The sequence below is a fragment of the Paracoccus sp. J55 genome (assembly GCF_000513975.1).
GTDB lineage: Bacteria > Pseudomonadota > Alphaproteobacteria > Rhodobacterales > Rhodobacteraceae > Paracoccus.
This window is the reverse complement of the sequence record NZ_KI911334.1, coordinates 1-45670: the sequence shown is the minus strand read 5'-3', so window position 1 is coordinate 45670 and position 45670 is coordinate 1. Positions and strand designations below refer to the sequence as shown.

The 45670-nt window shown below is 65.0% G+C and carries 50 protein-coding genes and 4 pseudogenes; 25 read left to right on the top strand and 29 right to left on the bottom strand.

From position 1 onward, the window contains the following. Positions 1-176 precede the first annotated feature (176 nt). The 9 genes and pseudogenes from cas2e to PARJ55_RS23750 form a co-directional block, all read right to left on the bottom strand. Positions 177-458, bottom strand: coding sequence for a type I-E CRISPR-associated endoribonuclease Cas2e (gene cas2e / locus PARJ55_RS0121220; protein ID WP_028714774.1), 282 nt, complete (start codon positions 456-458; stop codon positions 177-179). Next, the gene (gene cas1e, locus PARJ55_RS0121215) at positions 455-1393 is read right to left on the bottom strand and encodes a type I-E CRISPR-associated endonuclease Cas1e (RefSeq protein WP_028714773.1); all 939 of its coding nucleotides are present in this window, start codon (positions 1391-1393) and stop codon (positions 455-457) included. The genes cas2e and cas1e overlap by 4 nt, the downstream gene beginning before the upstream one ends. A 3-nt stretch (positions 1394-1396) precedes the next feature. Then, on the bottom strand, positions 1397-2131 hold the full coding sequence (gene cas6e / locus PARJ55_RS0121210) for a type I-E CRISPR-associated protein Cas6/Cse3/CasE (RefSeq protein ID WP_028714772.1): 735 nt from the start codon (positions 2129-2131) through the stop codon (positions 1397-1399). Continuing rightward, on the bottom strand, positions 2128-2832 hold the full coding sequence (cas5e, locus tag PARJ55_RS22890; RefSeq protein WP_051416410.1) for a type I-E CRISPR-associated protein Cas5/CasD: 705 nt from the start codon (positions 2830-2832) through the stop codon (positions 2128-2130). Before cas5e ends, cas6e begins: the two co-directional genes overlap by 4 nt. Beyond that, a complete protein-coding gene (cas7e, locus tag PARJ55_RS0121200; RefSeq protein ID WP_028714771.1) occupies positions 2825-3901 on the bottom strand; it encodes a type I-E CRISPR-associated protein Cas7/Cse4/CasC in 1077 nt (358 codons plus the stop codon). The genes cas5e and cas7e overlap by 8 nt, the downstream gene beginning before the upstream one ends. Continuing rightward, positions 3898-4410 (bottom strand): type I-E CRISPR-associated protein Cse2/CasB, encoded by a 513-nt coding sequence (gene casB / locus PARJ55_RS0121195; RefSeq protein ID WP_028714770.1) that lies wholly within the window; start codon positions 4408-4410, stop codon positions 3898-3900. The genes cas7e and casB overlap by 4 nt, the downstream gene beginning before the upstream one ends. Then, the gene (gene casA, locus PARJ55_RS22885) at positions 4407-5888 is read right to left on the bottom strand and encodes a type I-E CRISPR-associated protein Cse1/CasA (protein ID WP_051416409.1); all 1482 of its coding nucleotides are present in this window, start codon (positions 5886-5888) and stop codon (positions 4407-4409) included. Before casA ends, casB begins: the two co-directional genes overlap by 4 nt. A gap of 175 nt (positions 5889-6063) precedes the next feature. Beyond that, positions 6064-8544, bottom strand: coding sequence for a CRISPR-associated helicase/endonuclease Cas3 (locus PARJ55_RS0121185; protein ID WP_028714769.1), 2481 nt, complete (start codon positions 8542-8544; stop codon positions 6064-6066). Positions 8545-8794: 250 nt separating this feature from the next. Continuing rightward, positions 8795-9729, bottom strand: a pseudogene (locus PARJ55_RS23750) (IS3 family transposase); the annotation flags it as partial. Here PARJ55_RS23750 and PARJ55_RS24735 point away from each other — a divergent pair. Beyond that, on the top strand, positions 9617-10564 hold the full coding sequence (locus PARJ55_RS24735; RefSeq protein ID WP_232215774.1) for a recombinase family protein: 948 nt from the start codon (positions 9617-9619) through the stop codon (positions 10562-10564). The pseudogene PARJ55_RS23750 and the gene PARJ55_RS24735 overlap by 113 nt on opposite strands. After that, complete coding sequence (locus PARJ55_RS24730) at positions 10564-11085, top strand: hypothetical protein (protein ID WP_232215773.1); 522 nt, start codon at positions 10564-10566, stop codon at positions 11083-11085. The genes PARJ55_RS24735 and PARJ55_RS24730 overlap by 1 nt, the downstream gene beginning before the upstream one ends. Before the next feature lie 201 nt (positions 11086-11286). Here PARJ55_RS24730 and PARJ55_RS0121170 read toward each other — a convergent pair whose 3' ends face one another. Further along, positions 11287-11601 (bottom strand): type II toxin-antitoxin system RelE/ParE family toxin, encoded by a 315-nt coding sequence (locus tag PARJ55_RS0121170; RefSeq protein WP_028714768.1) that lies wholly within the window; start codon positions 11599-11601, stop codon positions 11287-11289. An 8-nt stretch (positions 11602-11609) separates the two neighbouring features. Then, positions 11610-12146: a type II toxin-antitoxin system ParD family antitoxin gene (locus tag PARJ55_RS24725; RefSeq protein WP_232215772.1), complete on the bottom strand. Its 537-nt coding sequence runs from the start codon at positions 12144-12146 to the stop codon at positions 11610-11612. Between PARJ55_RS24725 and PARJ55_RS24720 the strand changes: the two are divergent. The 4 genes and pseudogenes from PARJ55_RS24720 to PARJ55_RS0121150 all read left to right on the top strand — a co-directional run. Further along, positions 12034-12330, top strand: a pseudogene (locus PARJ55_RS24720) (hypothetical protein); the annotation flags it as partial. The gene PARJ55_RS24725 and the pseudogene PARJ55_RS24720 overlap by 113 nt on opposite strands. Before the next feature lie 47 nt (positions 12331-12377). Next, the gene (locus PARJ55_RS24715; protein WP_051476469.1) at positions 12378-12890 is read left to right on the top strand and encodes a DMT family transporter; all 513 of its coding nucleotides are present in this window, start codon (positions 12378-12380) and stop codon (positions 12888-12890) included. Beyond that, a complete protein-coding gene (locus tag PARJ55_RS24415; RefSeq protein WP_051416407.1) occupies positions 12884-13207 on the top strand; it encodes a hypothetical protein in 324 nt (107 codons plus the stop codon). Before PARJ55_RS24715 ends, PARJ55_RS24415 begins: the two co-directional genes overlap by 7 nt. Further along, positions 13188-13523, top strand: a complete 336-nt coding sequence (locus PARJ55_RS0121150; protein ID WP_028714766.1) for an SDR family oxidoreductase — start codon at positions 13188-13190, stop codon at positions 13521-13523. The genes PARJ55_RS24415 and PARJ55_RS0121150 overlap by 20 nt, the downstream gene beginning before the upstream one ends. 100 nt (positions 13524-13623) lie before the next feature. Here PARJ55_RS0121150 and PARJ55_RS22870 read toward each other — a convergent pair whose 3' ends face one another. From PARJ55_RS22870 to hutC, 8 genes are read right to left on the bottom strand one after another with little or no spacing between them, the layout of a single operon-like run. After that, the gene (locus tag PARJ55_RS22870; protein WP_051416406.1) at positions 13624-14184 is read right to left on the bottom strand and encodes a TIGR02444 family protein; all 561 of its coding nucleotides are present in this window, start codon (positions 14182-14184) and stop codon (positions 13624-13626) included. A gap of 2 nt (positions 14185-14186) precedes the next feature. Next, on the bottom strand, positions 14187-15569 hold the full coding sequence (locus tag PARJ55_RS0121140) for an NAD(P)/FAD-dependent oxidoreductase (RefSeq protein ID WP_028714765.1): 1383 nt from the start codon (positions 15567-15569) through the stop codon (positions 14187-14189). After that, positions 15566-15889: a (2Fe-2S)-binding protein gene (locus tag PARJ55_RS0121135; RefSeq protein WP_371255994.1), complete on the bottom strand. Its 324-nt coding sequence runs from the start codon at positions 15887-15889 to the stop codon at positions 15566-15568. Before PARJ55_RS0121135 ends, PARJ55_RS0121140 begins: the two co-directional genes overlap by 4 nt. Then, a complete protein-coding gene (locus tag PARJ55_RS0121130) occupies positions 15861-16976 on the bottom strand; it encodes an FAD-binding oxidoreductase (protein ID WP_028714763.1) in 1116 nt (371 codons plus the stop codon). Before PARJ55_RS0121130 ends, PARJ55_RS0121135 begins: the two co-directional genes overlap by 29 nt. Then, the gene (locus PARJ55_RS0121125) at positions 16973-17686 is read right to left on the bottom strand and encodes an aspartate/glutamate racemase family protein (protein ID WP_028714762.1); all 714 of its coding nucleotides are present in this window, start codon (positions 17684-17686) and stop codon (positions 16973-16975) included. Before PARJ55_RS0121125 ends, PARJ55_RS0121130 begins: the two co-directional genes overlap by 4 nt. Further along, positions 17683-18276, bottom strand: coding sequence for a UbiX family flavin prenyltransferase (locus PARJ55_RS0121120; RefSeq protein ID WP_028714761.1), 594 nt, complete (start codon positions 18274-18276; stop codon positions 17683-17685). The genes PARJ55_RS0121125 and PARJ55_RS0121120 overlap by 4 nt, the downstream gene beginning before the upstream one ends. Before the next feature lies 1 nt (position 18277). After that, positions 18278-19609, bottom strand: coding sequence for a UbiD family decarboxylase (locus tag PARJ55_RS0121115; RefSeq protein WP_028714760.1), 1332 nt, complete (start codon positions 19607-19609; stop codon positions 18278-18280). Positions 19610-19642: 33 nt separating this feature from the next. Next, entirely contained in the window at positions 19643-20395 is a 753-nt protein-coding gene (gene hutC / locus PARJ55_RS0121110; protein ID WP_028714759.1) for a histidine utilization repressor, read from the bottom strand. A gap of 296 nt (positions 20396-20691) precedes the next feature. On the opposite strand from hutC, the gene PARJ55_RS0121105 reads away from it, so the two are divergent. The 15 genes and pseudogenes from PARJ55_RS0121105 (at position 20692) to PARJ55_RS0121035 (ending at position 35312) form a co-directional block, all read left to right on the top strand. Next, positions 20692-22182: an aldehyde dehydrogenase gene (locus PARJ55_RS0121105; protein ID WP_028714758.1), complete on the top strand. Its 1491-nt coding sequence runs from the start codon at positions 20692-20694 to the stop codon at positions 22180-22182. 5 nt (positions 22183-22187) lie between these two features. Continuing rightward, complete coding sequence (locus PARJ55_RS0121100) at positions 22188-23882, top strand: thiamine pyrophosphate-binding protein (RefSeq protein ID WP_028714757.1); 1695 nt, start codon at positions 22188-22190, stop codon at positions 23880-23882. A gap of 97 nt (positions 23883-23979) precedes the next feature. Continuing rightward, positions 23980-25002: an ABC transporter substrate-binding protein gene (locus PARJ55_RS0121095; protein WP_028714756.1), complete on the top strand. Its 1023-nt coding sequence runs from the start codon at positions 23980-23982 to the stop codon at positions 25000-25002. A 122-nt stretch (positions 25003-25124) separates the two neighbouring features. Continuing rightward, on the top strand, positions 25125-26177 hold the full coding sequence (locus PARJ55_RS0121090; RefSeq protein ID WP_232215771.1) for an ABC transporter ATP-binding protein: 1053 nt from the start codon (positions 25125-25127) through the stop codon (positions 26175-26177). Positions 26178-26180: 3 nt separating this feature from the next. Further along, positions 26181-27041: an ABC transporter permease gene (locus PARJ55_RS0121085; protein WP_028714754.1), complete on the top strand. Its 861-nt coding sequence runs from the start codon at positions 26181-26183 to the stop codon at positions 27039-27041. Beyond that, on the top strand, positions 27038-27832 hold the full coding sequence (locus tag PARJ55_RS0121080; protein WP_028714753.1) for an ABC transporter permease: 795 nt from the start codon (positions 27038-27040) through the stop codon (positions 27830-27832). The genes PARJ55_RS0121085 and PARJ55_RS0121080 overlap by 4 nt, the downstream gene beginning before the upstream one ends. A gap of 49 nt (positions 27833-27881) precedes the next feature. After that, positions 27882-28265 carry a RidA family protein gene (locus tag PARJ55_RS0121075; RefSeq protein WP_028714752.1) on the top strand — a complete coding sequence of 128 codons (384 nt, stop codon included), beginning with the start codon at positions 27882-27884 and terminating at the stop codon, positions 28263-28265. Between the two features lie 316 nt (positions 28266-28581). Beyond that, complete coding sequence (locus PARJ55_RS0121070) at positions 28582-29241, top strand: TetR/AcrR family transcriptional regulator (RefSeq protein ID WP_028714751.1); 660 nt, start codon at positions 28582-28584, stop codon at positions 29239-29241. A gap of 4 nt (positions 29242-29245) precedes the next feature. Next, positions 29246-30232 (top strand): MDR family oxidoreductase, encoded by a 987-nt coding sequence (locus tag PARJ55_RS0121065; protein WP_028714750.1) that lies wholly within the window; start codon positions 29246-29248, stop codon positions 30230-30232. A gap of 19 nt (positions 30233-30251) precedes the next feature. Beyond that, positions 30252-30827, top strand: coding sequence for a peroxidase-related enzyme (locus PARJ55_RS0121060; protein ID WP_028714749.1), 576 nt, complete (start codon positions 30252-30254; stop codon positions 30825-30827). A 108-nt stretch (positions 30828-30935) separates the two neighbouring features. Next, positions 30936-31841: an AEC family transporter gene (locus tag PARJ55_RS0121055; RefSeq protein WP_028714748.1), complete on the top strand. Its 906-nt coding sequence runs from the start codon at positions 30936-30938 to the stop codon at positions 31839-31841. A gap of 245 nt (positions 31842-32086) precedes the next feature. Continuing rightward, positions 32087-32335, top strand: a pseudogene (locus PARJ55_RS24920) (transposase); the annotation flags it as partial. A gap of 263 nt (positions 32336-32598) precedes the next feature. Beyond that, on the top strand, positions 32599-33510 hold the full coding sequence (locus PARJ55_RS0121045; RefSeq protein WP_028714747.1) for a LysR family transcriptional regulator: 912 nt from the start codon (positions 32599-32601) through the stop codon (positions 33508-33510). Between the two features lie 144 nt (positions 33511-33654). Continuing rightward, a complete protein-coding gene (locus PARJ55_RS0121040; protein WP_028717124.1) occupies positions 33655-34572 on the top strand; it encodes a LysR family transcriptional regulator in 918 nt (305 codons plus the stop codon). Next, positions 34569-35312 carry a sulfite exporter TauE/SafE family protein gene (locus PARJ55_RS0121035; protein WP_028714745.1) on the top strand — a complete coding sequence of 248 codons (744 nt, stop codon included), beginning with the start codon at positions 34569-34571 and terminating at the stop codon, positions 35310-35312. The genes PARJ55_RS0121040 and PARJ55_RS0121035 overlap by 4 nt, the downstream gene beginning before the upstream one ends. Before the next feature lie 55 nt (positions 35313-35367). Here the strand turns inward: PARJ55_RS0121035 and PARJ55_RS0121030 are convergent, their stop codons facing one another. The 8 genes from PARJ55_RS0121030 to PARJ55_RS0120995 are packed head-to-tail and all read right to left on the bottom strand — an operon-like array spanning position 35368 to position 41535. Beyond that, on the bottom strand, positions 35368-35682 hold the full coding sequence (locus PARJ55_RS0121030) for an NIPSNAP family protein (RefSeq protein ID WP_028714744.1): 315 nt from the start codon (positions 35680-35682) through the stop codon (positions 35368-35370). 27 nt (positions 35683-35709) lie between these two features. Then, positions 35710-36723 (bottom strand): YeiH family protein, encoded by a 1014-nt coding sequence (locus PARJ55_RS0121025; RefSeq protein WP_028714743.1) that lies wholly within the window; start codon positions 36721-36723, stop codon positions 35710-35712. Next, on the bottom strand, positions 36720-37388 hold the full coding sequence (locus PARJ55_RS0121020; protein WP_028714742.1) for a fumarate hydratase C-terminal domain-containing protein: 669 nt from the start codon (positions 37386-37388) through the stop codon (positions 36720-36722). Before PARJ55_RS0121020 ends, PARJ55_RS0121025 begins: the two co-directional genes overlap by 4 nt. Further along, the gene (locus PARJ55_RS0121015; RefSeq protein WP_028714741.1) at positions 37385-38341 is read right to left on the bottom strand and encodes a fumarate hydratase; all 957 of its coding nucleotides are present in this window, start codon (positions 38339-38341) and stop codon (positions 37385-37387) included. The genes PARJ55_RS0121020 and PARJ55_RS0121015 overlap by 4 nt, the downstream gene beginning before the upstream one ends. 23 nt (positions 38342-38364) lie before the next feature. Then, positions 38365-40128: an FAD-binding protein gene (locus PARJ55_RS0121010; RefSeq protein WP_036714802.1), complete on the bottom strand. Its 1764-nt coding sequence runs from the start codon at positions 40126-40128 to the stop codon at positions 38365-38367. 3 nt (positions 40129-40131) lie between these two features. Then, the gene (gene sdhC / locus PARJ55_RS0121005; protein ID WP_036698527.1) at positions 40132-40473 is read right to left on the bottom strand and encodes a succinate dehydrogenase, cytochrome b556 subunit; all 342 of its coding nucleotides are present in this window, start codon (positions 40471-40473) and stop codon (positions 40132-40134) included. Continuing rightward, complete coding sequence (locus tag PARJ55_RS0121000; RefSeq protein ID WP_028714738.1) at positions 40473-40805, bottom strand: succinate dehydrogenase; 333 nt, start codon at positions 40803-40805, stop codon at positions 40473-40475. The genes sdhC and PARJ55_RS0121000 overlap by 1 nt, the downstream gene beginning before the upstream one ends. 1 nt (position 40806) lies before the next feature. Then, a complete protein-coding gene (locus tag PARJ55_RS0120995) occupies positions 40807-41535 on the bottom strand; it encodes a 2Fe-2S iron-sulfur cluster-binding protein (RefSeq protein ID WP_028714737.1) in 729 nt (242 codons plus the stop codon). A gap of 566 nt (positions 41536-42101) precedes the next feature. On the opposite strand from PARJ55_RS0120995, the gene PARJ55_RS0120990 reads away from it, so the two are divergent. The 3 genes from PARJ55_RS0120990 to PARJ55_RS0120980 all read left to right on the top strand — a co-directional run bounded on the left by PARJ55_RS0120990 (position 42102) and on the right by PARJ55_RS0120980 (position 44840). Next, entirely contained in the window at positions 42102-42872 is a 771-nt protein-coding gene (locus PARJ55_RS0120990; RefSeq protein WP_028714736.1) for an ABC transporter ATP-binding protein, read from the top strand. Beyond that, positions 42865-43767: an ABC transporter permease gene (locus PARJ55_RS0120985; RefSeq protein ID WP_028714735.1), complete on the top strand. Its 903-nt coding sequence runs from the start codon at positions 42865-42867 to the stop codon at positions 43765-43767. The genes PARJ55_RS0120990 and PARJ55_RS0120985 overlap by 8 nt, the downstream gene beginning before the upstream one ends. Positions 43768-43835: 68 nt before the next feature. Then, a complete protein-coding gene (locus PARJ55_RS0120980; protein WP_028714734.1) occupies positions 43836-44840 on the top strand; it encodes an ABC transporter substrate-binding protein in 1005 nt (334 codons plus the stop codon). A 68-nt stretch (positions 44841-44908) separates the two neighbouring features. Here PARJ55_RS0120980 and PARJ55_RS24230 read toward each other — a convergent pair whose 3' ends face one another. Then, positions 44909-45160: a c-type cytochrome gene (locus PARJ55_RS24230; protein ID WP_156929559.1), complete on the bottom strand. Its 252-nt coding sequence runs from the start codon at positions 45158-45160 to the stop codon at positions 44909-44911. Positions 45161-45242: 82 nt separating this feature from the next. On the opposite strand from PARJ55_RS24230, the pseudogene PARJ55_RS23735 reads away from it, so the two are divergent. Then, positions 45243-45401, top strand: a pseudogene (locus PARJ55_RS23735) (IS5/IS1182 family transposase); the annotation flags it as partial. A gap of 152 nt (positions 45402-45553) precedes the next feature. Here PARJ55_RS23735 and PARJ55_RS23730 read toward each other — a convergent pair. Further along, positions 45554-45670, bottom strand: a 117-nt coding sequence (locus PARJ55_RS23730; protein WP_232215776.1) for an ATP-binding protein, incomplete at its 5' end; no start/stop codon positions are given.

Below are 45670 nucleotides of genomic sequence, written 5' to 3'. Positions count from 1 at the left end.
CGGTTCATCCCCGCGCGTGCGGGGAACAGGCCGCCGCTTACCTTGGCGTCTCGGAAACCACCGGTTCATCCCCGCGCGTGCGGGGAACAGGCTTCCTGGAAGCCTCTGTGCTGCAATGATATTCACGATGTCAACCGAGCTACCGATTTTTTGCCGCCCTCTGGCGCGGCCATCGGCTACTCGCGCGGATAAAACGAAACCAGCTTCAATCCGTCGAAATCGACCGGCATCCGACGGTTGCGGCCGACGGTCAGGAACTCAAAGCCCTGATCCGTGGGCGCCTTCCAGATCATCACCGCATCGCCGCCTTCGATATAGGCTTCGACCTGCTCCCAGATCCGGGTCCGGGTCCTCGCGGAGTAGTCGCCGACATAGACGCCGGCTCTCACCTCCAGCAGCCAGGCCGCCAATCGCCCCCGCAGCCGAGGCGGCGCGTTGCTGACCACGATCACCATCATCCGCGATGCCCCTCGTCCCCCGAACCGGCCGGGTCGTCGAAAGCGGGACCGATTGCGTCCGGTGGCGGCTCGGGGCGTGGCAGGTCGCCGGCGGCCAGCACCTCCTCGATGCCGGGGATGATCTTCGCCAACAGGCCGGTGCGGCGAAAGGCGTCGCGGCAGGCGAGGCGCACGGCCCGGTCGGGCGGCATGTCCAGCTTGCCGCGCACATGCTGGCCGGCGATGCGGAACGCCTCGGGGACTACGGTTTCCAGTTTCCACAGATCGGCAATGTCATAGACGAAGGAAAGCGGCTTGCCGGTATGCAGGAAACCGATGGCCGGCGCATAGCCCGCAGCCAGGACCGCCGCCTCGGTCAGGCCGTGCAGACAGGCGGTCGCCGCGGAAAGGCAGCGGTTCGGCACGTCGCCCGCCTCCCAATCCGCGACATCGTATTGCCGCCGCTTCCACGTGACGCCGTGGGCCTCGGCCAAAAGCTCATAGGCCTTGCGGACCCGCACCCCCTCGATCCCGCGAAGCTGGTCGATCGAGCGGCGCTCGGGCGCGGGCTCGCGAAAGCGCATCTGATACATCTTGCGCACCACCCGCAGCCGCGCGGCGGGGTCGAGCGCGATGGAAGCCTGCCAGAGCAACCGGTCCGAGCGCGCCCCGCCAGGCTGGCCGGCGGAGTAAAGCCGCACCCCGGCCTCGCCTACCCAGGTGATCAGCGTTCCGACGCGGGCGGCCAGCGCCACGGCGGCATGGCTGATGCGCGCGCCGGGTTCCAGCATGATCCCGGCAAGGCCACCCACCGGGATATGGGTGCGCGTGCCGTCCGCGTTGACCGCGACGAACGCGCCGTCCTGTACGTCCAGTTGCGCCCGCTCGACGAAGACCAGGGAGGCGCGGTCCTTGAGGGGGATCGGCCTTGGCGGCGGCAGGCCGGGGATCGCCATGCCTTACGCCCGCCGGATCAGCATCAGCCCGCAGCCGAAGGCTTTGCCGCGGCCGAAGCCCACGGCAATCTGCGCGAGAAAGGCGTCGGGATCGGTGACCTCCAGCCGCCCGGTCATCTCGATGACGCCGAATTGCGGCTGGCCCTTGCGGGGGCCGACATGTGCTGGCAGCCGAACGACCGAATAGTCGGCTGCGGCGAAATCCGTCACCTGGAAACCGGCCACTTCGCCCTGCCGTGCCAGCCAGTCGCGGCCAGCGGTTTCGGCGGCGGCCATGCGCGCCTCGCGCCGGGCATCGCTTTCACTCCCCGAAGGCAGCGCATGAAGTGCGTCCATCACCACATCCACCCGCTGCGCACGGACATCGGGCACGGTCTTGCGCGTCCGCGTGGCGTTCGCGCGCAGGACGAAGCCCAGCCGGTCGCCCGCCCGGAGGTCGGGCGCAAAAGGCTTGACCTCTGGCGGCAGGAACAGCCCCGCGCCATCGGCGGCGGGGGGGCGAGGCGAGAGGATCAGGAAGCGCCCATTCCCCTCGGCCCGCCACAGGAAATCGCGGCTCCGGTCGGGATCGTCGGCGAACAGCGCCCAGATCAGCCGGTGATGGGCGTCCATGATCCGGCCCCGCTTGGGGTCGTGCAGCCGGTCGGGCGCAGATCCCTCGATCGGGTCGATCAGCGCCTTCAGCGCGGTGGTCGCCGGATTGCGCGCCAGCGTGACGCGAGAGAGACAAAGGCTCATGTCGCCCCCTCGGCCGCGGGCCGGTGGATGAACACGGGACGTTGCGCAAAGTGCCATTTCGCACGCTCGACCGGCAGGTCGTTGCGGCTGTCCCGCGCATCGGCAGGACTCACGGGCTCGTCCGAGGCGACCAGCCGCAGCGCGCCCCGATGGCCGAAGGGCGGACGGGCAGCCAAGGCCAGCGCCTGCAAGGGACCTTCAGCCTTGACGATACGCGGGGCGGGGGGCGCGGCCAGCGGGCAGGACTTGCGGCCCAGATAGAGCGTGAAGACCGGCTGGCGCAGGGCCTGCGCCAGATCCTCCAGCGCACCCGTCCAGCCCGGACCGGACCACAGCGCCACGGCATAGGCGACGCCGACCCGGTAATCGCGCAGGGTGATGGTCGTGTTCGTGTTACGCCCCGCGCGGGCGATGGCAGCGGGGCGGCTGTCGGGGTTGCGGGCGGCAGCGGTCGGGATGGTCTCGACGGTGTGGTAGTCGCGCAGCGGCACGCCGTCATCGATCACCCCCACCGCCAAGCGCAGCGCGTCGAGCCGGGCGAAGCCTTCATCGTCGCCGCGCCGGATGCCCATGGCCGCAGCGACCAGCCCGATCACCGCAGAACGGCCGGGCCATGTCAGCGAGCCGCGCCGCTCATGCCCGGCCAGTTCCCCCATGCTGCCCAGTGCGGCGCAGAGGGTGAAGACCAGATGCTCAGCCATCCGCCGCCACCGCCGAGGCCGCGAAACTGGCGATGTCATTCAGCCGGCCCTGCCCCGCCGCGACATTCATCAGCGCCTCGCGCGTGGGCGCGCTGTCATAGGCGGCGTCGATCTGGCCGCGCATCGCTTCCAGCTTCTTGACGGAAGTGGTCAGCAGATCCTCGCCCTGCACGGGTTTCAGGAAGGCGCCGGTCAGGTCGCGCGGGGCGTGGCTGCCGATCTCGGCCAGGACATAGGCCGCGAAGGGATGATGCGCGTGGCTGTTCTGCTTGCCCTTGGGCGTGGCGGTCGCCAGCGCGCGGGCCAACGCATCCAGCCCCTTCGCCGCCAGTTCGCGGTCGCCGCCAAGGTTTTCCACCAGCAGATCGGTGTTCACGCAGGCATAGAGGTAATAGACGCCCGAGCCGAAGGCATGTTCGCCCAGATGCGCGCCGCCGGCATCCTCGTCCCGGGTTTTCAGGTCATCGACGGCGGTGAAGAAATCGTCCTCGGATTGCGCGCGGTGGGTGGTGATAGCATGGCCGACCTGCACGGCGGCCTCGCGGTTGAAATCCGGGTTGTCGGCCAGCATGCGCCCGAACATGGCGATGTCCACCGCCCCACCCGCGCTGCGCAGCACGGTTTTCGCCAGATCCTTGTCGGAAGGCAGCCCCTCGCCCTGCGCCGCCTTGCGCGCAAGGTCCAGCGCATAGGCGCGTTCCTCGGGCGAGATGAAGGCCAGGGTCGTGCCCTGCACCAGATCGGGGTTCTTCTTATCCACCGGCTCGATCTTGCCGAAGACCTTGGCCACCGCCTCGGCGATCTCGCGCGCCTTGGCGGCATCGACGCCGTCCTCGGCCAGCGCCTTGCGGATCACCTCGCCCAGCCGCTTGGTCCGTTCGCCCAAAGACCCGACCAGCGCCTGCTGGAACGTGTCGGACATCCGCAGCGCCCGCTTGATCGATTGGCTGGACAGCCGCAGCCGCGGGGCGCCGCCGTAATGCGCCTCTTTCGGGCGGCCCTGATCGTCGCGGTTCGGGTTCGACGGAGGATAGGCCGTCAGCAAGTGGAATTGCAGAAAGGTGGTCATTCGGTCTCCTCCTCGGCGGCGACCGAACGCGGAGGCGCGGCGCCGTAATAATCGAAACACCAGCGGATACGGGGCTTTTCGCCCCAGAACAGGATGTCCTCGGCCAAAGCGGCCACGTTGCAGGCCCCGCCGACCAGCGGCAGCGCGCGGCGCAGGCCCGTCGCCAGCTCCTGCCTGTCATCGGAACGGATCAGCCGCTGGAAACGCAGAGCCGACAGCGCCTTGGGATCGCCCCCGCCGAAGGCTTCCGCAACACTTAACTGCCCGTCATGTCGCTTGACATGGGCAAGCACCTGCGCCAGCGCGGCCAGCGTCAGCGGATCCGGGCGGCGATCGAGGCGGTCATACAGTGCGCTCACCGCACCTTCGGCCAGAATATCGGTGACATGATCCGCCCGCCGCAGCCTTGCCCGCAGGGCACGGGCCGGGCCGGTGTCTTCATCGGGACGAAGGTGCTGCTTCCACCAGCCAAAGGCGACCTGGCCGGGGTTCTTCGTCGCATCGCTCATGCCGCCTCCTTCCTGCGGGGTCGGGGTCCGAGGCCCAGCTTCACATAGGCGTCCTTGCCCGGATTGCGCCAGCCCGCAAAGGCGGCGCGCAGCCCCTCGCGCGCGTCGATGATCTGCCTGATCGCCTCGGGGCGCTGCTGGTCCAGCCCCGGGAGGGCCTGCCGGTCGAAGATCGCCAGCGCCACCCGCTCCATCGCGCGCAGCCAGCGGGCGGCGGTTTCCACGCGCGGCGTTCCGGCCAGCAACGCGGCAAGGCCGGCCTCGAACGCGCCTTGCGTCGCGGTAAAGAACTCCTCACGCAACGCATCCAGCGCGCTGCCTTCGCCCGCCACGACCTTCAGCGCACCGCGCAGGGCAAGGCCGAAGGACTCGGCCGACTGGATCATCGCGATCAGGGTCAGCCCGGCCTCGCTTTCAAGGGACAGCAGCGGCTGGCGCGACCAAGTGAAGTCGCGGGGCTTCATGTTGTCCATCGCGTAGCCCGCCACGATCACGCTGGCCGTCACCCTGTCCCTGGGCAGCACGCGGCGTTCATAGCTGTCCAGACAGCGCGCCCGGCGGCGCAGATCGCCTTCGTCGCCCGGCATCTCCATCACCACGCCCAGCCAGTTGCGATAGCCGAAAGCGCCGGCGCGGGGATGCAGGGGCAGAAGCTCGGACCCAGCCTTCTGGCGATAACAGGGGGTCAGGGGATGTTCCCAACCGGCGTAATTGGCCCCATAGGGCCGCTGGATAACGCCGGTGACCGCCGCATCGCCGACCAGCCGCAGCCGGCGCGGCATGCCGAAGAAGGCCTCGACCGGGTGGGTGGAGTCGGGCCAGACCTCGGCCCCCTTCGCTTCGGAGGTGCGGGTCGGGCGCATCCAGGGCAGCACCTCCGGCCCGGCGGGCTGGCCATCGGGAATATTCGCCCAGACAAGATCCCACAGGCTGCCCGTGCCCGGATCGACCAGCGTCACCATCGGCCCGCCGCCGCGCATCGAGGTGCGGTTGCCCGCGCCCCCCGAGGGCGCATGCGCCTGCAATGTGTAAAGCGCCATCGCGGCCAGCGGCAGGTCGAGTTCGGGATAACGGTTCCGCCGTACCATCAGGTCGGCATTGTTACGTGCAGTATTGCCCCCCGCCGAATCGATGAACAACATGTCAGGCGGGTTCGGCGCGCCTTCCAGCGGATCGAAGTCCTGAAGAAAGCGCGGGCCGTCACCCATCAGGTCGAAAGCCGGGGCAAACGGGGCAAGCCGCTCGCGCAGCCGCTGCGCATCCGGCTTACGGGCGCGCCAGTCGGCGGCATTGGCAGGAGGATCGGCGAGGAAGACGAGGCCGATCAGCAATTCAAGACAGGCGATGTTCAGATCGGCGCGCGGCCAGTCGGGGAAGACGACGCCGGGGTCAGCGATCTGGTCGGGGCGGATGATGCGGGGGCCATCATCGGAACGGCGCACCGGAATCCAGGGATCGTTAACGAGATTTAAAGACATCAGCACGATCCTGCGATCCACCTCACGAGCGATCCAAGCAGAGCCACATACCCGCTGTCAATCCATATTTATCCCTTCTCACACTTAACCCTTCTCCACATCTATTTATCCCCGCATGTGCGGGGAACGAGTAGCCTTGACCCTGCTCCACGGGTCATCCTCGCGTGTGCGGGGATCACTCCCAGATCAGGCCCGAACACGCGGAATAACGCAACCCCTCGCAGATTTCCCCATCCTCACCCACCGGACAAATCGTCACCGCCGCACGCCGCCAATCCGGCCAATCGCGCGTCACCGCCGCGATCTCGGGCACCTCCTGATCCGGTAGCGGTAGCCGATCCAGCCTCGCCTTGGCAGCCGACACCTCCGAGAGCTGCCAGAGTTCCGCGAGCGTCCCCTCGCCCTGTGCCCATGGCACAAGCACCCCATCCACCCGGCGAGCCAGCGCCAGCGTCCGGGTCTCGCGCCCCAGCCGGGTCGGATAGCGGGTATCATCCGCCCCCGCCGCGCCCTGCCGGTAGCCCGCAGCGAAGTCCACAACGTTCTGGTCGCCCAGCGAGCGGCGGGCATAGCCCTCGCCGATCCGCTCTTGCTCGGCGGCCTCCAGAACCGGCGGGACCGGCGCGGCCCCGTCGCCATGCACGGCCTCGATCAGGGCGCGCAATTCGCAAGGCGCATCGATCCGACCCCGGCGGAACAGCAAGTCAGCCGTGCGCCACTGCTCGGCCAGCGGATAGACCCAGGCGCCACCATCCAGCACCTGATGCAACCAGCGGGCATCGGAAACCTCGTCCGGATCGGGCGAGACGACATGCAGCACGGGCCAGGGAACGGGACGTAGACTTTGCGGACGCTCTGCCATGTGACGCCACAGCCGCCCGGCGCGCTGGATCAGCGCCGCCATGGGCGCGAGGTCCGAGACCATCACGTCGAAATCCAGGTCCAACGAACTCTCGACCACCTGCGTCGCCACCAGCACCTTGCCCGCTCTACCCTGACCATGACGCCCGAAACACGCCAGTTCCGCCGCCTCGATCCGCTTGCGGTCGCTCAGCGCGAAGCGGGCATGCAGCAGCGAGGCCTCGACCCCGCGCGCCCGCAACAGATCAACGGCGGCGATCGCATCATCGACGGCATTGCGCACCCAGACGCAGGCCGCACCCGCCTGGGCCGAACGCGCCAGCAGATCGGCGGCCGCCTCGGCATCGGGCAGCCTCTCGACCTTCACCACCCCCTTGGGGCTGGGCGTCGCGGCAACGGGCAGCCTGTCCACACCCGGAATCGTCAGCGCGGGATAGGCGGGGTCGGGGTCCGCGGCCCAATCCCTGCCCGCCCCCTGGGCAAAGGCGCGCATCAGCCGCGCCCGCGCGTCCAGCGGCAAGGTCGCCGTCAGCAGGATCGCCGATCCGCCCTGCGCAGCATGGGCCTGCAACAGCCGATCAAGTAATATACTACCGTATCCATCCCCGGAGATTTCATGTGCCTCGTCGACAATCAATATCTTGGAGGACAGCCCCCACAGCCGCAGCGCCGAAAACCGCGCCCGCATCACGGCCAGCAACGCCTGATCGACCGTGCCGATCCCCACATCGGCCAGCAGCGCTCGCCGCCGGTCGTCCGCCAGCCATTCGGTGCAGGTCACGTCATCGCTGCGGCTGCGCCCGTGCTGCAAGTCGAGAAACGGCACCGACAGCCCGGCGCGGCCATGCGCCAGGGTCAGCGTCGGATGCTCCAGCATGCGCCCGACCACGCCGGAGGCGCGCACGAACATCGCATCCGCCGTCGCCATGGTGGGAAGCGCGAAGAACAGCCCCCTGCCCTTTCCGGCCAGCAGCATGCGCTGCGCCAGGATCAGCGCCGCCTCGGTCTTGCCGGCGCCGGTCTCGTCCTCGATGAAGGCCAGCATCTGCCCATCGGGCAAGGGCGCCGATGCCGCCGCCTGCTGCATGGGGCGCAGGGCGAAGTCGAACAGTTCCTCCGGCCGCGCAATCGTTCCCGCGACACCTGCCCGAGGCACATGGCGCGCGGCGGCGCCCCGTGCCAGCGCGAGGTAGTCGGCCAGCGGCAGATCGCCTCGCATCGCCGGAAACCAGTCGGCATTCGAGCCGATCCAGTCCGCTGCCGTCGTCAACCCGGCCAGCCACCATGACAGCCGCCTCGCCTCGGTTTCATCCAGCCCTTCCAGCGATGCCTCGGGCCAAAGACCGGCCAGGGCCTCGACGGCCGCAGGAATATCCGCCGCAGCCTCTGGCCCCGCATCGCCGCACATTCGGGGAAAGAACCGCTCATCCCGCTTCGAGGGCCGACCGTGGTGGCCCGCGATGGCCGGGATCAGAAAGCGCATGGCCCTGGGATCGGCCTGCAAGCGGGCCTGCAACCACGGATCGTCCAACAGCCAGGCCTCGGTCAGTTCCCAGTGGCGCGCGGATTGCGGCACCCTCTCGCGGATCATGGCGCGGAAGCCCGCCCCGATCTTGCCCAGATCGTGCAGGGCGACAAGCAGCGCAAACGCCGCCTTCCATTCGTCGGGAAAGGGGCTGCCGCGCAGCAGCCGTTCGGCAACCGCAGCCACGTCGAGCATGTGATAGATGGCGGGATGCTCGGGCCCGCCATCCCGGCTGCTTTTTCCGGGCCAATGCAACAGATGGGACGCCATGAAAGCCCGTGTTCGAAGAAGATGCCGATCCCCCCGATGATGCCGTCTTTTCGTGGGAAGGAAAGAGGGCGCCATGATGAAGTTTTCCGATGCGGGTCGTACCATGAGGTGCAGACTGGACGCGACCTCGGCCAAACTGGCAAACCTCCATCCTCGTCTTCCGCGAAGCTCGTCTACCGCACCCAGATCCTCGATTATCCGGGTGAAGAGCTACGACAAGGCCGGGACAGCATGGCTTCCGAATAAACTTTCGCCAGGCCCCCTTGCCATCCATGCTGATCTGAACCTTGCGGCTGGCCAGAACCTTGATGAAATCGGTCGAGGTGAATTGACTGCCCTGATCGGTGTTGAATATCTCCGGCTGGCCATAGCGCTCCAGTGCTTCTTCGAGCGCGTCGACGCAAAAATCCGCATCCAGAAAGATCGATATCCGCCAAGACAGCACCCGCCTGGAGAACCAATCGACCACGGCGACCAGGTAGATGAAACCACGGGACATCGGGATGTAAGTAATATCCATGGCCCAGACCTGATTGGGCCGGGTGATCGGCAGTTTCCTCGGCAGATAAGGGTAGATCTTGTGCCCCGGCGCCGGTTTCGAGGTGTTCGGCTTGCGATACAGCGCCGCGATCCCCATCCGTTTCATCAGCGTGCAAACGTGCTTGCGGCCAACCTGGAAGCCTTCCTGGACCAGAATGCCCCGCAACATCCGGCTGCCCGCGAAGGGGTGATCCAGATGCAGCCGGTCGATCCGGCTCATCAGCTTGAGATCCGCGTCGCTGACTGGGCGTGGCTGGTAATAGACGGCACCCCGGCTGATCCCGAGGATCCTGGCCTGTTTGCTGATGCTCAGCTTCGCTCCCGCATCGATCATTTTCTTGCGCTTGGCAACAGTCCCGCCTTGCCGAGCGCGACTGACAAAAAATCATTCTCCGGTGTCAGTTCGCCGATCTTCGCATGCAGCGTCTTCACGTCGATCACCGGCTCTGCCGCAGGCTTTGCAGCCTCGCCAAAGATGCCGGTCGCACCTTCGAGCAGCTGATCCCGCCATTGCTTGATCTGATTGGGGTGAATGTCGAATTCTTGCGAAAGCTCGATCATGGTCTTTTCACCTTTGATCGCTGCTATCGCCACCTTTGCCTTGAACACCGGGCTGTGGTTCCGACGCGGTCGTTTTGTCGGCATCTACAAGCGCATGCGCTATGCCGACGTGAAGATGTTCACGCTGTTCGAAGGCGAGATCAGCGAATTGCATGTCGGGCTGAAGGGCACGATGAACGCGCTGTTCATCAAGGACCTGGCCGACAAGACCCGCCGGGGATTGCGCCGCCGGGTCGAGGACGGCAAATCCGGTGGCGGCAACTCCTACGGCTACGACGTGGTGAAGCGGTTCGACGGCAATGGCGAGCCGATCCGCGGCGACCGGACGATCAACGAAGCGCAGGCCGCGATCATCCGCCGCATCTTCACAGATTATAACGCCGGCCTTTCCTCACGCACCATCGCCATGACGCTGAACCGCGAGGGCCTGCCCGGTCCCATGGGCAGGGAATGGGGTCCCTCGACGATCCACGGCAACCGCGAGCGCGGCACCGGCATCCTCAACAACGAGCTTTATGTCGGCCGCCCCGTCTGGAACCGGCTGCGCTACGTCAAGGATCCCGATACCGGGAGGCGGGTCTCTCGGCTGAATCCGGAAAGCGAATGGGTGGTGCAAGACGTGCCCGACCTGCGCATCGTCGACCAAAATCTCTGGGACGCGGTGAAAGCGCGGCAGGGCGAACTGGCCTTCTCGACCCGCACGCGGCCGGAAGGCAATCCGCTGAACGACCGGCGGCGCCCGAAACACCTCTTCGCCGGCCTGGTCAAATGCGGCTGCTGCGGCGGGGGCTATTCGATGATCGCGAAGGATCTCCTGGGCTGCTCGACGGCGCGGAACAAGGGCACCTGTGACAACCGCATCAACATCCGCCGCGACGCGCTCCAAGCCTCGATCCTGAACGGACTCAAAAACACCTGATGGAGCCGGAGCTGTTTCGGGAGTTCTGCGCCGAGTTCACCCGGGAGGTAAACCGGCTGCGCATGGAGCGCGGCGCCGATCTGACCGCCGTGCGCGAAGAGCTTCCCCGTATCGACCGCGAACTGTCGAAGCTGCTGGCGGCGCTGAAGGCCGGCGGTCCGATCCAGGCCATCGTCGACAACATGAAGCGGCTGGAAGCGCGCAAGGCCGAGCTGACGGAGAAGCTGGCCAACGCCGACGAACCCCCACCCCTGCTGCACCCGAACATGGCGGCGCTCTATGCTCAACGCATCGCGGAGCTTTCGGAGAACCTGCGGCACGAGGACGGCCGCGCGCAGGCGGCGGCGCGACCACGTGACGCTGGTGCCAGAGGACGGCGAGCTGGCCATCGTGCTGCGCGGCGATCTCGGCGCCATCCTGCGCTTTGCCGCGGGAAAGAAGTATCCGGATTTCCTGTCGGAAGCCGAGGCGCTGGACAATCTTCTGGCGCAGTCGGGCAGCTTGCGGAAGCCCAGGCTTAGAAACGGAAAAACCTCCGCGCTTAATGCCACGGAGGTTTCGTAATTATCGTTGGTTGCGGGGGCCCGCAACTACCGAGACCGACACTCGCTCGAAGTCCCTGCATAAAAACAGAAAATCCATTTCTCGTCGGACTTTCAAGTGTGCTGGCACCGTCCGGGCCAAGGGCGCTCCGAAGACCGAAAAGGCGCCCAAACCCCGTTTCATTCAATGTCTTCGTAATACACCAGCGCGGGAAGATACCGCCTCTGATGCAGTATCCGCAGCACGACAACCGCATCTCCTGCGGCCTTGATCGGCGCGTAGAAGATGATGTGCTTTCCGTAATTGAGCGAACGCATCCCCGGCAGGAACAGATCTCGCGGCCGGCCCGAGAGTGGCACCTGCTCAATCCGCTCGAATGCAGAAGCAAGACCCCGATAATAGCGCAGCCATTGCTCCCTGCCCCACTGTTCAACCGTATATTGGCGGATCTCCTCCAGATCCTGCCTGGCAAGGTCGGATAGCCTGATCGCCATTCGGAGGGTCAGCCTCGGAAGGCGTCCGGCTCGAAGGCACGGGCGTCGAACTCCGCGAAGCCCCCTGCCTCGGCTGCAGCGGCAGCTTCCTCAAGTTCCGCCTTCAGCGCATAGAACTGTCTTGCGCCGTCCTTCTCCATCAGCAGGCGGATCCCAGCGCGCACGACCTCGCTGAGGTTGGCATAGGCACCGGACCTGATCTGGCCCTCGACATAATCCCGCATCGGTTCCGTCAGATGGACGTTGGGCATGGCGACATCTCCTTCATGCTCGATCATATCAGATTCGAGCATAGTCTCAACCGTTCGACGCCGCCCGGCACCGGCGTCACCCCGCCCATGGGCGCGGGCGAGGCGCCGCAGAAATGTCAGCCCTTCTGCGGGGCGAACGCCGCGCGATATTGCGACTGGCGTTCCAGCATCCAGCCCGGATATTCGGCGGGCAGCTTCGTCACCCTGTCGAGCGCGGATCTCGGCAGCGACGTTCAACGTGCGGATTTCGTCGCTGCGGTTCTTCTTCGGCATCACCTGCGGGCGCGAGAACATGAAGCGCTACATGCAGTTCCGAAGCAAGCCGCGGAGATTGCCGGCTGTCCTCAGCGTCGAAGAGGTGGGCGACCTGATGGCCGCGGCGCCCGGGCGGGGACTGAAGTACCGTGCTGCCCTGGGCATCAGCTACGGGGCCGGCCTTCGCGCCGCCGAGGTTTGCAACCTCAAGGTCACGGATATCTTACGTCTGTCGCGCTCGACCTCGTCTTGGGGTCGAACTTCTTCTTCATGAAATGGGCGACGGTCCCGACCTCGCCGGCACAGACTGCGTTCCTGCGCGTGCTGTTCGGCTTTCTGCCGCTGGCGGTCATCGCATGGAGGTCGGACGTCATCACCCGCAGCCAGTTTTTGCATCTGCCGCATTCTGCCGTCATGTCGGTGCCGAGGACGACCTTCTACTCCTGCGGTTTCGTTGCCTGGACCGCCCTGTTCCCCACCAGCATTGCCGGGCTGTTCAGCAGCGCCATTCCCATCTTCGCCTTTCTTTGCGCGTTCCTGTTCTTGTGCAGAGATCGACCGATCCGCCCGATGGCGTCGGGTGTCGAACTCGGCTTTGTCGGGATCGTGCTGAATGCGCGTCCCTGGGAAGGGACGGCTGGCGTCTCGCCGCTTGGCGTGCTGCGGATGCTGGCCGGGACGATCAGCCTGTGCGTGTCGTTCGTCCATGTCCGGCACTTCCTGTTGCCCCTGAAGCGGCCATCGCTGGCCCTGGCACCTGGCAAACCGGACTGGCGATGGTGACCTTGCTACTGCTGACCGATCTCGAGGGCATTGGCACCATTGCCATGGATGCGCATGCCTTGCCGGGAACAATCATCGGCCTGGGTATGCTGGGAGCAAGTGAGGCTTTCCTGAGCTACTACGTAATTATTGAAAGGCTTGAGCCGGTGCGGGTGTCCGGTGCGACCTACATCGCCCCGATGGTCGCGCTCCTGATCGACGTCGCCGTGGGCAAGAGAATTACCACTCTGGGGATCCTGGCGGCGGCTCTGTCATATTCACCGCATCGATGGCCTCCTACATGGGCCTGCCCTATGGATGGGATATACCGTCGCTAAGTCCGCCCTGCTCGGGGTCGTGCGTGCCCTTTCCGCCGAATTCGCTGACCAGAACGTCCGGGTGAACGGCATCGCGCCGGGGTGGATCGCCATCCCCCTCTATCGGGGTGCCAGGGGTGCCGATCCCGCGCGCAAGGCCAAGGCCTCGGGGCGAATCCAGATGGGACGCATCGGCGAGGTCGAGGATGTCGGCTGGACCTGCGTGTTCCTGGCCTCGGACGCCGCCGCCTGTATTACCGGCCAGGCAGTGGCCGTGGATGGGCGGAGCCCTGGCGGGCATCTGACCTTCGGGAACGCAATCGCTCCGACATGCTAGCAACCATCAAGGGCTGCTGCATGTGACGCATCTGTATGATGTCGCGGGCGGGACATGCCAGCCGCTGGGGGGCCGGCTTGCAAGGATACCACAGCTTAGCTCAGGTCGCTGCGCATCCTTTCTTCGGGCCCGCCAGGATTTCGCAAATATACCGGGCATCTTCGGGCAGCAGCGTGGCGCGGTCCGGGGCCTGAAGATCCAGCACTAGGCTTGCCGCTTCCTGCAAGGGTTTCTCGCCGGCAGGCCGCATCGTTGGTGAAAGCGACCGAATCAAGGCTTCCAGCACCTCTGCCTCGATCCGTTCGGCCATGAGCTCCTGCGCCTTGACCGCCTCGCGCAGGGCAGGAATGCGCGGGTTCCAGGCCAGGATGGTGCCGGACTTCATCACCGTCCTGATGCGGCGCAGGGGGTGGATCACGTCTTGCCGCCACCGCGCGCATGAGGCGTCCAGTGCCCGGATGGCGGCGGCATCCAGGGCCTTGTCCAGAACTGCTCCGTGAAGGACGGCAAGAAACAGCGGGATGTCCAGCCCATATGTCTCCTGCAGGCGCAGGCAGACCGGGGCCACGCCCGGCGCGGCATAGACCTGCAGCATGAAGGGCCAGAGTTCCGTCGCCTCGTCCTTCTCGGCGGCGCATTTCCCTTCAGGTTTTGCAGGCATCATCATGCTCCCTCGCTCGCAAGCGCGGCGATCTCGCCCACACTCACCGGCCGAAGCGGCGGCCGGACGGTCAGCCAGCCCGCCTCCTCCATGGTCACGCCGCGCATCCGGGCCGTCAACTGGGCCAGGGTCGGGCCGCAGATCCGGCCCTGGCAAGGGCCCATGCCACAGCGCAGGAACGCCTTGAGCTGGTTCGGCCCGGCAGCGCCGACGGCAAGGCTTGCCCGGATCTCGCCGCAGCGCACCTCTTCGCAGCGGCAGGCGACCACCTCGTCCGGGGGCGTCAGCAATTCCGGTGCAGGCCGGTAAAGGCGTTCGATCAGCGGGCGCGCGGCAAGATGGGCGCGACGCGCGCGGCGCGTGGCCGAAACAAGCAGAGGATCGACCTGATGGCCAAGCCGTTCCAGAATGGCCATGGCGGCGATGCGCCCTTCAAGCAAGGCCACCATGGCACCGCCGATCCCGCCGGCATCGCCCGCGACATGGACATGGTCCAGCGAGCTGCGCAGATCGCGGTCCCGCGCCGGATGGAAGGCGACCGCAGCCTCGGACCAGAGCATCCGGCACCCCAGGCTGCGCAGCAGATGGGTTTCGGGGATGACGCCTTCGTGCAGGCCGATGCGGGACAGCCGCAGCCTGTGCCGGCCGCGGCCGAGAAAGCGCAGAACGAGGCTACCGTCCCCATCGGGTTCGATCCCGATCTGACGGGCATTGGTATGGACGGCGATCCCCGCCCGGCGCAGCTGCCACAAGAGCCCCGCGCCCTTGACCAGATAGGCCGGGCCGTGCCCCAGCAACGCGCGCGGCAGGTGCCGCAAAGCCGCAAGCGTGGCCGCCGGGCGGGCGGTATCGACCAGCACCAGATCGCGCTTGCCCGCCGTCAGGCATTGCACGGCATAAAGATAGACAAGCGGCCCCGTCCCCACCAGCGCAAGCGGCCCCTGGGGCAGCAGCCCCTCGCGCTTGAGCAGGATCTGCAGGCCGCCGATGGTGGTCACCCCGGGCAGCGTCCAGCCGGGCAGCGGGACCGGCCGCTCCATCGCGCCGGTCGCGACCAGCAGGTGCCACGCGGCTTCGCGGCGCAGGCCCCCCGCATCCCTGAGCCAGACCGCGCCGTCCGGATCGACCCGCCACGCCTCGGTCGAGAAGGCGAGCGTGGCGCCGCTGGCCCGCAGCCGCGCCACCTCGGCCGCACCGGCGCGATAGTCGGGACCAAGGACAGCGGCCCGGCTTTCGGGAACGGTCTCGATACCGCGCCAGATCTGGCCGCCCGGGCCGGGCGACTCGTCGACAAGCAGGACCCGCGCGCCGCGTTCGGCCAACAGGCTGGCGCCGCCGATCCCAGCCGGGCCGGCGCCGATGACGATCGCGTCCCAGCGGCTCATTTCCCCGCCCCCGCCGCATCGCGCCGCGCACCGATCTGGCGGCGCACCCTCATCCCGGCCCGTGCGGCCACCATGCAGGCACGCTGGTTGTCCTGGCCGTCTATGCTCACGAGGCAATCGAAACAGGCCCCCATCAGGCACCATGGCCCGCGCGCGGCGCCGGAAACCGGGGTTTCGCGAAAAGCCGTGACGCCAGCGGCCATCAACGCGCCGGCGACCGTCTCTCCGGGCCGGAAGCGCAGCGGGCGGCCTTCGAAGAACAGTTCGGCACCCGCCTCGGGCGCCAGGGGATCAAGTCGAATGAACGGCAAGGCGCGCACTCCGCATGGATCGGGGGGCGGGGCCGAGATCGCCCCGGGCCAGGGCGGGGCCGAGTTCGAGCGCATGCAGGCTCGCCAGCGTGACCCCGCTGTGACAAGTGACAAGAAAGGCCCCCGGCATCTCGGGCGATTCGTCATAGATCGGCAGGCCGTCCGGAGTCATGATCCTGAGCGCGGCCCAGGCCCGAACCAGGCGCGCCGCGCGTAGGGCCGGGAACAGCCGCGTGCCGATGCGGCAAAGCCGGGCGATGGCCTCGACCTCGGTCGCGGTCGAAAAGCCGGCATCCTCATGCGTGCTGCCCAGCAGCACCGTGCCCTCGCGACTTTGGCGGATGGCGCTGGCAGGATGGTGCAGGAAGGGCGCCACCCGGTCTGTCACCACGATCTGGCCGCGCTCGGGCATCAGACGCGGCTCCAGCCCGACCTGGCGCGCCAGCGCATCGGCGCCAAGGCCGGCCGAGATGACGATCCGGCGGCCCGTTACCTCGGCCCCCGAGGCATCGCGGATCGCAAAGCCCCGATGCGGATCCCGCCGGATCTCGCGTGCCGAGAAATTCGTCCGCAGCCGGCCGCCGTGCCGGACCACCCCTTCGTGAAAGGCGCGCAAGGCGAACAGCGGGCTGACCTCGCCATCGAGGTCGGAAAGCGAGGCGCCAAGCACCTGCGGACCAATGCCCGGCGCGATTTCGCGCAGGGCTTCGCGGTCAAGCAATTCGATGCTGATATCGGCGGCTTCGGCACGGGTGCGCGCGATCAGCGCCCGGCGCTGTTCCATCTCTTCTGCCGAGCAGCAGAAATGCAGCCCGCCGCCGCCGCGCCAGCCGATATCGATCCCGCTTTCCTCGCCCAGGATGCGGGCAAGCTCGGGCCATCGCCTGCCGGCACGGATCGACCAATGCATGTAGTCAGGATGGCCGAGCCCCTTGCCCTGCAACCAGACCAGGCCGAAATTCCCGCGCGAGGCACGGAAGGCGATGTCGCCCTCGTCCAGCAGGGTCACGTCGGCCCCAGCCCGCGCAGCGCCCCAGGCAAGCGCCGCGCCGATCAGGCCCCCGCCGATGACGACCAGTTCGCCGGCCACGCTCATCCCGGCCAGTCCGGCGGTTGCAAGGACAGGTGCATCCAGCGCAGGAGCGTGACGATATCAAAGACCGGAAGGCCAAACCGACGCGATACCGCCGCCGAATAGGGCGGCAGGTTGGCGCATTCGAAGACCAGCGCGCCGACCTCGGGATGACGGTCCAGCAGTTCCGCCACCGTGGCCATCATGTCGGCCTCCTGCGCGGCGCGGTCCACCTCGGGCGCCTGCTCGCGCATGTTGCGCAGCAACGGCCCATCAAAGGGCAGCGCCGCCATGGGCAGCCCGGCTTGCGCACCCACGCCGCGAAAATGCCGCTCGTCCAGCGCAGAAGGGTCCGAGACGATCAGCCCCGGCACCCGCCCCGCGGGCAGGATGCGCTGGATCAACGGAATCTGGAGCAGCGCCGAGGACAGGAAGGGCACTGGAGAATACCGGACCAGCTCGTCCTGGAGCGCGGCGAGGAAACCGCAGCTGGTGGTGATCGCCGAACAGCCCAGCCCGGCCAGATCGTCTATCGCGGCGCGAAAGGCGTCCAGGGCATGGCGCGGATCGCCCTCGATCACGTCGCGCGGCCTGACGCCCCGCACCACGCGAAACTGCACCGCAAAAGGCCAGGTGCCGGCATGGGCGATGTCGCCGGGCAGGCGGCGAAACCCGGTATCCAGCACGATGATGCCTAGCATCACCCCGTGGACCGTACGGCGCGCGGGGGTCATGGCATCTCTCCAGCAAGGGCGTCCTTCAACCCGCTCCAGCGCCGCACCGCACCGGTGTCGATATCGAAAAGGTCCAGCGCCCGCGCGGTGGAATGGGCCACCACCTCGTCCAGATCCCGCGGCTTGGCGTAAAAGGCCGGCACGGGCGGCATGATGATCGCGCCCATCTTCGTCAGCCGCGTCATCGTCTCCAGATGGCCCAGGTGCAGCGGCGTTTCGCGCAGCATCAGCACCAACCGGCGGCGTTCCTTGAGTACGACATCTGCCGCGCGGCTCATAAGGGTCGAGGTGACGCCGGTGGCGATCTCGGACATGGTCCTGACCGAACAGGGCGCAACCAGCATGCCCATGGTGCGAAACGAGCCTGAAGCGATGCTGGCGCCGATATCAGCCACCGGATGGATCACGTCCGCGCGGCCCTCCAGGTCGGCACTCCTGAGGCCAAGTTCCTGGTTCAGCGTCAGCAGGGCCGAGCGGGACACCACCAGATGGGTTTCCACGCCCGCCTCCCGTGCCAATGCCAGGGCCGCGATGCCATAGGCGGCACCCGAGGCGCCAGAGATGCCGATGACCAGCCGCCGCGTGCCCATCTCAGTGCCCCGGGAACCAGTCTTCGGCGCGGACCTGCTCGCCCAGGCGCAGGCGCTTGCGCTCAAACTCGGCCTCGCGTCCCCATGGCTTGGTAGCATCGACCAGAAGCCGGCCCCAATGGTCCTTTTGCTCGTCGCGATAGAAGGACGGGGTTTCGGGGATGATCATCATCTCCTTGTCGGGTCGGCAGCGGGTCAGGATCGCCCACTGCACGTCGTCCATGTCGTAGATGTCCACGTCGGTATCGACCACGGTGATCTGCTTGGCCCAGATCGGTTCGGCGCCGATGGTGGCCAACATGACCTGGCGGGCATGGCCCTCGAACTGCGGCTCGATCTGCACGACGGCATGGTTCACGAAGGGCTGGCAGGTGACGTTCACGATCCCCGGCAGGGCCGCGGAAAGCCGCTGGTAGATATTGGCCGAAACCGAAAGCTCCAGCGTCAGCACCTCTTCGGGTGAGCCGCAAAGAATGGAATGGAACATCGCATCCTTGCGCACGGTGACGCCCAGCACCTCGAAGACGGCATTCGGGGCCTCGGCCACGTAATAGCCCATGAACTCGCCGAATGGCCCTTCGGGCAGGCGGACATTGGGCAGGAAGCGGCCCTCGATCACCACCTCGGTCTCGGCCGGCACCTCAAGGTCGATATGGTTGCACTTGCGCATGGCGACGGGCTTGCCGCGCAGCCGGGCCGCAACCTCAAGCTCATCCACGTCATAGGGCAAGGGCGCGGCCGCGGTCAGGAAGGCATGGGCCGGCGGTCCGATGAGCATCGCGGCTTCAAGCGGCCGACCCATCTTTTCGGCCTTCTCGTGATAGATCGTCAGATGGTGGCGCGGCGCAAGGCGGCAGCGCAGCTCACCGTCGTCGATATACATCGAGCGGTGATAGGACAGGTTGCCCACCCCCGTCTCGGGATCCTTCGCGATGAACATGGCCGAGGTGAAATAGGCCCCGCCATCGCGGTCGGAATAGGTGATGAGGGGCAGGTCGGAAAGCCTGACCTCTTCATATTCCGGCAGATCGGCGGGGGCGGCAGGAACAAGCGGCTGCTTCATGTCGGCCGCGCCCAGCGATGAGAGCCTGCTCCACTGCCGACAGAAATCGGCGGCGTCGATGCCGATCACCTCGCCCAGCCGCTCGCGCGTGCTGTAGATGTTGCTCACGACGGGAAAGCGGGTGCCCTTCACATTGGTGAACATCACCGGCCTGGCCCATTTCTTCTGCGCAAGCTGGGTGACAGCAGCAAGCTCATGCGCGGGATCGATCTCGCGATCGACGACCAGCAGGTCGCCACGGGCCTCAAGCTTGCGGACGAACTCTCTCATATCGGACTCCTTGCGGTGTTTCCCTGCACGGGATCAGCGGGTCTTTCCGCCCTGAAGCGTGGGCACGATGCGGTTGGAGCGCGCCTCATGGGTCGAGCGCAGGCGATAACGGTCGCCGGGATAGATGAAGCGGCTGCGCGTGACGGGAATGCCGTCCCGCCAGGTCGAGCGGTCCAGCAGCAGGCAGGGCTGGTTCTCGTCGATCTGCAGATGCTTGCGCACCTCTTCGTCGGCACGGATGGCGCGGATCGTGTTGTCCACGGTCGTCACGCGGGTCTCGCGCAAAAGCCAATTGTGCGGCGTGATGCGCGAGAAATCCTGTTCCAGATAGGCCGGCGCCTCGGCAGCGTTCACATAGCGATCCTCAAGCTGGATCGGCGTGCCGTCTTCGAGATGCAGCAGACGCGAGTGAAAGACGGTGTCGTCCGGCGAAAGCTGCAGCATGTTGCGCCCCGGACTGTCGCGCCCCAGGATCGCATGCTGAAGCACCCGGCAGGAATGCGCGCCGCCCGAGAAGGCGATTTCCTCGGAGATGTCGGGCAGGTTGAAGACCGCGCATTGCATCCGCGGCCCGATGACGAAGGTGCCCCGCCCCTGGATGCGCAGCAGCACGCCATCGGTCTGCAACTCTCGTAGCGCCCGGCGCACGGTCAGCCGCGAGGCGCCGAATTCGCCCGCCAGATCCTCTTCCGAGGGGACCTGGAAGTTCGCCGGCCATTCCTCGGTCTCGATCCTGCGGTCGATCGCGCTCTTGATCTGTTCGTAAAGGGGCTGATCCGTGGTCACTGCACCATCCAAAGTGATATCATTATTGATCCGTTATCATCCCACACCTCCCGACATTGCAAGTGGAATCTGGTCATTCCACCCGCTTCAGGGACCGAAATCGCCCGAAAGAAGCCTTTCCCTGCATATTTTGCTTAAATTATAGGCAAATAACACTATCATTTTCTATCACAGATTCTGTTGTTGACAGGCAATAACAATATTACTTTCTATGATAAGGAATATGGTAGCCGAGTCGATTCCATGACGTTGGGTCGCGACACGGCAAGCAGCAGCCCTGCAAGAATGGAGTGACCATGCCCGCCGAAAGCCTGCCGAAACTGTCCATGTATATCGACGGCCAATGGGTCGCCCCGGCTTCGGGGGAGTATCTCGAGACGGTGGACCCCTATACGGCCAAGCCCTGGGCACTGGTCCCGCGCGGCAATGCCCAGGACGCCGACCGGGCCGTCCAGGCCGCGCACCGCGCCTTCAGGGAGGGACCATGGGGCAGGATGCATCCCAGCGCGCGCGGCCGCATCATCTCGAAATTCGGCGATCTGATCGAGGCGAATGCCGATGCGCTGGCCGAAATCGAGGTGCGCGACAACGGCCGCCTGCTGGCCGAGATGCGCCACCAGATCCGCTATATCCCGCGCTGGTATCACTATTACGCCGGCCTCGCCGACAAGATCGAGGGGGCGGTCCATCCTTGCGACAAGGACGCGCTGAGCTTTTCGCGCCACGAGCCTCTGGGCGTCTGCGCCGGCATCGTGCCCTGGAACGCGCCGCTGTTCCTGTTCTCGCTCAAGGCCGCGCCGGCACTGGCGGCGGGCTGCACCCTGGTGATGAAGCCGGCCGAACATACCTCGGCCACGGCGCTCAAGCTGATGGAACTGGTCGAGGAGGCAGGGTTTCCGCCGGGCGTCATCAACGTCGTCACGGGCTACGGTCCCGAGGTGGGCGAGCCCTTGGTCACCCATCCGCTGACGCGCCATGTCGGCTTCACCGGCTCGACCAAAACCGGCGCGCATCTTTATTCGCTGGCGGCCAGGGACATCAAGCGCGTCAGCCTGGAACTGGGCGGAAAGTCCCCCAACATCGTCTTCGACGACGCCGACCTGGACAATGCCGTGCGCGGCGTGGTGGGCGGCATCTTCGGCGCCGTGGGCCAGACCTGCATCGCCGGCTCGCGGCTTCTGGTCCATCGCAAGGTGCATGACCAGTTCCTGGAAAAGCTGGCTGCATTCACCAAGACGGCCCGTATCGGCGATCCCAAGCACATGGAGACCCGGATCGGCCCCATCGCCAACGCAATACAATATCAAAAGGTGCTGGGCTATATAGACATCGCCCGCGATGAGGGTGCCGAACTGGTCCTGGGCGGCAAGCGCCCCGAGATCGAGGAATGCGCAAGCGGCTTCTTTATCGAGCCGACGATCTTTGCCGGCGTGAACAATGACATGCGCATCGCCCGGGAGGAGGTCTTCGGCCCCGTTCTGGCGGCCATCCCCTTCGACGAGCCCGAAGAGGCCGTCGCCATCGCTAACGACAGCGAATTCGGCCTGGCCGCCGGGGTCTGGACCGCCGACATGCGTCGCGCGCTGCTGATGTCCCAGCGGATCGAGGCGGGCAGCGTCTGGGTCAACACCTATCGCGACGTCTCCTACACCACGCCCTTCGGCGGCTACAAGAAAAGCGGCATCGGCCGCGAGAACGGCATCGAGGGCATCCGCGAGTTCCTCCAGACCAAGGCCGTCTGGCTTTCGACCGCCGAGGAAATCGCCAACCCCTTCGTCATCGGATGAGCGTCATGAGAAAAGGTGCTGAAATCCTTGCCGACGAACTGGCGCTGAACGGCGCGCGGATCGTCTATCATGTGCCGGGCGAAAGCTTTCTGGTCGCGCTCGACGCCCTGGCGACACGACATCCCGGCATCCGCGCGATCAGCTGCCGCCACGAAAACGGCGCGGCGCAGATGGCCGAGGCGCATGGCAAGCTGACGGGCCAGCCGGGCGTGGCCTTCGTCACCCGCAGCCCCGGCGCGACCAATGCGGTCAATGGCGTCCACACCGCCTTTCAGGACGGCTCGCCCATGATCCTGATCGTGGGCCAGGTGAAACGCGCGATCTTGGAGCGCGAAGCCTTCATGTCCTACGACTTCCGCACGATGTTCGCGCCCATGGCGAAATGGGTGGCGCAGATCGACGACCCCGCCCGCATTCCCGAATTCGTCCAGCGCGCCTGGGCCACGGCCCTGTCGGGCCGGCGCGGTCCGGTGGTGCTGGTCGTGCCCGAGGACGTGCTGGAAGAGATGAGCGACGTTCCCCCCTCGGCCCGCCCGGCCCAGCCGTCGCGCGCCGGGACGCCCCGAGATGGGGACATGGCGCTGATCTTCGGCATGCTCGCCCAGGCCCAGCGCCCGCTGGTCGTCGTCGGCGGTTCGGACTGGAGCGAGACTGCGCGCGAGGATATCCAGGACTTCGCCGGCCGGCTGGGCCTGCCGGTAGTGACGACCTTCCGGCGCCGCGACATCATCGACCACCGACTGGACTGTTATGCGGGCGAGATCGGCATCGGCGCCAATCCCGCGCTGCTTGCCCACATCAAGCAAGCGGATTTCGTACTGATGCTCAACGATGCGTTGAGCGACGTGAACACCATCGGCGCGGGCTACATGGAGGGGTTCACGCTTTTCTCGATCCCGCATCCAAAGCAGAAAATCGTCCATGTCATGGCCGACCACGGCGATCTGAACCGGGTATTCCAGGTCGATCTGGCACTGGCGGCCGACAACGACGCCACCGCCCGCGCCCTGGCAAGCCGGGATGCCCGTCCCATGCCGGCACATGCGGAATGGACCGCAAAGCTGCGGGCGACCCTGCTGGCCGAGCGCGAGCCCCAGCCCTGCCCCGGCGCGATCAACCTGCCCCGCGTGATGGGCTGGCTGCGCAAACGCCTGCCCGAGGATGCCATCGTCACCAATGGCGTCGGCGCCTATGCCACCTGGAGCCAGCGCTATTTCCCCCATTACCGCCTGCACACCCAGCTTGGCCCCATCAGCGGCAGCATGGGCTATTCCCTGCCGGCGGCCATCGCGGCCAAGCTGGCCCATCCCGAGCGGGTCGTGGTGGATTTCGTCGGGGACGGCTGCTTCCAGATGAGCAGCGAGGAACTGGCGACGGCGGTGCAGTATGGCGCCAATATCGTCATCCTGCTCTACAACAACGGGCTTTACGGCACGATCCGCATCCATGAGGAAAACCGCCTCGACGGGCGGACCAACGGCACCGACCTGACCAATCCCGACTTCGTGCTGCTGGCGCAGGCCTATGGCGCCCATGGCGAGCGCGTGACCACGACAGAGGAGTTCGCCCCGGCCTTCGAACGCGCCTTGGCAGCCGGAAGACCCGCCCTGATCGAGATGGTGATCGACCCCGAAGCCATCCATTGCCGCTATTCACTCAGCGATCTTCGTGCCCGGCGTGCGTCGCGGGCGCAGGACTGAGCATCGGAAATCCGCCGCGCCCGCCGCAGAAGTGGGCCGGCAGACCCCCCGGGGCGACATCCCAACCGCCCCTTCATCCCCCAACAGGAGTCCCCCCATGAACACCAAGCTTCTTCTCGCCGGCCTCGCCCTTTCGGCCTCCTGGGCCGGTGCGGCCTCGGCCCAGAATTGCATGCTGCGCGTCACCACCTGGGGCGGCAGCTATCAGGCCACCTATGAGTCCGTGGCAGAAGCATTTGAAAAGGCAAACAAATGCCGCATCGAATGGGTTGTGGGCTCAAGCCCGGATCACCTGATCAAGGCCCGGCTTGGCCAGGTGGATGTCGTGACCAACACGCTGCTCAACTCCATCGCCGGCGAGAAAGAGGGGCTCTGGGCACCGCTCGACCCCCAGAAGATCCCGAATATGGCCAATCTCTACGACAATGCCGTCTATTCGGATCACACGATTTTCGCCAATGTCGGCGATTACGTGCTGGCCTATAACACCGACCAGATTTCCGAGCCGCCCACCAGTTGGGACGCGCTGTGGAATCCCGATTACAGAAGCGCGGTGGTGATCTACGGCATCGACCACATCCCCACGCTGAGCCTGACGGTGATGGAGGCCGAACAGAACGGCGGCGGCATCGACAATATCGAGCCGGGCCTGAACCGCATGGCCGAGCTGTTCAAGAACGGCAACCTGATCGGCGCGCTGGACGTGGAAAGCCAGATGGTATCGCTGTTCGAGACGGGCGATGCCTGGATCGGGATGCTGGCCACCGGGCGGATGCGCGACCTGTTGTCGAAGGGCGCGGAGAACATCGCCTTCGTGCGGCCCGAGGAGGGCACCTTCCCGCTTATCTCGACCATCAATATCCACAAGGACGCGACCGATCCCGACATGGCGGCGAAATTCGTGGACTACGTCCTCAGTCCCCAGGTCCAGGTGGCCTTTGCCACGCGCAACCTCTATGCGCCCACGGTGAGGAATGCCGAGGTGCCCGAGGACACCCCCTATCGCGACCTGCTGGTGATGGGCGATGCCTTCGAGCGCCTCTACCTGCCGGATCAGGAAAAGATCACCGCCAACAAGGCTGACTGGCAGCAACAGCTGAACCAGAAGATTGGGCGCTGAGCGGCTGCCGATCCGTGTGGCGACCGAACCAGGTCGCCATCACCCGCAGGGCCGGCGACGGCCGCAAGAACCAGGATGAAATGCAGCCCATGTCCGATGATGCCATTCAAGTCCAGCGAGTCATGAAAAGCTACGGCACCATGCTGGCCGTGGACGATGTCTCCTTCAACGTCGCCGAGGGCGAGTTCGTCTCGCTCCTCGGGCCAAGCGGCTGCGGCAAGACCACGACGCTGCGCATGATTGCCGGTTTCACCGACACATCAGGCGGTGCGATCCGCGTGCATGGCCGCGAGGTCACCCACCTGCCGCCCGAAAAGCGCGACTTGGGCTTCGTGTTCCAGAATTATGCGCTGTGGCCGCATATGACGGTCGCCGAAAACGTGGCCTTCGGGCTGAAGCTGCGCCGCAAGCCGCGGGATGTCATCCGCAACAAGATCGAGGAGGCGCTGTCCGTCACCGGCCTCTCGGGTTACGAAGACCGGCTGCCGCGCCAGCTTTCGGGCGGGCAGCAACAGCGGGTGGCGCTGGCCCGCGCGCTGGCGCTTGAGCCGCAGGTGCTTCTGATGGACGAACCGCTGTCGAACCTCGACCGCGCGCTGCGGGTGGTCATGCGCCGGGAACTCAAGGAGCTGCAGGCGCGCATGAAGATGACCACGCTCTACGTGACCCATGACCAGGAAGAGGCGCTTTCGATGTCGAACCGGGTCGTGATCATGAACGGCGGCCGCGTCGAACAGATCGCGGCGCCCTACGAGCTTTACGAAAATCCGGCCACGCGCTTCGTCGCGGATTTCGTGGGCATCACCAATTTCCTGGAAGGTACCGCCAGCGACATGGGCGGCGGCATGGTCGGGGTGCGGCTGCCCTCGGGCCAGGTGCTGCACGCCCAAGCGCGGATGCCGGTCGCGCAAGGAGGCGCCGTGCGCGCATTGATCCGCCCCGAGCGGGTGACGATTTCCCCGGCCGAGCTTTCGGGGCCGAACGTGCTGGCCGGCCGGGTCGAGCTTTCGGAATATTTCGGCGCCGTGCTGCGCTATACCGTCCGGCTCGACAGCGGCGAAATCCTGCGCGCGGAAGTGCATAACTTCGACGAATTCATCGCCGGCAGCAGCAGGGTCTGGATCTGTACGCTGCCCGAACATCTGCGGGTGATCCCGCATGACACGCGGGGCTGAGCGATGATCCGACGCCTGCTTCCCTCGCTTGCCCCCGCGCTGGTCGCGCTGCTGATCTTCGTCGCGTTACCCATGCTCTGGGTGCTGCGCACCAGCTTCAACGAGCTGGCCGACGGCGCCTATGTCGTCGAAGCGATGACGCTCGACAACTACGCCCGCTTCCTGGGCGATCCCTGGTATCTGGTGAACACGCTGTGGTTCTCGATCCGCATCGCGCTGGTGGCGACGGTGATCTCGGTGATCTGTGCCTATCCGGTCGCGCTTTACATCGTGAAGACGACGGGATTGCAGCGCAACATCCTGATGGCGCTGATCATGGCACCGCTGCTGATCGGCCTGGTGACCCTGGTCTATGGCTGGATCGTGATCTTTCGCGGCGGCGGGCTGCTCAATTCGCTGATGATCGCGCTGCATGTCTATGACCGCCCGGTACGCTATATGTGGGACATCAAGGGCGTGGTGATCCTGCTGGTCTATATCGGCGCGCCCTATGTGGTGCTGTCGCTGCTCGACAGTCTGGAACGCATCAGCCCCTATCTGGTCGAGGCCGCGCGCAATGTCGGCGCCAGCCGCTGGACCGCCTTCTGGAAGGTAGTCTTCCCGATGACCATGCCAGGGCTTTATGCCGGTCTCGTCATCGTCTTTTCTCTGAACTTCTCGGCCTTCGCGGTGCCGCTAATGATCGGCGACAGCAATACGCAGATGATCGGCCTGATCATCTATCGCGAGGCGCTGCTGAACAACGACCTGCCCTTTGCCTCGGCGTTATCGGTGATCATGGTGGTGGTGAATGCGCTGATCCTTGTGGGCATGGCCGCCTTTTTCGGCCGTGTCATCCTCAACCGGCTGGAGGCAAAGCGATGACGCGGCTTGATCTTGGCACGATTGCCCTGCGGTTCTTCACGCTGCTGATGATGGCCTTCCTGATCTTCCCGATCGCGGTGACACTGGTCGTGGCGGTCAACCCGCGCGAGTTCATTCTGCCGCCGAACGGCTTCACGCTGGACTGGTTCAAGGCGGCCTGGAGTTCCAAGACCTTCCTGCGCGGCATGGGCGTCAGCCTGGCCCTTGGCCTTGTCGCGGCCACGCTGGCCAACGCGCTGGCGCTGCCGGCGGCCATGGCGCTGGTGCGGAACGATTTCCGCGGCAAGGGCGTCGTCAACCTCGTCTTGATGTCGCCGCTGCTGATCCCGACCACCATCTTCAGCCTGGCGCTCTATATCTGGTTCGTGCGGGTAGGCTACGGCTCGGGCCTCGTGCCGCTGCTGGTGGGACACACGATCCACGTCATGCCCTATGCGCTGCGCATCCTGACGGCCAGCCTGCACAATCTCGATCCCAGCTACGAAGAGGCCGCGCGCAACGTGGGCGCCGGGCGGACCCGCACGCTGTTCTCGATCACGCTGCCGGTTATCCGCACCGGGCTGATCTCCAGCTTTGCGCTGTGCTTCATCCTGTCCTGGAATGATTTCCCGATCTCGGTCTTCTTGGCGCCGCCGGGCTGGACGCCGCTTCCGGTCGAACTCTTCTCCTACATCAAGTTCCAATACGACGCGGTAGCCGCGGCGCTGGCCGGATCGCTTATCCTGCTGTCGGCGCTGGCCATGGTGATCATCGACCGGCTGGCGGGTCTGCGCCGCGTCCTGCGGTCCTGACCTGCAGCGGACGGGGCTGACCGTCCACACCCAACCCACGGAGTTCCCCATGAAGAACCGCATTTTCACCGGCGCCCCTTCAGAGACGCAGGCCGGCTATGCCAAGGCCGTCATAGACGGCAAGACGATCCATGTCTCCGGCACGACCGGTCGCGATCCCCTGACCAATCTTTTCCCCGAGGATCCCGGACAACAGGCGCGCAACGCGCTGGCCTCGATCCAGGCGACCCTACGCGAAGCCGGATCAAGCCTGGCCGATGTCGTCGTCAGCCGGGTCTATGTCAGCGACCTTGAGGCGGCGACAGCCGTCACCCCGGTGTTGGGCGAAGTCTTTGCCGACATCCGCCCGACGAGCACATTTCTCATCTGCCAGATCCCGGCCCCTGGCGCGAGAGTCGAAATCGAGATCACCGCCTCGAGAAGCATTGCTTAGAGCCGATGCCTGCCGAAAGTTCTGATCAGCACCAAGGGCATAGACCGCCTTCAGACCCCGTTGTTCCGATGGCTGCGGGCTTACTGCGACGGCCATCAGCGCATCGGGAATCTCATAGCTACCCAGCAGCGCATGAAGAGATCGGTTCACACTACATTGACACAAGGGCCTCTCAACTGGAGGCACGACAATTAATCAAACAATAATCAACACTTGCCATTCCATTGAGATCTGCGCTGCAAGACTGTCCACATTTTGAAAGACGACCGGTCTAATTATTGTGGATTTTAGGAGCAGATCGGTCTAGAAAAACCTGATGGGAGATTCGCTAGACCCCGGCCCCCGCAAACGTGGCCGTCCACGCAAGGATCAGAGCCAGCCGGATGCGCCGCGCATGGTGCTCATTCGGACGGGCGTGGCGGTCCTGACGGAAAAGGGTTTCAGTGCGGTCAGCATCGACGACATCCTATCCTCGGCGGGCGTGCCGAAGGGGTCTTTCTACCACTACTTCCCCAGCAAGGAGGCTTTCGGCATGGCATTGATCGATGCCTATGCCGAGTATTTTGCCCGCAAGCTGGATCGCTGGCTCGACGATGAAACCCAGTTGCCGCTGCAACGCATCAGCAATTTCTTCGCCGATGCCAAGGCAGGCATGGCGCGGTTCGGCTATCGGCGGGGCTGTCTGGTCGGCAATCTGGGGCAGGAAATGGGTGTTTTGCCCGAATCCTACCGCCACCGCCTGGCGGCGGTGTTTCACGATTGGGAGGCGCGGACCGCCCGCTGCCTTCGGGCGGCGCAGGCCGCCGGCCAGGTTGGGACAGATGCGGATTGCGACCGGCTGGCACGGTTCTTCTGGATCGGCTGGGAGGGCGCGGTGCTGCGCTCCAAACTGGAGCAAGACCCGGGCCCGCTCGATGAATTCGCCCGGGGCTTCCTCGCCCTGCTGCGATCTGGCTCTGAAACTTCAAAGGGGTAACACCATGTTCAAGGCGCTTCTGATAGAAAAGGACGACAGCGGGCAGCGAGTGTCGCTGTCCGAACTGGACGAAAGCCGGTTGCCCGATGGCGACGTCACGGTCCGCGTTGCCTGCTCGACGCTGAACTACAAGGATGCGCTGGCAATCACCGGAAAGGGGCCGGTGGTCAGGCGCTTTCCCATGGTTCCCGGCATCGATTTCGCGGGCGTGGTGGAGCATTCGGACAACGCCGCCTTCCGGGCCGGCGACAAGGTCGTGCTGAACGGCTGGGGCGTCGGCGAGGTGCATTGGGGCGGGCTGGCCGAACTGGCCCGGGTGAAGGCCGAATGGCTGATCCCGCTGGAGCCCGCCTTCACCCCCGCCCAGGCCATGAGCATCGGTACCGCGGGCTATACCGCGATGCTGTGCGTGATGGCGCTGGAGCGCCACGGCATCACTCCCGACAGCGGCGAGGTGCTGGTGACGGGCGCCGCCGGGGGCGTGGGCAGCGTCGCAGTCGCGGTGCTGGCAAAACTGGGCTATCACGTCGTGGCGGTGACAGGCCGCCCCGAAGAAGCAGATTATCTGGCCGGTCTGGGCGCGAAACGCATCCTGCCGCGCTCCGATTTCAGCGAACCGGGCAAACCGCTTGGCCGCGAGCAATGGGCGGGCGCCGTAGACGTGGCGGGCGGGCGCGTATTGGCCAATGTCTGCGCCTCGATGAAATACCGGGGCGTGGTCGCGGCCTGCGGTCTTGCAGGCGGCATGGATTTCCCAGCCACGGTCGCGCCCTTCATCCTGCGCGGCGTCACGCTGGCGGGCATCGACAGTGTCATGTGCCCGCCCGCCGAACGGCGCGAAGCCTGGCGGCGCCTTGGCCAGGATCTCGACCCGAGCGTGCTGGACGCCATGACGAACCGCATCGCGATCGAAGATGCCATCGGCGTTTCCGAACAACTCATCGCCGGTGCCGTACGTGGTCGCGTCATCGTTCCGATCAATGATCTCTGATACTCTCTGGAGAAATGAAATGACCGAAGACCAACCCGCCATCAGCCGCTTTCCGGTTCCAACCATGGCAGAGATGCCCGACGACATCCGGGACCGCATCCTGGCGGTGCAGGAGAAGTCGGGCTTCGTCCCGAACGTCTTTCTGACGCTTGCGCATCGTCCAGACGAGTTCCGGGCGTTCTTCGCCTATCACGACGCGCTGATGGACAAGCCCGGCAATCTCAGCAAGGCCGAGCGCGAGATGATCGTGGTGGCGACCAGCAATCTCAACCAATGCCAGTACTGTGTCGTGGCTCATGGCGCCATCCTGCGCATCCGCGCCAAGAACCCGCTGATCGCCGATCAGGTCGCCGTGAATTACCGCAAGGCAGATATCACGCCGCGCCAGAAGGCGATGATCGACTTCGCCGTCAAGGTCTCGCAGCGGGCGCAGGAGGTAGGTGAGGATGATCTGCAAGCACTGAAATCGCACGGTTTCACCGAGGAGGACGCGTGGGACATCGCGGCAATCTCGGCCTTCTTCGGCATGTCGAACCGGCTCGCCAACGTCACCAGCATGCGTCCCAATGATGAATTCTACAGCATGGGGCGGTAGACCGCATTCCTGCCGGGACTCCGGAAGGCGATATTCAGAGCCTTGCATGATCCTGGGTCTGCCCGGCCATCTGGGCGGCCTGATCCACACCAAGGAACCCGAGACCGGATGAGCGACATACTGACTTCGCTATGGCCGCTCTTCTTCCTGATCCTCGTCGGTTACGCCATGCAGCGGGCCAGGTTTCCGGGGGAGGAGTTCTGGCCGGGAGCCGAGCGCCTCAACTATTATATCCTCTTTCCGGCGTTGCTTTTCAGCAGCCTTGTTTCCGCACCGCTGGACCACCCCGCATTGCCGCGCCTGCTCGCGGCGGTCATGTTGGCATTGGGCATCGCTACCGCTGGACTGCTTATTGCCCGGTGGTGCAGGAAATGGCCGGCGGCGCGGTTCGGGGTGTTGCTCCAAGGGGCACTTCGCTTCAATACCTATCTTGGACTCGCCGCTGTGGGCGGCCTTTATGGCCAAGCTGGCATGCCGTTCGCCGCCGCGATCCTTGCCATTCTGATCCCGTCGGTGAATCTGCTGTCGATCCTTGCCCTGTCGGTCGACAGCAGCAGGCGCCCTTCGGCGCTGATCCTGCCGGTCGCGAAGAATCCGCTCATCATCGCCTGTATCGGGGGAGTGATGGTCAATCTCGCAGGCATCGAGTTGAGATGGGGAACCGAGAAGCTGCTGCCGATGCTCGCATCTGCCAGCCTGCCGCTCGGCCTGCTCAGTGTAGGGGCCGCGCTGAGGCCGAAAGAGCTTCATGGGCAATACGGGACGATGATCGGAAATAGCCTGTTTCGGCTGCTGGTCATGCCGGGCATCGCATTTCTGAGTGCCTCGTCTCTGGCGCTGCCCGCCCTCGAAACTGGCATTCTCGTGTTGTTCTTTGCTCTACCGACCGCTCCGACCTCCTACGTCCTCGCAAGACAACTGGGAGGCGACAGCCATCTGATGGCCGGCATCATCACGTTCCAGACGCTGTTCTCTGCGATCAGTCTCATTCTGGTCATGGCCGTCGTTGCATGATCATGTTACCGATTTTCCTGACAAAGAGCTGATCAGTCCCACACCCGATTGGTAAGCGGGAAGGAGACCCCATGGGTTAATGGCGTGGCTGGTCTCGGATAGGGTTCGGGCATTGATCCGATCTCTGGTATTCCATGTCTACGCCTAGTTCTACGCCTATGCCTGCGACTGGTAGCTTGCAGTTCGTCGAGCGGCGGGACGGTGCGCCGGTCAGCGAGCGTCGCCGGTGATGGGATGAGTTCAAGGCACAGGCGGTTACCGCCGCTCTGGAACCGGGCGTCAATGTTTCCGCGCTGGCCCGCCGCCTGGGGATTTCGCCGCCGCAGCTGTTCGGTGGGCGCAAGGCCTTCCTGAACAAGCAAGGTGAGAGTGATCCTGCGGGTTCGCCAGCCCCTCTGGTGGAAATCATGGCGGGCGATGTCACGATCCGGGTCACCCCCGACCTCAGTGAGGCCGCGATGCGCCGGCTTCTTCGCGCGGTGCGCTCGGCATGATCCCGTCTGGTGTGCGAGTCTTTCTGGCGAGCCAGCCGGTCGACTTTCGCAAGGGGCCGGACAAGCCCCAGACCATCGCGAGGAAGAATAGCCTGCTTGCCGGATCGTATGGCGGCGACCGTACATGAGCATGAAGCGCCATCGCTATCAATCCCTTCGCACGCCACGCATGAAGCCAATATTTGAAAGAATATCTAAATTAAAATGACTTTCCTGGCCAATAATGTTAGGCAAGCTGCATTTTCATGGGGATGGACAGGACCATGTCGATAAGGATGCTCAGGACGCTGATCGCGGTCGCGGATCACGGAACGTTTAGCGCCGCTGCGGATGCGGTCTTTGTCACCCATGCCGCCGTCAGCCAGCAAATGCGCGCGCTGGAAGCGGAATGGCAGGTGGCGATTTTCGACCGCTCCACACGCACGCCCGAATTGACGCCGATCGGCCGCGCCCTGTTGGCCAAGGCGCGCGAGGTGGTGCGCGCCTATGACGACATCGTGCCCTCGGTCCTGGGCGACGACGGACTCAAGGGGGATTTCAACCTGGGTGCGGTCCCCACCTCGCTGACTGGGCTGGTTCCCTTTGCGACGGCGATCCTGAAGGCGAAATACCCCCAATTGCATGTCGGGCTGTTTCCAGGGCTGTCGATTCCGCTGATCCATCAGGTCGAGCGCAACGCCTTGGACGCGGCGCTGGTCTCGCGGCCCGACATGCTGCCGCGCGGCCTCGTCTGGCATCCCGTGACGGCCGAGGAGCTGGTGCTGATCTGCTCGGAAAGGCTGGTTGAGGAAGATCCGGTCAAGATCCTCAAGGAACACCCCTTCATCCGGTTTTCCCGCGACGCGGTCGTCGGCTCTATCATCGAGAAATGGTTGCAGGGCAAGGGCATCGCCGTGAACGACACCATGGAACTGGCCGGGTTGGAGGCGATCTACAGCATGGTTCTGGCGGATCTGGGCGTCTCGATCATTCCCGAGCCCTGCGTCAAGATCGCCAATCCGCCCGCCTTGCGCCGCATTCCTCTGGCCTCCAAGGACGGTCCGGCGCGGCATCTCGGCCTGGTCCAGCGCAAGGACAGCACCAAAGGCCGGGTGATCCGCGAGATCGCCCTGGCGATGGAACGCGCGGTCGCGGTGGGAACCTTCTCGCCCGAAACCATCGACCAGATCGGCTAGCCAGACAACCGTGCAGGGGCTTGCACAAATCCGAAAAGGCAGTCATTGTAAATAATAATAACGAATATAGTAAAAACTTACCATCTGTGTAAGTTGAAATTTCAGAACGCCAACAACGGCCAATTGCTGCAGCCAAGGACCGCCATGTCCATTCGCCTGCTCAAGACCATGATCGCCATTGCCGACCACGGCACCTTCAGCGCCGCCGCCGAGGCGGTCTTCGTCACCCATGCCGCCGTCAGCCAGCAGATGCGCAGCCTAGAGGAGAAGTGGCAGGTTGCGATCTTCGACCGCTCCAACCGGACGCCGGTCTTTACGCCCACCGGCCAGGCCCTGCTGGCCAAGGCTCGCGAGGTGGTGCGCGCCTATGACAACATCGTCCCCTCGGTGCTGGGCGATGACGGGTTGAAAGGCCCCTTCACCCTGGGCGCTGTCCCGACCTCGCTGACCGCGCTGGTTCCCTTTGCCACCGCCCTGCTGAAGGATCGCTTTCCCGAATTGCAGGTCGGGCTGCATCCCGGCCTGACCACCCACCTGATCCACCAGGTCGAGCGCGACATCCTGGATGCGGCGCTGGTGTCCAAGCCCGCGATCCTGCCGCGCGGGCTGGCCTGGCTTTCCCTGGCATCGGAGGAGCTGGTGCTGATCACCTCGCAGAAGGTGAGGCTTGCCGATCCGCTGGACATCCTGCGGGGCTGCGCCTTCATCCGCTTTTCCCGCGACGCAGTCGTGGGCACGATCATCGAAAACTGGCTTCAGGAAAACGGCATCCCGGTCGCCAACACCATGGAACTGGGCGGGCTGGACGCGATCTACAGCATGGTCCTGGCCGGCCTGGGCGTCTCGATCATTCCGCAACCCTGCGTCGAAATCTCGCCCCCCTTGCCGCTGCGCCGCCTGTCGCTGGCCAGGGAACACGCGCCTCGGCGCGAATTGGGGCTGGTGCATCGCAAGGACAGCACCAAGGCCCGCGTCATCGACGAGATGATGGCGGCCATGGGCTGCGCAATGGCAAGCGGCACATTCTCGCCTGAAAACCTGGAAAAAGCGAAAGCGACATGACGCTGGAATTTATTGCGATGCTGATGGCCGGCGCATTGGCCGGCGGATTCATCAACGGGCTGGCTGGTTTCGGCACGGCGCTGCTGGCCTTGGGGCTGTGGTTGCAGATCATGCCGCCGCAACAGGCGGTGGCCATCGTGGTGGTGATGTCGGTCGCCAGCGGATTGCAGGGTTTGTGGATCACCCGGCAGGAAATCAGCGACCAGCCCGCACGGCTGGCACGGTTCCTGCTGCCGGGGCTGATCGGGCTGCCCATGGGGGTCACGTTGCTGAGCATGATCAGCGGGCTGGCCCTGAAACTGATCATCGCCGGCTTCATGATCGTCTATGGCGGCTTTTTCACGCTGCGCCGCGCGCTGCCCCGTTTCGACCGGCCGACGCCGGTGATGGATGCCGGCATCGGCTTTCTGGGCGGCGTGCTGGGCGGGGCCGCGTCGCTTTCGGGGGCGCTGCCGACAATGTGGTGCGCCATGCGTCCCTGGCCCAAACGGGAAACCCGGGCCGTGCTGCAACCCTATAACGTCGGCATTCTGGGCATGGCCGTCATGCTATTCGCCATGCAGGGACTGTACGACCGGGGCACCCTGCTGCTGGTCGCCCTGGCCCTGCCGGGCACGCTGATCGGTGCACAATTCGGCATCGCCCTGTTTCACCGGCTAAGCGATACGCAGTTCCGCCGCCTGCTGATCCTGGTGATGTTCGCATCGGGCATGGCCCTGGCGCTGCGCGAGCTGATCTGAAAAGGGGCCGGCGGATGGCGCCGGCCCCTTTTTCGGTTTCCCCGCTCCGCCCTGGTCAGCCCTGCTGGAAGAACGGCGCCGGGACCAGGATCTTGTTCTCGATGTGATCGACCAGCAGCCGCATCTGCACGGCATAGGCCTGCCATTCGTCCGAGGCTTGCAGCGCCTTGCGCCGTTCCCAGCGGTCGTCCATGCTGTCATAGCCCCACATATGGACGATCTGGTTCAGGGGCCCGATATCGGTGAAGTAATATCCGACCATATTGCCCAGGATGCGGGTCTGCACCGCCAGCCCCTCTTCCTCGTAAAGCTTGAGGAACTTGGAAACATTGCCGTTCTTCAGCGTATAGGTCCGCATGTCGATGAACATCGCGATCTTCCTTCGGTCAGGTGGGGTTCAGATTTTCAGCAGATGAATCGCGCCCAGCGCAAAACCCGCCAGAAGCACGGTCAGGCCGCAGACGATGGCGATGGCGCTGCCACCAACCTCGCCCAGCTTCTTGAGCGAGGTCTTCATGCCAAGCGCCGCGATAGCGGTGATCAGGCACCAGCGCGACAGTTCCAGCAGCATCGCCGTCACGTCGGGCGGGACGAGATTGGCGCTGCCGATCAGCACCAGCGCGGCAAAGCCGATGACGAAGAACGGAATCGGCAGACTGCCGGCCTGTCCCGCCGCGGGGTTCCTGCCGAACATGACGGACAGGGCGACGACGATGGGCACCAACAGGGCCACGCGCAGCAGCTTGACAAAGGTCGCCGTCGCGCCGGCCTCCTCCGAGACCGAATAGCCCGCACCGACCACCTGCGCCACGTCGTGGATCGTCGCGCCGAAGAACACGCCCATAGCGTGATCCGACAGGCCGAGCGCCGCGCCGATCATCGGGTAAAGGATCATCGCCAGCGTCGAAAGCGCCGTGACGGCGATCACGGTGAAGATGGTGTCGCGTTCGTGGTTCGCGTCGGACCTGGGCAGCACCGACGAGATCGCCAGCGCCGCCGAGGCCCCGCAGATCGCGACCGCCCCGCCGGCAAGCAGGCCGAAAGGCAGCGGCCGCCCCAGGATCCGCGCCAGCACGACGCCCCCCGCGATGGTCAGCCCGACGCCGGCGAAGGTGACAAGCACCACCTCGATCCCGGCCGAGGCGATCTGCTGAACGGTGATGCCCAGACCCAGCAGCGCGACCCCGAAACGCAAGAGCTTCTTCGAGGCGAACTCGATGCCCGGCGCGGTGGTCGATCCGGCCTCGGCCAGAAAGGTGAAGGCCATGCCGAGCAGCAGGGCCATCAGCATCACGGGCGCGCCGTAATGCTCGGAGATGAACCTGGCGGCGAGCGCCACGGTGATGGATGAAACCAGCCCCGGAAACAGGATGCGCAGGCTGCCGGGCATGGTGGCGGCAAGCTGCCTCATCCGATGAGCTCGTCGCGGCGGTCGTCCGTCTCGCCGAACCGCTTGAGGACGGCGGGCTTGGTGCCTTGATAGACGCGCTCCAGGTTCTCGGCGATCTTGGCGTTCTCGCGCTCGAACAGGCAATTGCCTTCGAGGTCCGAGGCCACCAGGAACGGCCCCATCCGGTTGCAGCGGATCACCCACATCGCCTGGGCAAGACCCAGTTCCTCGTTCCAATGCACGGCCTCGACATTCTCGACCCCGCGGCCCAGAAGCGCGCCGGTGCCGTAGCCGACGGTGGACAGGTAGACCGCGCCATTGGGGACGAAATATTCCTTGTAGTCCCTGGACGACATGCCGCCCTTGCCGATGATCAGCTTGGCGCCGGTCTTGGCCATCCACTCGGGCAACCATTTCGCAAAGCGGAAACTCGCGGTCGCGGTCACGGCGCCCATGTCAAAACTGCCATCCTCGCGGATGGTGGCAGCGGGCGAGCAATGGAAATTCGCCGCGCTTTGCGACGGCAGTTCCATCGGGATATTCGCCTTGTCCTCCAGCGCGCGCATGTAGACGCCTTCGCGCGCGGTGTACATCAACCCGTTCAGATAGACGATGTCGCCAAGCCGCAACTCCGCGATCTCCTCGGGGGTCGGGGTGGTGGACAGGATGATTTCGCGCGGTTTCATTCGGCAGCCTCCATCGCCATCTCCCAGCCCACCGTCTCGCGGCGCTGATAGGGGGTGAACCAGTCGGGATCGGTGCGATGCTCGACCCGCCCGTCGGGAAAGATGCGCGCGACGGCGCGACGCGAGGACAGGCAGAAGGCATGAACCGACATCTGCATGCCGCCGGTATGGCAATAGCCGACCTCGATATGGGTATCGATCACCATGTTCTTGCCGACGAAGCCCATCGCGCCCATGCCGATGGAGTTGCCCAGTTCCTTGAACTCCTCCTCCAGCGCGGCGATACGCGGATCGCTGTTGCGATTGCCCACCGTGCGCAGGCAGGCGGCGCGCTTGCCCAGCACCATGCAAGTGTCCTTGCAGCCGCCCAGACCGATGCCGATGATTGCCGGCTGGCAGGCCAGGCCGCGCTTGCCAAAGGCCACCAGGCTGTCCAGGTAGAACCGCTTGATCCCCTGAATCCCGTCCGAGGGGAACAGCATCCGGTAATCGGTGCCGAACAGCCCGCCCTTGTGGACGGTGATCAGGTCGATCCATTCGCCGCCGGGCTCATAGCCGTATTCGATCTCAGGCGCGCCGATGCCGACATTGTTGTTGTGGTCGGTGCGCCAAAGCGGATGCACGCGGTTCGGCCGCAGCGGAACTCCGTTCGTCGCATTGGCGGTGGCGCGGCGCAGCGCTTCTTCCAGCGCCACGGGGCCGCCCTCGATGCGGGTGTCGTTGCCCATCTTGACATACCAGCGCGGCGTGCCGGTATCGCCGCACATGGCGCGGCGGTCCTGCTTGGCTGCCTCGTAATTCTCCAGCATCGCTTGCAGCACGAAGGAGGACAGGTCGCCATCTTCGGTCTGGGCGGCCGCCTTCAGCCCGTGCAGGTAATCCTCGGGGATCTCGATGGCCGCCTTGGCCATCAGTTCCTCGGCCGTGGACTGGATCAGGTTGATCGGTATCACGTTTCGCTTCCTCCTCGGGTCGGCTATTGCGCGGCCACCAGCGTTTCGGGTTCATCCTCGGGCAGGATCGACTCGCCCGGACGGACGATGGTGAAGGCGACCTGTTCCCGGCTCAGCGTCAGGTCACCGCCCTTTTTGCGCGCGAGAGTGAAATACGAGCTCTCCAGATCGCCGCTTTCAGGGAAATCCTCGCGGAAATGCGCCCCCCGCGAGTTCTCGCGCAGCTCGCCGGCGCGGGCGATGACCTCGGACACCTCGACCAGCGAGGCCATGTTCAGCCAGTCGTGCCAGGTCAGGTTGAAGGCCAGGTTTGCCGGATCCACCCCGGTCTGCATCAGTTCCTCGCGGATTTCCGCGACGCGCTTCTGGCCACGCTGCAAGCCGGCGCCGGTGCGCATGACGCCGACATCCTCCCACATCGCCTCCTGCAGCTTGTGGCGCAGCGGTTGGATCGGCGCGGCAGCTTGCGAGAACGGGCGGCAGGCGCGGTCGATTTCCGAGGCCAGCACCGCCTCGTCGGGATCGCGCAACGCAGCCATGCGGCGGATGTCGGCGCCCATCACGTCGCCGGCGATGCCGCCGAAGACGGTCGAGTTCGCCACGCCGTTGCCGCCCAACCGGTTCGAGCCATGCGCGCCGCCCGCATCCTCGCCCGCGACGTAAAGCCCCTCCATCTCGGTGCGGGTATCGGAATCGACCACCACGCCGCCCATGAAGTAATGCGCGGTCGGCACCACCTCGACCTTGCCGCCGGCCAGGTCAAAGCCAGAATCGGCGCAACGCTTGACCATGCCGGCGAATTTCTTGCGCACGTTCTCGGGGCCGAGGTGGCTCATGGAAATGAACATGCCGACCTGGCTGGGATCGTTGTTCTTGCGCATCTCGGCATAAATGCCGCGGCTGACCACGTCGCGCGTGGCCCGCTCGCCCCGCGCATCATAATCGAACATGAAGCGGTCGCCGCGCGCGTTCAGCAATTGCCCGCCAGCGCCGCGCAGCCCCTCTTCCAGCACCGTCCCGGTCATGCGGGTATGGTCGCCCGCCAGCAGGCCGGTGGGATGGAACTGCACCATCTCCATGTCGCGGAGCGGCAGGCCGATGCGCAGCGCCATGGCCAGCCCGTCCATGGTCTTGTCGCCCGAGGGCGTGTGATACTTGTACATGGTCGGCCCGCCGCCGGTGCCCATCATCACGCATTTCGCCCGCACGAAACGAAAGCGGCCGGTGCGCATGTCGATGAACAGCACTCCCGCCAGCGAGGCCCCGTCGGCGGTCGGGATCAGCCCGATGGCGCGGTGTTCCTGCAACTTGCGGATCGGTCGGGCCAGCACCTGCTCCATCAGCCGGCTGATGATCTCGATGCCCGTCAGGTCGCCCTTGTGGACGGTGCGGTCGGCGGTCTGGCCGGCAAAGGCCTTCTGGTGCAGCGTGCCGTCGGGATTGCGGTCGAAGAAGCAGCCGATCTCGTTTTCCAGCTCGCGGATGCGGACCACGGCTTGCTCGCACAGCCTCCAGGCCATGTCCTGGTTCGGCAGCCACTTGCCGCCGTTGATCGTGTCCATGAAATGCCGCTCGACCGTGTCGCCGCCGCCCAGCGCGACGTTATAGCCGCCCTGCACCATGCGCGTGCAGCCGCATTTGCCGATCAGCCCCTTGACGGCCAGCGTGATCCGGGTGCCCTCGGGCGCGCTTTGCTGGGCATGCAGCGCCGCGAACAGCCCCGCGCCGCCCGAGCCGAGAATCAGGATGTCGGTTTCGTCCCGTTCGACGTCGAATTTCAATGCCATGGTCTACACCGCCCGCAGAAGAAAGGTTCCAGAGATCAGGAAGGCGCCCGCGATGGTGCCGGCGGCCAGGCTTTTCTGCCGCGGCGACCAGGGCAGGAACTCCAGCGCCAGCAGGCGCAGCCCGCCGAAGAAATGCACGGCCAGCAGGAAGACCAGCCCGAACTCGGCCAGCTTGACCAGTGGGTTCTCGGCAAAGCCGAGGAAACGGTCCAGCCGCTCTGGCCGCGTCAGCGCCAGGGACAGGACATAGAAATGCGCGGGCAGGAACAGCGCCAGCGCCAGGCCGGACAGGCGATGCAGCATATAGGCCAGCCACAACGGATGCTTGCGATGCGGCTTGATCATCACAGCACCGTCACGGCCGCCACGGCGCGCGCCCCCATGACCAGCAGGACCAGGCCCGTGCCCCAGGTGAAAAGCTCCAGCGCCAGGCCTCGCAGGCCGGTGGCCTCGTGCAGGATCACCCGCAAGCCGATGGCGGCATGGATCGAGACCGCCACCACGAAACTGCCGTAGAACAGCAGCCAAGCGATGCTGCCTTGGGTGCGGGCCAGGATCTCGGCGCTGCTCAGCCCGCCCTGGATGGCATAGGCCATGACCGCCAGGTGCCCCAGCACCAGCGGAGCCATGACCATCGCGCTCAGCCGCTGCGCCATGTAGTAACGAAGATTCAACATGCTACCCCCTTCCCTTCAGGAACGACCGCGCGGCGGCCCGCTTGAGCCCGGCGATGGCGCTGAGCGGGTCCAGCTCGTTCGGGCAGAAGCGCGTGCAACTGCCCTGCGTGTGGCAGTTCATGCAGCCGTCCGAACCGGTGACGGCATCCAGGATCGACTGGCGGTCCTGGACCTTCACGTCGTTGTAAAGCGTCCAGGCGCGTTGCAGCGCCGCCGGGCCCAGATAGTCGGGATTGCCCGCCACCGTATCGCAGGCGGCATAGCAGACCGAGCAGTTGATGCATTCGATCGCCGTATTGGCGACGACCCGGCCGGGCTCCTCCGGACTGACCTCCTGGATCGGCTCCGAGCGGGTCCGGCTGGGCTTGTGGACACCGCCTGCCTTGATCCACTTGTCGAAGAACGGATCCATGTCCGCCGCCAGATCCTTGATCACCGGCAGATTGCGCAGTGGCCCGATCTGAAGCCTGCCGTCCTCCAGCACGCGCTTGACATGCGTCCGGCAGGTCCAGCGCGGCTGGCCGTTGACCATCATCGCGCAGGAACCGCACATGCCCACCCGGCAGGCATAGCGATAGGTCAGCGACGGATCGACGGCCTGCTGGATCCAGCTGACGACGTCAAGCACGGTCTGGTTGTCATGGGCAGGCACCGAGAAGGTTTCGTAAGCGCCCTGATCTCCTGATCCGCGCCAGACCGAAACCTGCATTGTCTTTGTATTCTCGCTCACAGCGCACCTGTTGGCTTACTTGATGATGCACCCTATGACGCAATTTTTCTAACACAAAGGAACTAATTCTAAATTGTTGTGTAAAATTAATTTACGCATGCGGCAGGCGGATCTGCGGCAGGCATCGCGGCATGCCGCGCCTCATTCACTTTCGACGGCAGAACAAGACGCAATGCAGGCTCTGTGCCGGGATTTCGGCTTTCGCCGTCAGCCCCTGTCCGAGGCCGGCGCGAGGATCGAGGGGCCCCGCGCACTTCCGCAACCGCCCTCCAAGGCATTATGGAACAACGCCTATTCCCCTGGCTTCCCGCCGTTGTTCCGGGAAATAGCGTAAGGTAAGTTTTCAGTAATTATAAGAATTAATGCATTTGTTGCAGTAAAATTTTCAAATACAGTGCCCTTCATGAAACCACCTGGCTCTTGCCGGACCGTGGTGGCCGTCCGGACAGGTTCCGCAAGGAGGAGGTGCAGGAACCAGTATCGAACCTCTCCCCTGGGGGAGCAACCAGCATCACGGCGGCCCGTTTCGGAGACGGGGCGCACGCCAGAAACCATAGGGAGGAGACATGCAGCATCAAGATCCGCTGCTTGCCGTTCGGGGCGTCACGTTGCAATACAAGACGCCGCACCATCTGATAACGGCAACCTATCGCGTCAGCTTCGATGTCCACCAGGGTGATCGTTTCATCCTGCTTGGCCCCTCGGGCTGCGGAAAATCCACGCTTCAGAAGGCCGTCGGCGGCTACATTACCCCGACCGAGGGCGAAATGTCGCTGAAGGGGCGCAAGATCACTCAGCCCGGCCCCGACCGGATGATGGTGTTCCAGGAGTTCGACCAGCTTCTGCCCTGGAAGACCGTCAAGCAGAACGTCGCCTTCGCCCTGCAAAGCGCCAAGCGCATGCCGCGCCGCCAGGCCGAGGAAAAGGCGATGGAGTATGTCGAAAAGGTCGGGCTGGCAAAATTCGCCGACAGCCACCCGCATATGCTTTCGGGCGGCATGAAGCAGCGCGTTGCCATCGCCCGCGGCATGGCGATGGAACCCGACATCCTGCTGATGGACGAACCCTTTGCCGCCCTGGACGCCCTGACCCGGCGCAAGATGCAGGACGAGTTGCTGAAGCTGTGGGACGAGACGCGCTTCACGGTGCTGTTCGTCACCCACTCCATCGCCGAGGCAATCAAGATCGGCAACCGCATCCTGCTGCTGTCGCCGCATCCGGGCCGGGTCAAGGCCGAGCTGAACAGCACCACCGACCCGCGCGAAGCGGCCGAGCTGGAGCGCCACATCCACCAGATGCTTTTTGCCCATGAGCCGGAGGAGATGGAGCATGCCTGAAGCCACCGCGCGCGTCCTGCCCCTGCGCCCCGGCGCCACCACCGAGCGCCCTGAAATCTATCACGAAGAGGTTGCCGGCGGCGAGTTGAAGATTATCGAGCAACCGCTTTCGACCTTCGAACTGCTCTACCGCGAGCCGTGGCTGCGCAAGCTGTTCATTCTGGTCGTTCTGGCCTGCATCTGGGAAATCTATGGCCGGGTGCTGAACAACGACCTGCTGTTTCCGACCTTCACGGCCACAGCGGGGGCGCTCTTCAAGTCATTGATGAACGGCACCCTGCCCTCGGCGGCCTGGGTCTCGATCAAGGTTCTCGTCACCGGCTATGTCTTCGGCATCGGGCTTGCCGCCGCGCTGACCGCCTTGGCGATGGCGTCGCGGATCGGCACCGATTTCCTGGAAACCATGACCTCGATGTTCAACCCACTGCCGGCGATCGCGCTGCTGCCGCTGGCGCTGATCTGGTTCGGCCTGGGCAATGCCAGCCTGGTCTTCGTGCTGGTCCATTCTGTCACCTGGGCCATCGCGCTGAACACGCATTCGGGTTTCCTGGGCGTCAGCAAGACCATGAAGATGGTCGGGCGGAACTATGGCCTGAAAGGCTTCAGCTTCATCACCAAGATCCTGATCCCGGCGGCCTTTCCCAGCATCCTCACCGGGCTGAAGATCGGCTGGGCCTTTGCCTGGCGGACCCTGATCGCGGCCGAACTGGTGTTCGGCGTCAGCTCCGGCTCGGGCGGGCTGGGCTGGTTCATCTTCGAAAACAAGAACCTCTTGGACATCCCGATGGTCTTTGCCGGCCTGCTGACCGTCATCATCATCGGCCTGGTGGTCGAGAACCTGATCTTCCGCACCATCGAGCGCTACACGATCCAGCGCTGGGGCGTGCAGCACTGAAACCAGGGCCCGCCCAGGCAGGGGCGGGCCCTTTGACCACGCAGCCGTGGTTCTAGGGAGGAAATGCAATGAAAAACGTCAAATTATCCGTCGTCCTGGGCCTTGCCGTCTCGGTATTTTCGGCTGTGCCGTCCTGGGCGGAAACCGTCCATGTCCGGCTCGCCCGCCAATTCGGCATCGGCTACATGCCCCTGACGCTGGTGCAGGAACAGGGCCTGCTGGAAAAGCACGCGAAAGCGGCCGGCGTGGATGTCACCACGGAATGGCTGCGCTTCACCGGCGGCTCGGGGATGAACGAGGCGCTGCTTTCGGGCAATCTGGACATCGCCGCTGGCGGCACCACGCCGATGCTGACGATCTGGGCGCGCACGCAGGGCAATATCAAGATCAAGGGCGTCGCGGCGCTGGCATCGATGCCCTTGCATCTGATGACCACCAACCCGGACATCAAGTCGCTTGCGGATTTCTCGCGCGGGGACAAGATCGCGCTGCCCGCCGTCAAGACCTCGATCCAGGCCATTACCCTGCAAATGGGCGCGGAGAAATTCCTGGGCGAGGGCAAGCATGCGGCGCTTGATACTTTCACGGTGTCGATGGGTCATCCCGATGCGCAGCTTGCGCTGCTTGGTGGCCAGTCCGAGGTGAACGCGCATTTCGGCTCACCGCCCTTCCAGAACCTCGAAGCCAAGGATTCGCGCGCCCACAAGGTGCTGGACAGCTATGACGTTCTGGACGGATCGCATACCTTTACCGCCATCTGGGCCAAGAACGATTTCGTTGAAGGCAATCCCGAGGTCATCGGCGCGCTGATGGTCGCACTTGAGGAAGGCATCGCCTTCATCCAGGAACATCCCGAGGAAGCGGCGCAGATCTGGGCAAAGGCCGAGAACACGAACCTGACCCAGGACGAGATCGTGGCCCTGATCAAGGACCCGCAAACCAAATGGACGACCACGCCCGAGCGCCTGCTGCCCTATGTGAACTTCATGGCCCGGGTGGGCCTCATTTCCCACAATACCGACGACTGGCGCGATCTGTTCTTCGACACGGTCCATAATACCGAGGGGAGCTGATAGCGAGTTCCTCGTTTGGTCGGCAAGCTTGCACCGCCTCGTCATAATATCGACGAGGCGGCTTGGGCTCATCGACTCGTCTGGATATCAGGCCGCTCGTCGGGAACGAAACCGCCGCGATTGGGCATCTGCACCTTGGCAAGAGTGCCGGCGTTCATGACTTCATGTTCGCCGATGATCCCGTTCTCCGCCAACAGATAAGCGGTAACAGCATAAACTTCGTCGGGCGTAAGGCTTTGCGGAGAATCCAACGGCATCGCTCGACGTATATAGTCAAAGACCGTGGTGGAATATGCCCAATAACTTCCGATGGTTTTCACGGGCTTGCCACTGTTCAGCGGCTTTGTTGCACAAATCCCTCGAGGGATTCATTCTGTGGATCCAGAGTGATAGCTGTAATTCATGAGCAGACCTTCCTCCCTGACCTACAAGACCAGGAACTGGCCAGCCTGCAATGAAGCGCTCGAGCGTCGCGGCTCGCTGACGATCTGGTTCGATCCTGCCATGACTTGGGATGCCACGCCGACAGGCAGGCGTGGCCGCCAGCGGACCTACAGCGACTGTCAACGGCGGAGCAAAAGTCGGCCGGGGCGGCGGCGTAAAGTCCGGCCAGTTGGGGGGTGCGCCATGGCGCGCGCGCTGGCCACATAGCTGGCGCGAGCCATGGCGCACTGGCCCCTTAGGGCCAATCGTGGGTAGATATTTTATGGTGATCAGCGCTGTTTACGGGCTGTGCTGTTGGCGAGGCGATAGCTTTCGCCGTTCATCTCGATGATGTTGACGTGGTGGGTCAGTCGGTCGAGCAGCGCGCCGGTGAGACGCTCGGAACC

Coding starts and splice junctions, on each gene's coding strand:
- casB (WP_028714770.1), bottom strand. CDS start 4,410: ATGAGCGATGCGACGAAGAACCCCGGCCAGGTCGCCTTTGGCTGGTGG.
- PARJ55_RS0121025 (WP_028714743.1), bottom strand. CDS start 36,723: ATGAGGCAGCTTGCCGCCACCATGCCCGGCAGCCTGCGCATCCTGTTT.
- PARJ55_RS22870 (WP_051416406.1), bottom strand. CDS start 14,184: ATGCCTGCAAAACCTGAAGGGAAATGCGCCGCCGAGAAGGACGAGGCG.
- PARJ55_RS0121130 (WP_028714763.1), bottom strand. CDS start 16,976: ATGAGCGTGGCCGGCGAACTGGTCGTCATCGGCGGGGGCCTGATCGGC.
- PARJ55_RS24715 (WP_051476469.1), top strand. CDS start 12,378: ATGAAATGGGCGACGGTCCCGACCTCGCCGGCACAGACTGCGTTCCTG.
- PARJ55_RS0121060 (WP_028714749.1), top strand. CDS start 30,252: ATGACCGAAGACCAACCCGCCATCAGCCGCTTTCCGGTTCCAACCATG.
- PARJ55_RS0121065 (WP_028714750.1), top strand. CDS start 29,246: ATGTTCAAGGCGCTTCTGATAGAAAAGGACGACAGCGGGCAGCGAGTG.
- sdhC (WP_036698527.1), bottom strand. CDS start 40,473: ATGATCAAGCCGCATCGCAAGCATCCGTTGTGGCTGGCCTATATGCTG.
- cas7e (WP_028714771.1), bottom strand. CDS start 3,901: ATGACCACCTTTCTGCAATTCCACTTGCTGACGGCCTATCCTCCGTCG.
- PARJ55_RS0121085 (WP_028714754.1), top strand. CDS start 26,181: ATGATCCGACGCCTGCTTCCCTCGCTTGCCCCCGCGCTGGTCGCGCTG.
- PARJ55_RS0120980 (WP_028714734.1), top strand. CDS start 43,836: ATGAAAAACGTCAAATTATCCGTCGTCCTGGGCCTTGCCGTCTCGGTA.
- PARJ55_RS0121105 (WP_028714758.1), top strand. CDS start 20,692: ATGCCCGCCGAAAGCCTGCCGAAACTGTCCATGTATATCGACGGCCAA.
- cas1e (WP_028714773.1), bottom strand. CDS start 1,393: ATGGCGATCCCCGGCCTGCCGCCGCCAAGGCCGATCCCCCTCAAGGAC.
- PARJ55_RS0121045 (WP_028714747.1), top strand. CDS start 32,599: ATGTCGATAAGGATGCTCAGGACGCTGATCGCGGTCGCGGATCACGGA.
- PARJ55_RS24725 (WP_232215772.1), bottom strand. CDS start 12,146: ATGTTCTCGCGCCCGCAGGTGATGCCGAAGAAGAACCGCAGCGACGAA.
- PARJ55_RS0121140 (WP_028714765.1), bottom strand. CDS start 15,569: ATGAGCCGCTGGGACGCGATCGTCATCGGCGCCGGCCCGGCTGGGATC.
- casA (WP_051416409.1), bottom strand. CDS start 5,888: ATGTCTTTAAATCTCGTTAACGATCCCTGGATTCCGGTGCGCCGTTCC.
- PARJ55_RS0121070 (WP_028714751.1), top strand. CDS start 28,582: ATGGGAGATTCGCTAGACCCCGGCCCCCGCAAACGTGGCCGTCCACGC.
- PARJ55_RS24730 (WP_232215773.1), top strand. CDS start 10,564: ATGGAGCCGGAGCTGTTTCGGGAGTTCTGCGCCGAGTTCACCCGGGAG.
- PARJ55_RS0121010 (WP_036714802.1), bottom strand. CDS start 40,128: ATGGCATTGAAATTCGACGTCGAACGGGACGAAACCGACATCCTGATT.
- cas5e (WP_051416410.1), bottom strand. CDS start 2,832: ATGGCTGAGCATCTGGTCTTCACCCTCTGCGCCGCACTGGGCAGCATG.
- PARJ55_RS24415 (WP_051416407.1), top strand. CDS start 12,884: ATGGTGACCTTGCTACTGCTGACCGATCTCGAGGGCATTGGCACCATT.
- cas2e (WP_028714774.1), bottom strand. CDS start 458: ATGATGGTGATCGTGGTCAGCAACGCGCCGCCTCGGCTGCGGGGGCGA.
- PARJ55_RS24735 (WP_232215774.1), top strand. CDS start 9,617: ATGTCGAATTCTTGCGAAAGCTCGATCATGGTCTTTTCACCTTTGATC.
- PARJ55_RS0121020 (WP_028714742.1), bottom strand. CDS start 37,388: ATGAAACCGCGCGAAATCATCCTGTCCACCACCCCGACCCCCGAGGAG.
- PARJ55_RS0121150 (WP_028714766.1), top strand. CDS start 13,188: ATGGGATATACCGTCGCTAAGTCCGCCCTGCTCGGGGTCGTGCGTGCC.
- cas6e (WP_028714772.1), bottom strand. CDS start 2,131: ATGAGCCTTTGTCTCTCTCGCGTCACGCTGGCGCGCAATCCGGCGACC.
- PARJ55_RS0121120 (WP_028714761.1), bottom strand. CDS start 18,276: ATGGGCACGCGGCGGCTGGTCATCGGCATCTCTGGCGCCTCGGGTGCC.
- PARJ55_RS0121080 (WP_028714753.1), top strand. CDS start 27,038: ATGACGCGGCTTGATCTTGGCACGATTGCCCTGCGGTTCTTCACGCTG.
- PARJ55_RS0121075 (WP_028714752.1), top strand. CDS start 27,882: ATGAAGAACCGCATTTTCACCGGCGCCCCTTCAGAGACGCAGGCCGGC.
- PARJ55_RS0121125 (WP_028714762.1), bottom strand. CDS start 17,686: ATGACCCCCGCGCGCCGTACGGTCCACGGGGTGATGCTAGGCATCATC.
- PARJ55_RS0121040 (WP_028717124.1), top strand. CDS start 33,655: ATGTCCATTCGCCTGCTCAAGACCATGATCGCCATTGCCGACCACGGC.
- PARJ55_RS0121170 (WP_028714768.1), bottom strand. CDS start 11,601: ATGGCGATCAGGCTATCCGACCTTGCCAGGCAGGATCTGGAGGAGATC.
- PARJ55_RS0121030 (WP_028714744.1), bottom strand. CDS start 35,682: ATGTTCATCGACATGCGGACCTATACGCTGAAGAACGGCAATGTTTCC.
- PARJ55_RS0121115 (WP_028714760.1), bottom strand. CDS start 19,609: ATGAGAGAGTTCGTCCGCAAGCTTGAGGCCCGTGGCGACCTGCTGGTC.
- PARJ55_RS0121000 (WP_028714738.1), bottom strand. CDS start 40,805: ATGTTGAATCTTCGTTACTACATGGCGCAGCGGCTGAGCGCGATGGTC.
- PARJ55_RS0121035 (WP_028714745.1), top strand. CDS start 34,569: ATGACGCTGGAATTTATTGCGATGCTGATGGCCGGCGCATTGGCCGGC.
- PARJ55_RS0121055 (WP_028714748.1), top strand. CDS start 30,936: ATGAGCGACATACTGACTTCGCTATGGCCGCTCTTCTTCCTGATCCTC.
- PARJ55_RS0120990 (WP_028714736.1), top strand. CDS start 42,102: ATGCAGCATCAAGATCCGCTGCTTGCCGTTCGGGGCGTCACGTTGCAA.
- PARJ55_RS0121090 (WP_232215771.1), top strand. CDS start 25,125: ATGAAAAGCTACGGCACCATGCTGGCCGTGGACGATGTCTCCTTCAAC.
- PARJ55_RS0121100 (WP_028714757.1), top strand. CDS start 22,188: ATGAGAAAAGGTGCTGAAATCCTTGCCGACGAACTGGCGCTGAACGGC.
- PARJ55_RS0120985 (WP_028714735.1), top strand. CDS start 42,865: ATGCCTGAAGCCACCGCGCGCGTCCTGCCCCTGCGCCCCGGCGCCACC.
- PARJ55_RS0121095 (WP_028714756.1), top strand. CDS start 23,980: ATGAACACCAAGCTTCTTCTCGCCGGCCTCGCCCTTTCGGCCTCCTGG.
- PARJ55_RS0121185 (WP_028714769.1), bottom strand. CDS start 8,544: ATGGCGTCCCATCTGTTGCATTGGCCCGGAAAAAGCAGCCGGGATGGC.